Raw genomic sequence first — 55,856 nt, 5'->3', positions numbered from 1 at the left:
GCTTCGGCCCGGGCCCAGTCCCGGAGCCGCTCCCAGGCCGCGCCCTCCCGCATTCGGAAGTCGTAGGGCCTGGGGCTGCGGCGGGCGCCCTCGCCGTAGAAGAGGGCTGCGTGTTCCCACCTCTCCGAAAGTTCCGCCGCCCGGCCCAGCGCCCACCAGCGGTCGGGATCGGATGTGGGAAGATGAGTGGCCAGTTCTTCCCACACCGCTACCGCCGCTTCTTTCTGCTCCAACCGGAGGTAGAGGGCCTCCAGTTTCCAGGTCGCTGCGGTAGTGGGATGCAGCGAGAAGGCCCGGGTGTACCACTGCAGCGCGTCCTCCCACTGCTCAGCCTTCTGGCTCCGGTCGCCCAGGAAGAGAAAGTAGGACGCCACCCCTTCGGCGATAGCCGGATCGGGCTGCAGGCCATTTCCTCCGGCGGCCAGGTAGAGGGCCCAGGCGGCGGGGTCCCTCGGGTTCAGGGAAAGGGCGCGCTCCCAATCCCGGAGGGCCCCGTCGCAGCGGCCGGCCAGCCAGGCCGCGCGGCCTCGCAGGAGCCAGGCCCGTTCGTCCTGAGGGTTCAGGCACAGGGCCCGCTCTATCCAGGCCCCGGCGGCTGGAGCGACGCCAGCCCCGCACGCCGGAAATCCTCCCTCCCCGGCGGCTTGCCAGCGGGGGCGCAGGAGGAGCCCAGCCCCGTTATGGAGCGCGAGAGCGGCCAGGGTCGGGCCGTGGAGGACCAACAGCATCGCGGTCAGCGCGGCGAGGGTCAGTTTTCTAACCACGGATGACACGGATTTCACGGATATGATGGGAACCACGGATTGCACGGATTTCACGGATTAAAAATATTTGGAATCCGAGAAATCCGAGGTTACATAACAACACCCGACGCCGATGTTCCAGCGAGGGGATGCCGAAATTCAGAAGCAGTCCCACCCGCAAGCCGGTGGCCTTCAGGTAGTTCAGCAACTGGGCCTCGTCTACTTCTGTCAGACCTTTGGTGGCCTTCAGTTCAGCCACGACTTTTCCGTCCACCACAAAATCGGCGATGTATTCGCCCACCGCCTCGCCCTTGTAAGTGACCGTCAGCCGCTTCTGGCGTTCGTAAGGGATGCCGCGCAGGTCCAGTTCGCGCGCCGGGGCTGTTTCGTAGACTGCTTCCAGAAACCCGTGCCCCAGAATCCGGTGCACTTCCACGCAGCGCCGATAATGGCCCCGGTCAAATCCCCATACAACAGTTCCGGCATAACGGTATCTCTTCTGACCACGGATTTCACGGATAAGAAAGAATCCGTGGTTTCAATCCTTTTATTTACCCATCCCAATGCTCCGCCCACCCGTTATCCCTCTTTCGAGGGCACAGGCTTTTTTCTTTTCCAGCCTTGCTTAAACCAGCAAGGTAATACAAAATCTGCCGCTTCTCAATGCGGGGAACCAGCAACAACGCTAAGGCCTATCTTTTTACTTTCAGGAGCTCGGTCTTCTGCAGAGGCTTTAGAAGACAAGGGCAAACAAGAAAAAATACGGTCTCACGTTTATAACCCCAGGTAACAGAACAGGATCAGAAGCTCGATATTCAGCTGTTAAGCTTTTAATATATTTTAGACCACTTTTCCTAATCGCGCAAGTTCACGTGGTTCTTCCACCAAGAGTTCGTTACTACGGTGCTGGCTTTTAGCTTTATCAGCATCGCTCAGTGGGGCAAATCCCAGGTTTTATCCGAGTAAATTCTGAAACTCAGCCCGGTTCCTTGCTTTAACCCCAATTTCTCCGTATAATTGCCTTGCTGACTCCAGAAAAGGAGGAAAAATATGTATACTTTCCCTCCTGGTTTCCTTTGGGGGACTGCTACGAGCGCTCACCAGGTGGAAGGGTATAACGATAATAACGATTGGTGGGAATGGGAAAAGGTCCCGGGGCACATAAAGGATGGCTCAACTTCAGGGGCAGCCTGCGATTGGTGGCACAGAGCTGAAGAGGATTTGGCCATCGCCGCCCAGATGGGCCAGAACGCCCACCGTCTCTCGGTGGAATGGAGCCGTATAGAACCCCAGGAAGGGGTGTGGAATGAGAAAGCCCTGACACGCTACCGCCAGATTCTGGAGTTCATGCACCAGAATGGCCTCAAGCCCATGGTGACCCTGCACCATTTCACTAACCCTCGTTGGCTGGCAGCTAAAGGGGGATGGGAGAACCGCCAAATAATTCCCCTCTTTGAGCGGTTCGTAACTAAAGTGGTGGATGCTCTCGGGGATTTATGTGATCTCTGGTGCACCATTAACGAGCCCAATGTTTACGCTTACGAAGGTTATATGATCGCCTATTGGCCACCCCAGAAGAAGGATTTCGCTTTGGCCCTAAAAGTTATGAGGAACATGGCCGAAGCCCACGCCGCCGCCTACCACGCTATCCACCGCCTCCAGCCACAAGCAATGGTCGGCCTGGCATATAACATGCGTGTATTTGACCCCGCTCAGCCTTCATTCCCCCTGGATAGGGCGATGGCAAGGTTGCTGGATTTGCTCTTCAACAGGCTTTTCCTCAAAGCCGTAACCGAAGGCAAGCTTGCTTTCCCCTTGGGAAGGGGGGAGACGGTGGACAAAATGGTCAATACCATTGATTTCTCCGGGATAAATTATTACGTCCGGGACCTGGTAGCTTTTGACATCCGCAGGCCAGGAGAATTTTTCGTCAGACGTTTCCCTTCACCAGGAGGGGATAAGGGCCCCGAAGATTGGGGGGAATATTACCCCGATGGCCTTTACCGCTTCGTCATGGAGCTTGCCATGCTCAAAAAGCCCATCTACGTGACCGAAAACGGCTGTCCTGATAGCACCGATGAAGTTCGCCCCCGCTTTCTCCTCCGCCATCTCCTGGCTCTATGGAGGGCTATCCAGGACGGCGCCCCGGTAAAGGGCTATTTCTTCTGGACCCTGGTGGATAATTTTGAGTGGGCAGAGGGGTGGAGCAGACGCTTTGGCCTCATAGCCCTGAACGAAAAGACTCAGGAGAGGAAAATGAGGCCCAGCGGCGAACTTTACGCCCGCATCTGTAAAGCCAACGCTATAACTCAGGATATGCTGACAGAGTGGGGGATCTAATGGATTGGGGAGAAATCGTGGAGGAGAAAATCAAAGAAGCCATCGCCAGGGGCGAATTTGATAACCTTCCAGGAAAAGGCCAGCCCCTCGCTCTGGAAGATTACCCCTTCACCCCTCCTGAGTGGCGCCTCGCCTTTAAAATCTTAGCTAGTGCGGGATTTGTCCCGGATTGGATTGCCTTGGATAACGAGATCCGGGAAAGAATTGAAAACTGGCAAAAAGCAGCCAGTTCCCTGCGGGGAACCGATGAGGGGAAGCGGTGCTGGTTGAAGGAAGAGGTGGAGGAAATCAATAAGCTCATAGAGCTCTTTAACCTGAAAGTTCCGATAGTGTGGCTACAACGTCGCAAATTCTGCCCGAAAATCCCTTGAACTGCTGGGGGGAGAAATCAGGGGAGCCCCGGAATTTTCCTCACATCGCGCAATCCGTTTTGAGTTCATGGGAAAGAAACAGGGATAAGAAGAGCCAAGAGGGTGTTTTCTCTCATGTGGGAGCCGGGGCTAACCCTGCTGGTTGCCCTATGCTTTGGACGGGGAAAACCTTGTTTTTAAGGAGGCAAAAATGGAGGTAAAAGACGAGGCTGTAAAACACCTGCAGGAACTCATACGTATAAAAACAGTGAACCCTCCTGGCAATGAAACCCCTGCCGCCGAATATGTGGCCGAAACTCTAAGCCGAGAAGGAATTGAAGTTAGAGTGATAGAATCAGCCCCTGGACGGGGGAACGTCATTGCCCGCCTTAGGGGCCGCGGTGAAGCAGGACCACTGCTCCTTCTATCCCACCTGGACGTAGTCCCGGTGGAGGAAGCCCATTGGACACGCGATCCCTTCGGTGGGGAGATTGTGGATGGATATATCTGGGGAAGAGGAGCTGTGGATGTAAAGCAGTTAACGGTTATGGAGATGATGTGCCTAATCCAGCTCAAAAGGGAAGGTTTGAGCCTGAAAAGGGACATCATTATGGCAGCCACAGCCGACGAGGAAATGGGCGGGACTATGGGGGTCAAGTGGCTCCTGGAGAACCATCCAGAGCTTTTAAAGTGCGAATATGCCCTGAACGAAGGGGGAGGATATGGAATTGAATTCGCTGGCCGCCGCTACTATGTTTGCGATACTGCCGAAAAGAGCCCCTGCTGGATAAGGGTCAGGGCGAAAGGTAAGCCAGGCCATGCTTCCACTCCCAAGGATGATAATGCCGTTCTCAAACTGGCCGAAGCCCTGGTCCGATTGGGGAAAGCCCGCCTGCCCATGCACCGCACCGCAACCGTCGAACGATTTATCAAAACGCTGGCCCGGGACCAGGGATTCCCGATTTCCTGGTTTTTTCCCTTAATCTTGAACCCCTTTTTTGAACCTCTTATCCTCAGATGCCTGCCTGATAGGAAAAGGCTCGCTCCCGTGTTCAGAGCCCTCCTCCATAACACTGCCACTCCAACTGTTCTGAGAGCTGGCCAGAAGACCAATGTCATTCCATCCGAAGCTGAAGCAGAAATAGACTGCCGCGTTCTCCCGGGCCAAACCAAAGAAACCCTCCTGGCTGAAATTCGCCCTTACCTCGGGCCCGATGTGGAAATAGAGGTGCTCATGGAACCCGAACCCTTTGAGATCCATTATGAAACAGAACTTTTCCGCATCATCCAGGAAGTCATATCTGAAGAAGACCCCAGGGCCAAAGTCATCCCCTACATGCTCCCCGCCACCACCGACAGCCGTTTCCTGGCCAAGAGAGGGGTTAAAGTTTACGGTTTCTCCCCTATGAAGTATGACCCTGAGTGCAATTTCTTAGAACTGGCCCATGCCCACAATGAGCGAATTTCCATTGAAAGCCTGCTTTTTGGGGTTCGGGTCCTGTACAAAGTGGTAAGAAAGTTCTGCGCTTAGAGGAGGGGTGATGGCTATCTACGTGGATTCCGCTGACCTGGGAGAAGTGCGAGAGGCCCTTTCTTCGGGCTTTGTTCGGGGGGTGACCACTAACCCTCTCCTGATCGCCCGCACGGGCCAGAAGCCGGAGGAAATCGTTTCCGCCATCTCCGAGCTCTGGCCTGAAGAGCTCCTTTATCAGCCTTTCTCCACCGGTCTTGATAAAGCCAGGGAAGAGCTGGAGAGAATGCGGGAGATTGCGGGAGCAATTCTGGTGCCCAAAATCCCCGCCACCTGGGAAGGGCTCAAGCTTCTTTTTGAACTGGCCAGGAAAGGGTGGCGCTGCGCCCTGACGGCTGTGTATAGTCCATCGCAAGCCTTCCTGGCCAGGGAAGCGGGAGCTACCTATGTTATCCCCTACGTCAACAGGGCAACCCGCCAGGGGATTGATGGCCTGGAGCTGGTCGCTCAAATTTCCCGGATACTTCAGGGCTCGGAGGTGCAAATAATAGCGGCAAGCTTAAAATCGGTGGAGGAGACTCTTGCGGTCCTAAACTGTGGTGCCCAGCACATAACCGTTCCCTGGTCCATCCTCAAAGCCATGGCTGAGCACCCCCTATCGCTGCAGGCGGTGGAAGAATTCGTTCAGGCGGGCAGGTCCCTGGAGGAAAGGGAATGAAGAGGTGCCTTATTTCTGTGCTCCTGATCTTTACAGCAAATGGGTGCCGCTTTTCCGACGGGAATTCCCTCCAGCTTGACCTGGGAGTCTTAGCTGGATGCGTTAGCCTTGTCTTAGCTCTGGCCTGGCTCATAGCCGGGATGGCCCTGATAGTATCCATTCTGGTTTTCCTTATCTTCCATTTCTTCCGGAGGAGATCATGAGCTACGCTCGTGAAACCATTGAAGCCCTGCGGAAATTCGTGGAGGAGGCGAGGGAAAATTTAAGCCGGAAGAATGAAGCCCGGGAGAAAGCCCTTGCTGACGCCAGAGAGCTTACCCGCCACAGCGCTATGGCCATAAGAGCCTGCCATCGCGGGGAATGGGATACAGCCTTTTACTTGCTGGAGAAAGCCAAAGAGATAGCTTCCCACTTAAAAGATCTGGCCGCCCTCTACCCCGACCTTTACTACAGCGGGTATGCTCAGGATGCTCTCAAGGAGTTTGTGGAGGCCTCAGTGGTGCGTAGCCTTCTCCTGAAAAAAGCCATCCCCAGCCCGGCGGATCTTGGAGTTGAGCCCGAAACTTACCTCCGGGGCTTCGGGGAAGCCATGGGCGAGCTCAGGCGCCATATCCTGGACCTGATCCGCAGGGATGAATTTGCCAGAGGGGAAGAGCTTCTGGATATCATGGACGAAGTCTATGCTTTGCTCATGACTCTTGATTTTCCCGATGCCCTCACAGGTGGGTTAAGGCACACGGGGGATATGGTCCGAGGGGTGACGGAAAAGACCAGGAGCGATTTCACAGCAGCTTATGAGAATTACCGTTTGCGGTTGAGCCTGGAAAAAGCCAGGTATGAGTGGCTCAAAGGGTCCGGTGATAAGGGTTAGCGAAATTGAAGAATACGTTTTTTGCCCCCGAGCCTGGTGGCTCAGGCGGGTTATGGGAATAGAGCCTGAGTCCCGGGAGAAGCTTGAGGAGGGAGAGGAGTTTCACCGCCTCCATCAGAAGCGGGTTTTTGCTCTGAACAGGTTGTGGGCTGTGGGGGTTGCTCTCCTTCTGGCAGGCCTTTGCCTTATTTTCCTGGCGGTTATCCAGTAGACTTCAAGGGGAAAAGGGCGAGGCGCGTGTAAACAGCTCCGCTCGGGCGAAGGTCGCTCTTCATAAGGCTTATGGCTTTAACCAGAACTTTACCTCCGCTTCCCACCTTCCCCGCTTTTATGTATTCTCCCAATCGTTTCCTTTCGGCGCTTGAAGCTCCCTTGCTCACCCTTCCCAGGGTCAGGTGGGGGGAAAAGGGCCTGTCCTCAGGCCTGAAACCAAGCTTCAAAAGGCTTCTTTCCACATCCTGTTGAAGAGCCAGAAGTGCTCCCGTCTTCTCCTCTACTCCCACCCATACCACGTTGGGGTGGGAGGAGGAGGGAAAGCAACCCAAACCGCCGTAATCAAAGTAAAAGGGGCGATGCCGGTGGCTCACTTCCTTCAAGACTTCCTCAACGGCTTTAACCTTGTTCGCGGGGATTTCCCCCAGAAATTTCAAGGTTAAGTGGATACCTTTGGGGTCAACCCAGCGCACAATTCCCTGAGGGAGCTCCGTCTTCAGGCGTTCCTGGACCCTTTTAAGCCATTCCAGGGCTTCTTCGTCCAGCTCAATGGCCACAAAAGTGCGTATCATCTCCATAATCTCACCTCACAAAGGCAATGAATCTCTTTCCTACTTGTTTTCTGGATACCGTCAGGGCAGAGCAAGCTCCCACCCGGACAGCAATCGAGGGTGTGGGCAGGAGCCCCATCCTGATGGATGTGCCCCCAGAAACCTTAAAAAGGGAGCGATCGGCCATCTTTTGCAACTTGCCCACGAGTGGGACCCAGAACCGTGGCGAACCCTGAGCCCCCGAGGGTGGGAAAACTGGAGGGTAGGGGGGACAAAGCCCCCATCCTTGGGAATCTGGGGGTGCCAACCAAAAACTTCTAAAGATGGGTACGAAGCAATCCCCCATAAGTGAAACCCTTAACCGTAGCTAACCCTGAGCCCACAAAGGTGGAGAAAGCTTTACCATCATCATATTAACCCAAACCTCAGTAGCTTTCACAAAGGCTGGCATTTAGGGCAGAAATGGGAGCTTCTTCCAGCTACTTTCATCCGTTCTATAGGGGTACCGCAATGGGGACAGGGCTTCCCCGTGCGCCTAAAAACGTTCAAGCTTAACTGATTTTCCCCCTTCCTTCCGAAGGCATCTCTGTAAGTGCTGAAAGTAGTCCCACGCCTTTCAATGCCACCCTTTAAGACCTCACGGATAGCCTGGTGAAGTTTCTCCACTTCTTCCCGGGAAAGGGAGAAAGCCGGTCGGCGAGGGTGTATCCCTGCTAAAAAGAGGGCTTCATCGGTGTAAATGTTACCAAGCCCAGCCAGGTTTCGCTGGTCCAGTAGGACAGCCTTCACCGAAGCTTTCTTGCCGGCAAGGATCTCCTGTAAGTTCTGAGGGGTAAAGCCTTCATCCAGGGGTTCAGGGCCCAGGAAACGGAGAAATTCCTCCGGTTCCGGATGCCAGTAAGCCCGCCCAAGGCCTCTGGGGTCGTAAAAAGAAAGAGAAACTCCCTCTTCAGTGTGGACCGTCAAAACGGCGGAGGCATCGGAGGCAGGAGCAAGGTAAAGCCTCCCGGTTAATCTGAGGTGAAAGAGGAGCCCGGAGCCATCCGATAGTTCCAAGACCACAAACTTTCCCCGTCTCTTCACCTGGTGGATGGTTTTCCCCTCCAGAGCTTCAGGTGAAAGGTCCACAACGAGTTTCGGTTTAAGGATTTCCACCTTTGCGATGCGCTGCCCCTCCAGGAAAGGCTTGAGGTCTTGCACGATGGTTTCCACTTCGGGCAGCTCGGGCATTTCTACTTCCTCCTTCTCAGGATCCAGGAGATAACGCCCCCTGCCAAAGCACTAACCCCCACTGCAATCTCCAGCGGGAGCCAGCGCAGGGGGAACCGAGGCTTTCGCTCCAGCAGAGGAGCTGGTATCGGCGTTGGGGTTGGAGTGGGGGTTTCCGCTGGTGGAGGAGACGGTTCGGGAGTCAGAAGCGGGCTCTTGAAAACGAGGGCTTCTATTTCCCTGGTTATGTTCACCTCTCTTTCCTCTGTTGCAGAGGGGATCATCGGCAAGCTCCTCACCGTATCCAGCTGAGGAGAAGGTTCCAGAGCAGGCGTGGGCGTCAGAGTCACCTCAGGGACCGTAGCGATCATCGGGACAGGGGTGGGGGCTTTTCCCAATGCAATGGTGAGAAGGTCAAATCCCAGAAGCAGAAAGAAAGCAGCGGCTGCCAGGGCAGTGAAAGCCCTCGCCACATAGAACCCAATAGGGACGGAAGTTCGCTCCAGGTCTGCAGCTCTCACGACAAAAAGTCGGGGTGCTGGAACCTGGGGAGCTTCTTTGATAAGGGAAATCGCCCAGCGGAGGCTCTCCCATTCCGCCCGACACTCGTCGCAAACCTGCAGGTGCTCCTCTATAGCTTTTCTTTCCCCTGGGGAAAGGGATTCATCCCCATATAGGGGAAGAAGAGCTTTGATCCTCCTGTGCTTCCAGTTGAACATCCTGCTCACCTCTAAGGCTTAAGACGATAGCGCAAAGGCAAAAGTTCCTGGTGGGCCAGCAAATAATCCCTTACTCTGGCCCGGGCCCTGCTCAGACGGGATTTCACAGTGCCCAAAGGTATGCCCAGGACCTCAGATATTTCCCAGTAATCAAAGCCCTCCAAATCCGAAAGGATGATTACCGCTTTCTGATCGAAAGGCAGTTGATCAATTGCCTCCTGAATAAGGCGAGCGAGCTCCTGCCTTTCAGCGTAGTTCTCAGGGTTATCCACATCGGATAAAAGGGCGGCTCTATCGGGTTCAATCCCTTGAGGATAAAGAGGGGTAGCTGGTCTCCTTTTAGAGGCCCTCAGAAGATCCCGGCAGGTATTGGTCACAATCCGGAGGAGCCATACCCTGAAAGACCCTCCCTTAAATTTAAAGAGCCCCTTGAAGGCTTTGATAAGGGCTTCCTGGACGGCATCGGAGGCATCGTGATGGTTTCCCAGGATGCGAAAGGCAGTGCTGTAAGCTACATTCTGGTAAGCGATCACTAGAGAATTGAAGGCCTCCAAATCGCCTCTGCGAGCCCTTTCTATAAGCTCCTTTTCCTCCTCAAGCATTCCAGAAATCCCATTAACAAAAAAAGGAGCTACCTTCCACCCTATAGCGATAGAGCAAAAGGCAGCCCCTTATCCCCCTTTATTCCCCGAAGAGAGCTTTAGCCGTCCTCTTCAGCATTTCCACGCCCCGGACTTCAGTTTCATAGAGGGGGATAATAGCTCTGACCATGCCGTTGAAAAGTTCCTCGATCAGTTTTAGGTAATGCTCCTGAGCCGCTATCCTGTTCAGGACGAACTCTGGCGGATTATCCCCAACTGCATTTCTATCAATCATCATGTTGACTATAACTCCGCCTATGGGGATGCCGAAGTCCTGGAACCAGTTTATGAACCGGCGAATAACGGCAATTGGAAGGGCCTCAGGCAGGGTTACGAAGAAGAAAGCAGTTTTTTCCGCGTTAGTGAGGAGGGCTTTGGCCCTGTTTATCCTGTCTCTGAAGTTGAGGAGGTATTCCATGAGGGGGTCTTTTTCCTCTCTTTTGGTGAAGGAAAGGAGCCTGCGCAGTGCCTGGGCTTCCCTACGGCTTTCCACCATCTTATCCACCCAGAGGGAATAAACGCTGGACATCCCCAGGAGCCGGCGGGCGTTGGCAGTGGGGGCGGTATCAAAGACGTAAACCTCGTATTCGTCCTTGAACATAAGGTCTACCATGTTTTCAAACATAGCCGACTCTTCAAAGGCCGGGTTCATGGTGGCCGACTCCACGAACTCATCAGCCCTGGTCTTTATATCAGCATATTTGAGGAACCACTCAATCTTCTCCCGAATTTCCTTTTTGGAACGCTCAATAGTGTCTTTGGTGTCAATTTCGTAGGCTATGAGGTTTGGAACTCCCTTTACTGGCGTTGGCTTTCCGAAAACATCCTGGTCCAGAAGGCTTGTGAGGCTATGGACAGGGTTAGTGGATGCTAAGAGGGTATATTTGCCCTGCTGAGCGAACCACAAAGCTGCCGCCCCCGCCAGCACTGTTTTACCCACACCTCCCTTGCCGCCGAAGAAAACATACTTGAGGTTTGGATGCTCCTGCATGAACTGAAGCATGTTCTTTTCTATTTTCAACATGGCTTCCCTCCCCTTATTCAATCTTACCAAAGAGAACTTCAGCTACCCGGTGGATCATGTCCAGGCCAGTTATGTCTCGCTCAAATTCCGGAACGTAGGCCAGAACCTGATGGCCGAATTTCTCCTTGATGGTAGCCAGATGTTTCTTCTGCATCTCCAGGCGGTAGCGCAGGTACTCAGGTATGTTCTGGTGCTCCAGCTCCGCTGGAAGGACGCGGTTAACCACATATCCGGAGATAGGCACCTTGTATTTGGCGAAAAGCTTGGCCGCTTTCTCCGTATCCAGAATGGCCATTTCTTCTGGAATGATCACAAAGAAGAAAGCGGTTTTTTCCCGGTCGGTCAGGATGCTGGAGGAAGTATTTATACGGTAGCGGATTTCCTGAAGCTCCCGGAGGATTTTATCCTCCTCCAGCTCCTTTTTGCGCTGCATTATGGCCACAACCTTGGAGTATTCCTCCATTTCCTGTCTAAGTTTGGTGATCTTATCAATCCACTGGTCGTACACCGTGGCCATGCTGAGGTAATAGAGGGCATGGCCCAGGGGGACCAGGTCGTAAATGTAGTAATCGTAATCGCCTTTAACGACAATATCCACCACCTGGTCAAAGATGGCGCTTTCCTCCATAGCGGGCTCAGCGGCAGCAGCCTGGATGTATCGCTCTACCTCGTCGGGGACTTTGCTCAGGCCATACATATCCAGAATTTTTTGCCTGATTTCATCCTGGTATTCTTTTATACGCTTATCGGCATCGATCTCCTGGGCAAAAAGCCCTGGGATTATCTCAACGGCACCTTTGCCAAAGATATCCCGCTGGAAAATATCCGAAAGGCTTGCCTGTGGGTCTACTGAGAAAACCAGAACTTTGTACCCCTTTTTAGCCAGCCAATAGGCGGTGGCAGCGGAAAGGGTGGTCTTACCCAGGCCCCCTTTCCCTCCAAACTCAATGTATCGGCGTTCGGGGTGTTTCTCGAAGACTTCTGCCAGGCTCATTTTTCACCTCCAGGGTAAAGTATATTAAGCCAGAGCATCGGTAAGGTCACGCTCCCTCAGCATTCTGCGCTTCCAGGTAGCGATCTGGGGAACAACGTAGGGAAGGATACGGAGGGAGTAATAAGGGGGCAGGATGGGAACGCCCAGCATGTCACCCATAGTAATGAGGATGAAAAGGTGCTCCATACTGCCCCTGGTCTTGAGGGCAAACCTGGTCATGTCATGACCCGCCATTCCGTAGAGGAATTCTATAACCGAATCAAGGAAGCCCCTGAAACCCTTTACTTTCTCTTCAGACATAGCACACCTCCCTTTACTGGATTGTCCAGACGGAGGAAGGCACGGGGGCTCATTTTCTGAAAAGTCCAGCCCTTTCCTCGCTTCCCCCACCTGACTTTTGTTCCCTCGGAAACCGCGCAATGCTCAGGTTGCGCGTTGACTCTCGTTCGGGCTTTCTATATAGTATACCACCTCTTATGTTTTTTGTAAAAACGCCTGGTTTTCGCGGGCCAAGCATGATAATTACCACGAGTTTTTGCGGTGGGTCCGAAACGAAGTCTACTAACCTAAAAGGAGGGTCACGCCATTGCTTTCCGGACTCTTTGGAGTCAGCCAGCAACCAGGCCTCCAACGTCTGCTTAATACCCGTTTACCCTTGCACAGCTCCTGGACGCTTTACCGTCGCCACTGACTACTCGCCCACTTACATCCTGCAGTAAATAAACCGCAGGCCGTAAAAGGGGAGCACCCGATAGTTCTGGCTCCTGTATCTGCCGCACCCAGGAATATGTTCCTTTCAGGCTGGTGACGGTGGCGCCAATTGCTCCATACAGCTCGGCAAGCAACAGTTGTTCCCACACCTTCATCACACGTTTCCGGAGACGCGCGTCATATATTGCGCTTTTAGCCGATTTCTTCGGCTAAGAGCTCGGTGAACTCTCTTTCCCTCAGGGCACTCTTCTTCCAAGTGCCAATCTTGGGCAATAGGTAAGGAAAAATGCGCAACGAATAGTAAGTAGGCAAAATGGGAACCCCTAAAAGGTCACCGAAGGTTATGAAAATAAAAAAGTTCTCCATTGCTCCGATCTGCTTGCGGAGCTCCACAACCATATCGTAAACGGTCATTCCGTAGAGGATTTCGCCTGCTGTGCGAAGTGCCTTGCGGATAAACTCCTTCATTTTCCACCCTTTTGGATTATACCATGCATAACGAGGCTGCGCAAATTTTCACATGAAGCAAGAAGCCCCTCTCGCCTCCGGCACCGAAGAAGCACAGGAGGTTACGTCCCCGCTTTCGCCCCTCCCGCTCTGACTTGCAGCTTCATGGTTCCGGGCCCAAATATAGAGCCGCTGACTTTTCGCCAGCGGCTATTTTTTTCTCAGATTACGGCACGGTTGCGTCAGGAGGACAGGATCACGAAGCCGGGTCTACAACCCGCCCGAAAAAGATGATGGCTCCCGTCTGGATATCCCGGATGAAAAAGATAAATGGGCGATCCACAGTAACTTCCACCAAAGACACCGGGAGAGCTGTTACTCTCACTACCACGGCCGTCGCCGCAGCCGCTTCCGTGCCTTCTTCATCAACCGAAACGAAGGCTTTGTGAAAGACGTGGCCAATGTAAAGGTCACGGGTGCCATCCATCCCCGAAAAGTCCGCCTGATATGGTGTGAAGGCAGTTTGCATTCCCATCGCTTTGAGCGCTTCTGCCAGGTGAAAGGCGGATTCCACCCGGAAACGAGGAAGGGTCAAAGCCACCTGCTGATACTTTATTCCCTGCAGGATTTCCTGTAGACGCTCGGCCCTAAGGGACTCCTCAAAAGCTTCAAAGTTCCCTTCAGCAGGCAACAGGATAACCATCGCCAGCTCCTGACCTTCGTAAGGTATCTCCACTGCCTGATACCCCTCACCTTCAGTGTAACCCAAATTGGTAGTCTGACGCATCATGGGAACTGTGACCTTACGGCCATCCAGAAGGTGGAAGGTGCCATCTGCAGTCAATTCTTTATCGAAAGGTTCAGCCCAGGCAGCATTGAAGTAGATGGCATTGGTGAGGATAAGGCGCGTGAGGATGTCAATCGTTCCCGGAGGGATAAGCTCCCGAATCCGGCCTTCCGTCTGGTCGCTGACCCATTCGTTGATAATGCGGCGCGCACCTTCAGGATCCGAGACAAAATCCACTAACATTAAGCCCGCGCCGTAATTCTGGGCCAGGACATCAAGAAATTCCGGAAGAAACTCGTAATCCTTATGCCCCCAGAGGGCGTTGGCAATGCGCAGCCGGAAACCTCTCCCTTCCCCCTGCGGAACTTGCCCCCGGCTGGCCAATTCCAGATCCAGACGGTTAAAAGCAGGGTGCAGGCGGTTCTGGGGAAGGGTGAAATGGAGAGTTCTGGCCATTTCTTTCTCCGTTTCCCCCCTGGCACCGGCGTAAGTCATAGCCAGGGCGATGGAAATGCTGTAGGGAGAGTAGAAAAGGTTCCCTTCGGCTGTTTTCCGAAGCATCTGATAGAGGTCAAGGGCAAAAGCTGTATTCCCCCTGACCAGTTCTTGAAGGTCTTCATCGGGGACCTGGGGGGAAGTGATGCGAGGCTTGTCAGAGCGAAGGGTTCTGGCTTCCACCACGCTCACCGGCGGCTCGGCACATCCGGTCAGTATGCTGAGAAGGATAACGCCAAGGAGTAAAAACCTGCTCATATCGCACCTCCTTTGCTAAATTAACTGCACCAAATTTATGACGCCGGGGAAGAGGGGAATGTTCCGGGAAGACTTTACCGCCAGAGCCTGTGCCGCTGGAGCCACAGAGCTACGGAGCGTGGCACAAAGCCGCTGTCTTCAATGAGGGAACCTATTACCAGCATTGTTTCCCGCAAGGTGAGGTAAAGCCTTTCCCCCAGGGGAATAGCCCTCAGGTTTGTGTTAGTGGGGCTTGTGTAAACCACAAAGCCTGCTCGCCGGAAGAGCAGGCTTGCTCTGAAAAGGTGCAGCGGGTGGCTGACGATTATAACACTCTGCCACCCCTCCTGATCCGCCAGGGCCCTGACAGCACGAGCCTCTTCGCGGGTGGTCATGGCCCCGTCAGCCACGAAAATGCGCTCCGGAGGGATCCCGGCCTGTATGGCTTTACGTCTCGCTACCGCTGCTGCGGACATCGGCTCTTCCCTGTAGCCACCAGCGCAGACCAAGTAAGGGGCGAAACCCTGGTGGTAAAGTTCTACTCCGTGGCGAATGCGGGCTTCCAGGTTCGGCCCCACCAGGGCGCCGAGCACCACGATGGCATCAGCAGGACGAGCCCTGTCAACCGTGCCAGTAGTATATACGTTCAGGCTTATGCAAAGGAGCACTCCCACAGGGACCAGCGCAAGCCAGGCTAAAATTCTACCACGCATCGCGGTGGCCTCTTCAGGAACCTTTGTAGTAAGAGCTACGGACCAGGGGACCGGATATGACGGCTTTAAAGCCCATTTCTTCCCCTACCTGTCTGTACCATTCAAATTCCGCCGGGTGAATGTATTCAGCCACAGGCAGTTTATGGGAAATTGGCTGGAGGTATTGTCCTATCGTCAGAATCTGGCAGCCTGCCCGGCGCAGATCTGCCATCACCTCAAGGACTTCGCCTCGGGTTTCTCCAAGCCCCACCATAAGGCCGGATTTGGTGGTCAAACCTCCTCTGGAGGCCAGAGCCAGAATCCCAAGAGAACGCCGGTAATCGGCTCTGGGGCGAACGTGGGGGTACAGCCTCGGGACTGTTTCCACATTGTGGTTGAGGATGTCCGGATTTGCTTCAAGAACTCTATCCAATGCCTTCAGAGAACCGCCGAAATCTGGAATGAGAACCTCCACTCTGGCTCCAGGGAGATGCTTTTTAACAGCTCTGATGGTTTCAGCAAAATGGCTGGCACCCCCATCCGGCAGGTCATCCCTCGTCACTGAAGTAATTACCACATGGTTTAAACCAAGCCTCCGGGCCGCCTCCGCCACTCTTTCCGGTTCATGGGGGTCAGGAGGTAAGGGTTCACCCGTTTTTACCGAGCAGAAACGACAGCCGCGAGTGCAGATATCCCCAAGAATCATGAAAGTGGCTGTGCCCCTCCCCCAGCACTCCGCAATGTTAGGGCAGAGGGCTTCCTGGCAGACGGTGTGGAGGTTAAGCTCTTCCAGTAAGGAAGCTAACCTTTCCACGTTGTCCCCTTGAGGGGCTTTAGCTCTGAGCCACGGGGCTTCTCTTAACCCCCAGGTTATCTCAAAACCGGAGTTGAGGGCCATTTCCACAGCAGAGGCTTCCGAAACGAGGCCGAGACGGGAGATTGCACCGGGTAAAACCAGGTAGCTTTCAGTTTCAGAGCCTGAGCCCAGGAGGAGAAAACCGCTTACCAAATCAGGGTTGCAGGCCCTGGCTATGTGTTGAGCAAAATTGAGAGCCCGGCGCTTTTCCATTGGGCCGAGCCTCAGGATCGCCAGTTTCCCCTTCACCATTTCGGTAGATAGAGGGCTTTGCCTAAAAGGTCGCGGGCAGCCTCCTGGCGGCTTTCCGTGAGGCAGGGGTGGCCAGCAATAGCCTCGGCCAGGTCTTCAGCCAGAGCTTCCAGCTTGATGGCCAGAACTGCCTGATCAATGAGTTCTGTGGCCCATGGCCCCACAATGTGAACCCCCAGTATCTTACCGTAGGTAGCTTCAGCGATGATCTTCACCGAGCCAGCGGTCTCACCCATAGCCATAGCTCGTGCGTTCAGGGCCAGGGGTATGACGCTGGTCTTAACCTGGTAGCCAGCCTTTTCAGCTTCTTCCTGGGTTAACCCTACAGAAGCAGCCTCCGGTCGGCCGTAAATGCAACGAGGGATGAAGCGTTTGTCCAGGTAGCTATCCAGGCCCATGATGTTTTCAGCGGCCACGATCCCTCCAGCGGTGGCTTCGTATGAAAAGCGGCCTCCTGCTGCATCCCCCACGGCGTAGATGGTGGGGCAGGAGCTTCTCATCCTTTCATCCACTGCTATGGCTTTCCCATCAACCCTTACTCCTGCTTTCTCCAGGCCTAAATCCTCAATGGCTGGTATACGCTCAACCACCAGCACCTTGTCCACAGTGATTTCCCTTTCCCCTCTGCGGTCCACTACATAAACGGCCAGTTCCGGGCCTTTACGCCTTATGGCCTGGACCCTGGCCTCCACCAATATGTCAACACCCTCTTCCCTCAAGGCTGCTCCAACTCTTTGGCGGATTTCTTCGTCCTCACCCGGCAACACCCTTCTTTCCCTTTCCACCAGGGTCACCTTACTCCCAAAGGCGCTGAAAATTGAAGCCAGAGCTATATGAGGTGGCTCGCCTCCGATGATAAGGAGGCGAGGGGGCACCTGGCTCAGGTTCAAAGCCTCCTCGGGAGTAATGACCCCTTCCTCCTGGATTCCATCAATGGGAGGTCTGGCGAAATTAAACCCGGTGGCGATGACTACGGCATCCCCCGCGATTTCCTTCCCGTTAACCTCTATAGCTCTGGGGCTGGAGAGCCTGGCTTTGCCCTTTATCACTTCCACACCGTTTCCAGCCAGAAGCCCCTCTATTCCCATTCGGATTTCTTCAACCACCTGGTTTTTGCGGGCTACGGCGGTGGAAAGGTCAAAGGCCATTTCCTTGAAAGATATGCCGTGTTCCTGAGCTCGGCGGAGCTGAGATAGAAGCCGGGCTGTGGTTTGGAGGGCTTCTACAGGCACGCAAGCTTTATTAGTGCAGTTTCCGCCTACATCTCCTTTTTCAATGAGGGTAACTCTTGCTCCCAGCTGGGCGGCCCTTATGGCGGCGGCTACCCCTCCAGGCCCCCCACCAATGATAAGAACGTGGGGCATATCTGGCCTCCTTTCCGGCTAAAGCGAATTACTCTCGGGCAGGAAGGCTTCCTTTACGGCGCAGCACCAGCACCCCTATCGCTCCCGCAACCCCGAGGCCCAGGGGGAGAGAACATGGGAGAGAAGGGGTGGAAGGACGAGGAGAAGGACCATACTTTTTCCGGAGGTATCTTCTCCACTTGGCATCAAGTTCATCAATGCTTAGACCGTAAACCCTCTCCAGAGCTTCCTCCTGGGTGGCCCCATTGGCAAACTGAACCAGAAACTCCCGCATTTTCTCTTTCCCATACTCCGCAAGCAGGAACTCTATGAGACTGTAAGCCTCGGCGTAGAAAAGGTCCACCTTCTCCGGATCGCCCACATAACTGGAAAGGGACCGCACCGATATCAACTTGTCCTCGCTCAAGGCCCTCCTCAGAGCGAGGAGGTTCCTGGCTGGGAGCTCACCTTCAGCATACATGGCCAGACCTTCATCGAGCCAGCGAGGCAGGGCAGAGGCGAGTGGGCTTTCTGTCACCTTCCCCACCACCAGGTGACTGAGCTCATGGGCTATGATTTTCTCTACATCTGAAGCTGTGCCCAGAACCACAATTGTATCTTCCGAAAGGACCATCCCGAGGGTTACTGTGGCTTCATCAAAGACCTGGCTGCGGGGAGGGATTACGCTACGCATATCACCGCCGGAGCCGTAAATGTAAATGTTTATCGGCCCCTGAAATTCAATTCCAATATCCTCCTGGATCCTCTTAAGAGCTGCGGTGGCTGCTTCAAGGAGGGCTCTGGCAGAATCCCGTGTTCCCTTATACCAGTAAAGGGTAATGGGACCACTCTGGAGGGAGCGCCACTTGAACCTGTTATCTTCGTAGCGGAAAGAGATGATCTCCGTTTTGAAGACAGTGCCGTCTTCAGCTTCAAGGCGCCAGTAATACTTGACCAGGGTGCCGGGGGGCAGAGCTCCTCGGCCCAATTCCCACTTCCAGCTCGCTTCCACCAAAGTTCCCGGAGTAAATTTAGGGACCTGCTTGTGGAGGATGCCAGATTGGCTTAAGGTGTAAATCAAATACACCCGATTTACAGGCTTTGGGGCTTCAGCTACTAGACGGAAATCTATGCTCTGAGCAAACTCGTAGGAATATTCGTTAACTTCAACCTTTAGTCCTTCCTGCGCCTGGGCTGGAGCTATCAGTGAAAGAACAAATAAAAAAGTCCATAAGCCTTTAATCCAGCTCTTCCACCGGGACATCCCGATACTTATCTCCCTCTTCTATAAGCATAATGGGAATCCCTTCCCTGACAGGATATTTGCGCTGGCAATCCCTGCACACAAGCCACTTTTCCCTGATATAGTCCAGGAGACCTGCGTCAGGGCCGTTGCGCACGCAAGCCGGGCACCTCAATATCTCCAGAAGATCCTTGGGAATCATCCCTCTACCTCCTCAAAGGGGTTTTCCGGTGGTTCAGGGGTGCTTAAAACCACCTGACCTTTTATATACCCGCCTTCGTCCAGGAGGAAAGATTTTACAGTTATATCCCCCCAGATCCTTCCACCGGCCAGAAGCTCAACCCTTTCGGCTTGAATTGAACCCTTGAAAGCACCGGAAACCGATACAGCCCTTGCCGTTATATCCCCCATAACCTTTGCTGATTCCCCCAGAATGACGTTGGCCTGGGTTTTTATTGTACCCTCGTAGAAACCATCTATCCTTATGCTCCCCTGACTTTCCAGGTCGCCTTTGAAGCGTGCCCCAGGCCCTATGACCACTTCAATGTGAGCAGGAACAGGCTTTTCCTCCCGGGTCTTAAATATCCTCATTTCTCCTCCACATTCAGAGAAAGGAAAACCAGTGGGTCCAGAGGCTTACCGTTCAGACGGATTTCATAATGGAGGTGAGGGCCATCGGTCCTGCCGGTATCTCCAGAGAGCGCGATGACCTGGCCCTCCTTCACCTCTTCACCTCTTTTGACCAGAAGGTAAGAATTATGGGCGTAGATAGTGGAATAACCCATCTCGTGGGCTATCTCCACCGTAAGGCCGTAGCCAGTTTTCCACCCGGCAAAGACCACTTTACCTGCCTTGGTGGCCTTAACGGGAGTCTTATACCAGACCCCTATATCAAGGCCGGTGTGAAATTCTTTTTTGCCCATAAACACGCGAGGGCCGAATCCTGAAGTAATGATGGGCTTAACATCCACAGGCCAGCGAGTGGGAGCAGCTGCCAGAAGAGCCAGCTCACGCCGCAGTTTCTCGGGGGTGTCTCTCTTTTCAGGAGGTATTTTGAGCAACCGCACACCGAGGGAATCTTTAAGTTTTTTAAGGTCAGCTCTGTGATATTCCAGGGCCTCTTTAAGCTTTTGGGCAGTAGCTAATTCCTGCGCCACTTTCTTAACGACAAAACCGGAATAGTTTACAGTTTCCTGCTGACTTGAAGGAGTAATGGTAGGCTGAGGTAAACCGGCCAGGCCCCGGACCTGCATTGCAAGCTCTTCAACTTCCTTAACTTTGGTCTGGACCGTCTCTAACTCCTGGGATATTTCCCGAATTTCTTCCTGCTGGGAGTAGAGGATGAGGCGGAAGATCTGGATTTTATCCCGGTAAAGCTCCTGCTCGCGCTTCAGAGCGGCCAGATCCTGCAAATTGCGGTAATATTCAAGGGAAAAATAACCTGCAACTAAAAGGATAGCAAGGCCTATCAGCAGGACTGCTTTAAGGGTCCAACGGGGGAGGGAAAAATGCTTTATGGGCTCTTCGGGCGAAGAAATGATCAAAATTGTTAAGTTATCTGGCTTCCTCCTTCTCTGCAAAGCTTTGCCCTCCAGGAAGTTATAACCATATTACACCACAGCTCTGGTTTTGTCAAAAAAACGAACCTGCAAAGCGGTGCCGGGCCTGGCCTCTTGCGGAAAAGGCGAGGTTATGTTATCTTTTACCTGCCCTTAATAAGGTCCAGAGGAGTTAGGGTTATGGCGCTGGATAAGCCCGTTTCTTTTAAATTAGACCGCGAAAAAATGATCTACCTGATCTTTCTCATCGTCGCCATCTTTTCCCGATTCTGGGACCTTGGAACCCGGGCTATGAGCCACGACGAAAGCCTTCACTCCCTCTTTTCCTATTACCTCTACTCCGGCAGAGGTTACCAGCACAACCCCATGATGCACGGACCCTTCCTTTTCCACTCCAACGCTCTCATTTACTTTCTCTTTGGCGTAAGCGACTTCACCGCCAGGATTCTCCCCGCTCTCTTCGGAGTGGTGCTTGTTATTCTGCCCTATTTCATGCGTCGCTGGCTTGGTTCCACCGGCGCACTCCTCACCTCTTTCCTCCTTTTAATTTCCCCATCTTTCCTCTACTACTCCCGATACATCCGTAACGATATCTACATCGCCGTTTGGAACTCTCTCCTGGTGATCGCCCTCTTCCGATTCCTGGAAGAACGAGAACACCGTTGGCTCTACCTGGGGGCGGCTGTTCTGAGCCTTGCCATCGCCACTAAGGAAGTAACCTACATAACTGGTTTCATTGGCGTTGTCTTCATCCTCTCCGGTTTTCTCTGGGAGAGCCTGGGCGCAAAAGAGGCCAGAACCATGCGCTTTTTCCTCACCGGAGCTGTAGCCGCTTTAATAGCCCTGATCTTGACCCTTAGCGCAATAGCTCTGGAGAAACCTGCACTCCTTCCCAAACCCGTGCTCCCCCTAATCCCTTACATCTCCTTCTTCACTGGAGTTATCGGAGGGATTTTGACCGTGGGCGTGATAGTCAGAACAACCCAGGAAAGGCCTTTTGCTCCTGCTTTGCGTGCCATAAGCTCCAGAGCCCTCGGGATAAGCATCATTATCTTCTTGGCCATCCACGTGACCCTTTTCACCACTTTCTTCACCAACCCCTACGGCCTTGTGACAGGGATCCCAGGCTCCATCGCTTACTGGCTTGCCCAGCATGGAGTTCAGAGAGGTGGTCAGCCCTGGTACTACTACCTTATGCTGCTGCCTCTCTACGAATTTCTGCCCCTTATTCTGGGCACAGCTGGTCTCATTTATTACCTCTTCAAACCCCAGAAGGAGAAAGCCTGGTTCCAGGCCTTCCTGGCCTGCTGGTTCATCCTTTCCCTGGTAATTTACAGCTGGGCAGGGGAAAAAATGCCCTGGCTTGTGCTCCACCCAGCTTTGCCTCTTGTAATGCTGGGAGGAATGTTCGGAGGGCAACTTCTTGAAAGAATCAGGTGGAAAGAGTGGTGGGAAAAGGGAGGACCAATAGCCTTTATCTTGCTGATCCCAACCATCGCGACCCTTTTACAGGTCCTCACCCAGAGACCGTTCCAGGGTCTTTCCCTCCAGAAACTATCCATAACCATGCGATGGCTTGCCGCCCTTATAGCTCTTGGAGCTTTCAGCTACCTCCTCTACCTTTATTTCAAAAAGCTGGGGGGGAAGCTCTTCGTCAAAACTCTGGGCCTTCTTGCGGGGGTATTCCTGGCTCTCCTCACCATCAGGTTCGCCTGGATGGCCTCTTTTATTAATTATGACAACGTCAAGGAGCTCATCGTTTACGCCCACGGAACCCCGGACATAAAAATTGCCTTGGCCCAGATTGATCTCATTTCCCTCCACACTGTGGGGGATCGCCAGATAAAATTTGCCTACGACGATGATTCCACCTGGCCCCTGGAGTGGTACTTCAGGGATTACCCCAACCGGGTTTACTATGGTTCTAACCCGACCCGCGAAGCCCTTGACGCCCCCATCGTTATTGTGGGCCCCAAAAACGAATACAAAGTCAAGCCTTTTCTCGGCGACCAGTACTACCGCTTTGCTTACCGGCTCGTTTGGTGGCCCAGGGAGGACTACAAAGGCCTGACCCCAGCTCGGCTCTGGAAGATGCTCAAAGATCCCGAAATCCGACGGGCAATGTGGGACGTTTTCCTGTATCGCCGTTACAAAACCCCCCTCACTCAATGGCCTTACGTGCATTACTTCTACCTCTACGTCCGCAAGGACGTTTACCAGAAAGTATGGGAACTCGGAGTTGCACCTCCCCCCGCCCCCGAAGAAATTGACCCATATGCCCGCAAGCTTTTAACGATAACACCTTCCCTGGAGATTGGAACCTGCGGTGCAAAGCCGGGCCAGTTCCTGGACCCCCGTAACCTGGCTGTGGACGCAGAAGGCAATATCTACGTGGTTGATTCAGGGAATCACAGGATTCAAAAGTTTGGGCCCAATGGGCAGTTTATCCTCCAGTGGGGGAGCTTCGGCAGCGCCCCAGGCCAGTTCAGTGAACCGTGGGGGATAGCCGTAGACGAGAAAGGTTACATTTACGTAGCTGATACATGGAATCACCGGATTCAGAAGTTTGACTCCCAGGGGAACTTCATAACCTCATGGGGCCACTTCGTCAATACCGAAGGCAAACTGGGACAGCCTGGGGCCTTCTGGGGCCCCAGAACCATTGCCATTGATCGCCAGGGCAACCTTTACGTGGCCGATACGGGAAACAAACGGATCCAGAAATTCTCCCCTGAAGGTCTTTTCCTGGGCCAGTGGGGAGGCTTTGGCACTCAGGAAGGCTTCTTCGACGAACCCGTGGGAATAGCTTTGGATGCGCAAGGCAATATCTATGTAGCCGATACCTGGAACAGACGGATCCAGAAATTTGACGAGAACTTTTACTTCATCAAAGAATGGCGCATCCACGGTTGGGAAAGCCAATCCGTAGTCAACAAACCATACCTGGCGATAAGCCCGGATGGACGTCTCTTTGTCACCGACCCGGAGTTCCACCGTATCCTGGCCTTTGATTTAGAAGGCAATTTCCTTTTCTCCATTGGCCGTTATGATCAACTTAACCTTCCCATTGGCCTGGCGGTAGATAAGGAGGGGAACCTTTACGTGGCAGACTCTGGCAGTTGCCGAATCCTGAAATTCACCTTACCCCCTCAGGAACAGTAACCTTTTATCCTGGGATTGCCTGAAAAAAGTGGCGACGCCACCAGAAAACTTTAAAAAACACCTGCAGTTTCCCGGTGAAGAGATCCTCACCTGTAGCGATGGGAAAAAACTGCCATCATCTGCCCTCTTCAAAGCCATGTCTACCCTCAAGTAGGCTGGAAGCTCTGAGCCTGGGGTGTCCTTGACAAAAAATCCTCTGTGCCTACAATGTTTTCCAAACCGTTGGGGAGGAGGAAGGATGGCCAAAAAGAAGAAGAAAAAGGTTCGTGCCCGTAAGGAAAAGCGAAGGGAAGAGAAAACCATCGTCTCAAAGCCAAGCCCTGCGCCTGTCGTTAAAATCCCCGAGCGACCAGCTTTAAGGGTTGACTTCCGGAAAGAATACCCCTACATTTATAGCGACCTTAGAAGGGCGGGCATAACGGCGCTGGTTATGTTTGTGTTTATGCTCCTTCTTTCATTGATAATTCGCTGAGGGGCCTTGCGAAATGTCTGGAACACCCATAATTTCAGTAGTGGGGAGATCAAACTCAGGCAAAACCACCCTTCTGGAAAAACTGATAGCGGTGCTGAAGAAACGCGGGTACAGGGTGGGCACGATAAAGCATGATACCCATGGTTTTGACATAGACCATCCCGGTAAAGATTCATGGCGTCATGCCCAGGCCGGAAGCGATGTGGTGGTGATAGCCTCCCCCAACAGGCTGGCCTTGATAAAAAGACTGGAAAGCGAGCTAACGTTGGACGAAGTAGCTTCTTACATCACCGACGTAGATATAATCCTCACTGAAGGCTACAAAAGAGCTGACAAACCCAAGATAGAGGTCCACCGCAAAGCTGTGGGAGGCGACCTCCTGTGCTCGCCCCAGGAACTCTTAGCAGTGGTTACTGATGAACCTCTCAATGTGCCCGTTCCCCAGTTCTCCTTTGAGGAAACTGAAGCCCTGGCGGACCTCCTTGAGGCCAGGGTTCTTGAGAAACGGGAATTTCCACTTGTCTCTATCACGGTGGACGGAAGAGGAGTGCCTATCTTTAAAGAATTCACTCGTCAAATCGTCGCCAGAACGATAAAAGGGATGGTCTCCGCCTTACAAGGCGGTCTTGGCCGATATATCTCTATAAAAGTAGACCTTGGTGAAGGAGGTTAAGCAAGTTTGGCGATTGCTCTGCTCCAAATACCGCCTCCCTGGGATGGAGCAGACTGAAAGGCGGGATACAAATACCCAGGGCAAACTGTGCGTTCGCGCACAGTTTGTTTGAAGAGGGGTAAAATGACGAGGGTACGCTGCTATATTGAAGACTGTATGTTCTGGAAAAAAGGCATCTGCCAGGCAAAGGAAATTGAAATTGACCCCGATGAAGGATGCCTGACTTTCCGGCTGGGAGAGGAAGAGGAAGAAGAGCTCTTCTCCGATTGGGAAGAGGAAAGGTTTGATGAAGAGGAAGAGTGGTAAGCCCGGGACCAACGCCTCTATCCGGCGCTATCTTCGCTCTGAAACTTTCCCAACGGCCTTTTGCCCAGGGTGCGGTCATGGCATCCTGATGGGTGCTATCCTAAGGGCTATAGACGAACTGGGCCTGGACTTTGAACGTATGGTCTTTGTATCCGGAATAGGTTGCGCAGGATGGATCCCAAGCCCTTATTATGCAGCCGATACCCTTCACACCCTGCATGGGAGAGCCGTGGCCTGCGCCACAGGGATCAAACTGGCCAACCCGACCCTCAAAGTGGTGGTCATAGGAGGAGATGGAGACCTGGCCTCCATCGGCGGAAACCACCTGATTCATGCAGCCCGCCGCAACATTGAAATGACGGTGATTTGCGCCAACAACATGATTTACGGCATGACGGGAGGCCAGGTCACTCCTACTACCCCCACTGGGGCCTTCACCGTTACCACCCCGAAAGGAAATCCCGAGAGGCCCTTTGACCTGTGCAAACTCATGGTAGGGGCTGGGGCTACCTATGTCGCACGTTACTCCGTGTTCCACATACATCAGCTGATTAAAGCCCTCAAAAAGGCCCTCATACACCCGGGGTTCTCCTTCGTAGAAGTCCTGAGCTCCTGTCCCACCCACTACGGCAGGCAAAACAAACTGGGGGGACCTGAGGAAATGCTCAAATTCTGGAAGGAAAATTGCGTAACCATTGAAAGAGCCTCCACGCTTCCCCCAGAAGAACTGGAGGGCAAAATCATAATAGGGGAATTCATCGGATAAAAGGGGGTAAAGGTGTACGAAGTTACAGTCCTGAGACACTTTGATGCTGCCCACAGCCTCCGCCTTTACGGAGGTAAATGCGAAAAACTCCATGGCCATCGCTACCAAATAGCCGTTTCAATCCGCTCGGAAAGCCTGGATGAAATTGGCCTGGCTTTTGATTTCACCGAACTCAAGCGAATACTGGACGAAAAGATAATCCCGCTCCTTGACCACGCTTACCTGAACGAGGTTCCGCCCTTTGATTCCATAAACCCCAGTGCGGAAAACATTGCCACCTTTGTCTATCAGGAAGTGAAAAAGGCGCTCCCCAACGTGAAGGTAAGCAAAGTGCAGGTTTGGGAATCGCCCGACGCCTGGGCTACCTATTACCCGGAGGAAGGTGGATGAAGGTAGGGGTTGTAGGGGCCGGAATCACCGGCCTCACAGCAGCCTACGAACTGACCAAAAGAGGGCATTTTGTGGAAATCTTTGAAGCCTCCGAGCGAGTAGGGGGGTTAGCATCAGGCTTTAAGGATGAAAACTGGGAGTGGCCCCTGGAGCGATTCTACCACCACTGGTTCGCTTCAGACTACACAGTGCTGGAGCTTTTGAAAGAGCTCGGGCTGAAGGACAAAGTTTTTTTCCCGAGGCCCGTAACCTCCATCTGGTACAAAGGCGAAGCCCACCCTTTTGATTCCCCCTGGGCGGTCCTGAGATTTCCCCATCTTTCCTGGAGAGGCAAGATAAGATTTGGACTTGTGGGCCTCTACCTTCGCCTGAGCACCAGGTGGAAGCCTCTGGAAAACTACACCGCTCACGAATGGCTTTCGTGTCGGATGGGCTACGAGGCCTATACCGTGCTCTGGGAGCCCCTCCTGGCGGGGAAATTTGGTCCTCTTTACAAAGAAGTGAACATGGCCTGGTTCTGGGCTCGCCTCCACAAACGCAGCCCTCGCCTGGGCTACATGGAAGGGGGATTCCAGACCTTCGCTGATGTTCTTGCTTCCCACATCAAGGAAAGAGGGGGCATAATCCACCTCAAAAGCCCGGTGAAGCAAATAAGGAGAGAAGACAGGCACCTGGAGGTAATAAGCCCGGCCGGAGTTAAGAAATTTGACGCCGTCTTAGCCACCTGTTCTCCCAAAATCCTGGCCTCCATAGTCAAGGGCCTACCCGACAATTACCGGGAATATCTTAGCCAACTGCGTTCTCTGGGAGCAGTAGTTCTCGTGATAGCCTTGAAACACCCCCTGACCTCCGGCCACTACTGGATAAACCTGCCCAAGGGGGAATTCCCCTTCCTGGCCCTGGTGGAACACACCAATTACATTTCTCCTTCACATTACGGCGGCGATCACATAGTGTACCTGGGGGATTACGTTCCGACCACCCACGAGTATTTTCGTCTCAGCAAGGAGAAGATAGAAGAACTCTTCATCCCCCACCTTCTCCGGTTCAATCCTTCCTTCAAGCCTGAGTGGATCCGGAAAACCTGGCTTTTCCGGGAGCCATATGCCCAACCAGTCCCTCTGGTGAACCATTCCCGGTTTGTCCCATCCCTTGAGACTCCCATCCCAGGCCTCTACTGGGCCTCCATGCATCATGTATATCCCTGGGACCGGGGGACGAACTACTCGGTGGAACTGGGTAAGAAAGCTGCGGAAAAGGTACTAAGTGAAAGTTTGTAGCCCAGAAAAATTTGCATAAAGCTCTACCTTGTGCTATACTTCTTTAGAAAGCCCCCCTCGTTGGGGGTTTTAAATTGCCCAAAATCTTTGCGAAAGGAGGGAGAGGAAAGTGGCGGTAAGCATGAAAACCCTTTTGGAAGCAGGGGTCCATTTCGGCCACAGGAAACAGCGGTGGAACCCCAAGATGAAGCCTTATATTTTTACCGAGCGCAATGGCATTCACATTTTAGATCTGCAGCAAACCATTGCTGCTCTGGGAAAAGCCTGCGAAGTGGTTAAAGATACTGCCAGCAAAGGTGGAATAATCCTCTTTGTGGGCACAAAACGTCAGGCTCAGGAAATTATAGAAACTGAAGCCAAACGCTGTGGCATGCCTTATGTTAACATACGCTGGCTTGGAGGAACCCTCACCAACTTTACGACCATCAAAAAGCGCATTGAATACCTAGAGAACCTGGAACGTCAGAAGGAGATGGGAGAGTTTGACCATCTTCCCAAAAAAGAGGCCCTCAAGAAGGAAAGGGAACTGGAGCGCCTCCGCCGCAAAATTGGAGGCCTCAAAGGCCTTGAAAGAATTCCAGACATGCTCTATGTGGTGGACGTAGTCAAGGAAGCTCTGGCGGTGAAAGAGGCCAATCGCCTTGGGATTCCGGTGGTAGGGGTGGTAGATACGAATGCCGACCCCGAACTGGTTACCTATTGCATTCCAGCCAACGATGATGCCATAAGGGCTATAAAAGTCATAACCTCTGAAATTGCCAGCGCAGTCCTGGAAGGCCGTCAGCTCTATGAAACCATTAAGGCCGAAGTGGCCGAAGAAGAGGAGGAAATCTCCTTTGAGGAAGCTCCGGAACGCTATCTTGGGCCTTCTGTCCTAGAAAAGATCAAATTTATGGGCAAGGGGGCTCAAGAGCTAATTGAGGAAGAAGAGGAGGAAATGGAGATCGAGATTGAAGAAGAAGAATAAGGAGGTGACAAAGTGGCCGTAGAACCGAAGCAAAGCAAGGAGCTCACTCAGCTTATCAAAGAGCTTAGGGAACTTACTGGAGCCGGGATACTTGAGTGCAAGAAGGCTCTGGAAGAAAGCGGCGGTGATTTAGAAAAAGCCAAACAATACCTCAAAGAAAGGGGAATCGCTATAGCCGCCAAGAAGATGACCCGCCAGGCTCGGGAAGGAATCATTGAAGCCTACATCCACACTGGCAACAAAGTAGGGGCAATGGTGGAATTGAATTGCGAAACAGATTTCGTAGCCAAGACGGAAATTTTCCGGAACCTGGCCCACGATTTAGCAATGCAGGTGGTGGCCTTTAACCCCCTCTATATAAGGCCAGAAGACATACCTCCTGAAGTCATCGAGGCCAAAAAGGCCGAAATTCTCGCCGAATACCGAGGTTCAGATAAATCTCCCGAGGTTTTAGAGAAAATAGTGGAAAACAAGCTGGAAGAGTTCTACCGGGAAGTTTGCCTCCTGCGTCAGCCATTCCTCAAAGACGAAAATGCCACGGTGGAAGAGGTCATCACCCAAACCATAGCCAAACTCGGGGAAAATGTGGTGATAAGGCGATTTGTGCGCTTTGAGTTGGGCGAGCCTTTGAAATGAGGTCGTTCTATGAACCTAAAGTACAGGAGAGTGATGATAAAAATCGGTGGGGAAGCCTTAGCCGGCCCCAAAGGCTTTGGAATTGACCCCGAAAAAGCTATGGAAGTTGCCCGTAAGATAAAATCGGTAAAAGACCTGGGAGCTGAAGTAGCCATCGTGGTCGGAGCTGGGAATATCTGGCGCGGCCGCGATGGAATAGAGCATGGGATGGATCAGGCCACGGCCGATCACATGGGCATGCTGGCCACAGTGATGAACTCCCTTGCCCTTCAAGACGCTTTGGAAAAGCTCGGAGTGACCACCAGGGTTCAGACAGCTATAGAGATGCGGAGTGTGGCTGAACCTTACATCCGCCTCCGGGCTATCCGTCACCTGGAAAAAGGCAGGGTAGTCATAATGGCCGCAGGAACAGGCCAGCCTTACTTCACTACCGACACCGCCGCTGCCCTGAGAGCTATGGAAATTCACGCCGAAGTTCTGATAAAGGCCACAAAGGTGGACGGAGTTTACTCCGATGACCCCAAAGTCAATCCCAATGCTGTGCGCTTTGAGCGCCTTTCCTATATGGAAGCCCTGAAAATGAGGGTAGGAGTGATTGACAGCACCGCCATTTCCCTCTGTATGGAGCACAATCTCCCTATCTACGTGGTTAACCTCTGGGAAGAGGGAGCACTGGAAAAGGTGATCCTGGGCGAACCGGTTGGGACCGTAATTTGCTGAAGGAGGCCAATATGGTGGAAGAAATCTTTAAGGATGTGCGGTCCCGAATGGAAAAAGCTGTAGAAGTTCTTCAGGAAGACCTCAAGGCTCTGAGGACAGGGCGTGCTTCTCCTGCTCTTCTGGAGAAAGTAAAGGTGGAATACTACGGGACCCTTTTACCTCTGAACCAGCTCGCTTCTATAACGGCTCCGGAGCCCAGGCTTCTGGTGGTGAGGCCGTGGGATTCTTCCGCCTTACCCGCCATAGAGAAGGCTATCCTCAAATCGGACCTGGGCCTTACTCCCATGAACGATGGCAAGGTCATAAGGATAAATATTCCACGCCTCACAGAGGAAAGGCGCAAAGAGCTCGTCAAGGTAGTCTCCAGGAGGCTTGAAGAAGCCAAAATAGCTGTCCGTAACTGTCGGCGGGATGGCCTGGAGCAGCTGAAAGAACTGCAGGACGAAAAACTTATCTCCGAAGACGAATTCTTCCGGGCCAGAGACAGGCTTGATGAGATGACCGAAGAGATAGTGAAGAAGATAGACGAGATCGGGGAAGTCAAGAAAAAAGAGATAATGGAGATCTGAAAGAAAGTGAAGAAAGAGGCGATTCAGAACCTTCCAAAGCATATCGGTTTTATAATGGACGGCAACGGGCGCTGGGCTAAACAAAGGGGATTGCCAAGATTGGCAGGCCACAGAGCTGGAGCAGAAAACTTGCGCCGTGTCCTCAGAGCCTGTGGAGAATGGGGGATAAAATACGTGACTATCTATGCCTTCTCCACTGAAAACTGGGGAAGGCCCAGAGAGGAAGTGGAGGGCCTCTTCAATTTATTGAACCAGTATATAGACCAATCGCTGCCCGAACTGGTAAAGGAAGGGGTGCAGGTCCGCCATATAGGCCGGATGGATGGAGTCCCTGAGGAACTTCAGGAAAAAATCCGCCAGGTGGTGGAAGCTACCAAGGAGAACGATCGCCTTATTCTGTGCGTGGCTTTCAATTACGGAGGCAGAACTGAGATCGTAGATGCGGTTCGCAAGATAGTTGCTAAAGGCTACAAACCTGAGGAAATTAACGAAGAGCTTATCTCTTCGCACCTTTACACCGCTGGCATTCCTGACCCTGACCTTATAATTCGGACGGCTGGAGAGATGAGGCTCTCCAATTTTCTCCTCTGGCAAAGCGCCTACGCTGAGTATTATTCCACGCCCGTTTACTGGCCCGATTTTGACGAGGAAGAATTATACAAAGCCCTTTTAGATTACAGCCGCCGTGAAAGAAGATTTGGACTCCTCAAAGAAAGGTAAAAGCTCCTCCTACATGGCCAAATTAGAGCAATCCCAATTCCGAAACCGGGTCCTGGTCGCTGCTTTGCTTATCCCGGCTATTATTCTAATAACATGGGCTGGGGGAATACTTTTCGCTTTAGTAGTGGGAGCGGCCGCCCTCATAGCCACATGGGAGTTTTTCCGATTAATGGAAAAAGGGGGGTTCAATCCCCTCTGGCCAATGGGCCTTATCCTCACCGCTTTTCTGGTCTTGAATGCTTTCTGGCCACACCTTAACCTCCTCCCCTTTGGCCTCTCAGCGTGGATAGTGGTTGCTACCATCTGGCAACTTTTTCGCCGGACTATTTACCCAGCCGTTGATTGGGCTCTTACCCTGGCGGGAGGATTCTATATCGGCTGGCTCATCAGCCATTTTGTTTCTTTACGTTCCCTCCCCAATGGTTACACCTGGGTTTTGTTAACCCTTTTTATTACCTGGGCGGAAGACTCGGGAGCCTACTTTGTGGGGCTAAAATGGGGCAAGAGGCCCATCTGGCCCCGCCTGAGCCCCAAGAAAACTTGGGAAGGAACAATTGGCGGATGGCTGGCCGGAGTGCTGGCGGCTATCGTTCTCGGAACCATTGCGGGAATTCCCCTGCACCACAGCCTGGCCCTGGGAATTATCGTGGCTACTACTGCGCCCTTCGGGGATTTAGCTGTTTCTATGATTAAAAGACAGGTTGGAGCTAAAGATTCAGGGACCATCTTCCCGGGTCACGGAGGGATGCTGGATAGAATAGACAGCCTTCTGTTCGCAGCGATTGGCGTTTATTACTACGTTGTTACGGTTGTTTTTTGATACTGAAAGCCCCTGGAAACGCTACCCCGACACCGAACCTCTAATGAGGTCCATTGCTTGCTTTTCCGATGCCGCCAAGGGCCCCAATGAGCAAGAGGATTAACAAAGTTAAAGCAAACGGCCCCGAGCTGAGGGCCAAGCCCAACTCAATTCCCGTTAATTCAGCAACCCAGCCCATGAAAGGCGCCCCAAAGCCAACGCCAGCGGTAAGCAAAGCATGAAAGATTCCTGTGGCTAACCCTTGTTCCCCATGGTCAGTATAATCGGTGATTAGGGCTGATATGGAGGGGAATAATAAGCTGTAAGCCATGCCATATAGCGCCATAACTGCAGCAAGAGAGGTGAAGGTCTTCAAAGTGGGCAAAGCAACCAGGGATACGACGCTTAATGAAAGCCCTGCAACAACAGGTATCCAGCGCCCTACTTTGTCAGACAGAAACCCGGATGGTAACTGGAGAAAGATGAAAGCAATAGTGAAGGTGGCGAGGAGCATGGCCACCTGAAAGGCTTCCATTCCTAACCCTTTAACATACAGAGGCAACAGAGTGACCACACTGCCGAAAGCGAAATACTGAGCAAATACAGAGCAGTAAGAAATGATTAACCCCCTTCTTTTCAAAAGGCTTCCTATTTTCCTTAGTTCTTCCCCAACGACCACTTCCGGGCGAGCGATAGGCTTACCTCTTGGCATTGCCAAAGCCAAAATCCCGCCCAAAAACAACAAAGCCGATCCAAAGTAGAAGACGGCTTTGTATCCCAAACGGGAAGCTAAAATTCCGCTCAGTCCATAGCCTATAAGGCTTGCTAAAGCTAGGGCGGCTCCGTAGAAACCCATACCTCTTCCCCTCTTTCCTCTGGTTACACGCTGCCCGGTAAAGGACATGGTCGCTGGTCCAGCTATTCCACCTGCTAACCCGTGAAGGCCGCGCAATAGGGCCAGGCAGACGGGAGATTGGCACAGAGTATAGCCAAACATGCATAGGGCATCGCCAAATAGCCCAAAAATCAAAGGACTTTTATAGCCCACCCTGTCAATTAGCCGGCCAAAGAAGATGTTGGCCAGGGTATTGATTGCGGAGTAAAGCCCCACAATAATGCCTATCGCTCCCACGCTGGCACCGATGCTCAGAGCATAAAGGGACATTATGGGAAGGAGAAGGTGGGTATCGGTGAAGCAGATAAAGGTAATGATGTAATTCAAGGCAAGGTAGGGAGCCATACCACCTCCTGTGTTTGCGCAATAATTTCCCTCCCGGAGTTCCTGGGCAGGGGTAAATTTCATCAATAGCAAAAGATTTCCTCCGCGAGAGGGCCTGATAGCCTTTTCGGTTTACCCCCCCAAGGGTGGTCTTGCAGACCCGATAACCAGAGCGGAAAATCTATGTCAATAGCTTCGCCCCAAGTTCCACAATGTCCAGAACTCTCAGGCCCATTCCCCTTGCGGCCCTTGAGAGAGTTCTCCGGCACTGGGGGCAGGCGGTGATTACTATACCCGCCCCTGCAATACGGGCCTGCTCAAGGCGCATCTTGGCCACTTCTTCACCAGCTGAGGGTTCAAGGCTTTCCACATTGCCCCCGCCCCCGCAACAGAGGGCTTCGCCTTTGGTGAAAGGCATTTCTACCAGTTTTACGCCGGGGATAGAACTCAGGAAAGCCCTGGGCTCTTCGTAAATCTTGCAGCCCCGCCCCAAATCGCATGGGTCATGATAGGAAAGTTTTTCCTCAAAGGGTTTGAAGGAAAGCCCAGCCTCTGCAAGCCATTGAACTGAGTGAATCACTTTCAGGCCGCTATCTTCCCCGAGAAGCTCCGGGTAAAATTTCTTCCACATCCTGTAACAGGAGGGGCAGGTGGTCAGAAGAACGCTGGCTCCAGTTTCTTTTACTCTGGAGATGTTCTTCTTGGCCATGTCCCTGGCCAGTTCTACTTGCCCATTGATGAGGAGAGGATAGCCGCAACAGACTTCTTCTTCCCCCAGAACCGAGTAATTAACCTCACACCTTTCCAGAAGGTAAACCATGCTCTGAGGAAGGCCATAGGCCTGGGGATACAGGGATGAAACACACCCTACGAAGTAAACCATCTCTGGCTTACCATTGCGGCGGACGGGAAAATCCAGGTTCTGAGCCCAGGAAAGGCGCAGGGATTTGTCTTCCCCTGAGATATTGCCTGTAGAACTAACTCTCAGGCCTAACTCTTCCAGGGGGGAAGGGATGAACCCCTTGAGAGCCAATGCCTCTCTGGTTTTGAGGAGGATTTCCTCCACCGGCACCCCGCTCGGGCAGGTAACAGAACAAGCTCCGCACATGAAACAGCGGTACAGCCTTCGGCTGTATTTATCAGAAGTAGCAAGCCGGCCTTCCAGAGCTTCCCTTATTAGCCTGAGCCTTCCTCGGGCGCTGCTCCACTCTTCTCGTGTGAACTGGTAAAAGGGGCAAGAAGCCTGGCAGAAACCACATTTATTGCACCTGTAAAGGGCTTCATGGAGTTCCATCTCTATCTCCCCCTATTCTGGCAAAATCTTTCCTGGATTCAAAATGTTCATCGGGTCAAAGGCCTTTTTAATGTTTCTCGTAACTTCCATCTCCTTTGGCGAAAATTGCCAGGAGAAATATTCCCTCTTGGTGAGGCCTATGCCATGTTCCCCTGTAAGGGTTCCTCCAAGCTCAATGGCCGAGGCGAAGATCTCCTCTTCAGCCTGATGGACTTTCTCCAGCTCCCCCGGAATACGGCTATCAAAGAGGATGAGGGGATGAAGGTTGCCATCGCCAGCGTGGGCAAGGACACCTATAGGCAAGCCCACTTTTCTGGATACTTCAACAACGCGGGACACCATCTCCGGCAAGAGGCTTCTGGGAACGGTCACATCCTGAAGGACCAATGAAGGCCTGACCCTGGCAACAGCTCCTATAACTGTCCTGCGAGCAAGCCACAGTCTATCCACTTCAGCAGCAGAGGCAGCGATCCTTATCTCTCTTACCCCTTCCCTGCGGCAAATGTTTTCTATAGCCTGAACCTGAGGAGGAAGAGCTTCCTTAGCCCCGTCCACCTCTATGAGGAGCAGGGCTTCGGCATCCGTGGGGAGACCAACATGGGTGAATTCCTCGGCACAACGGATGAGGAGGTTGTCCATAAGTTCCAGTGTTGTAGGTATTATGCCAGCCGCCACGATGGCGCTGACGGTCTTTGAAGCTGCATCCAAGGAGTCAAATATCGCCAGCATGGTCTTTTTAGCCTCGGGGAGGGGCAGAACCCTTAAAATTATCTTGGTTATTACCCCAAGGGTGCCCTCAGACCCCACAAAGAGGCGGGTGAGGTCATACCCCGAGGTGTTCTTTATAACCTGACCCCCGGTGTGGATTATCTCTCCATCGGGCAGAACCACTTCCAGCCCCAAAACATAATCTTTGGTCACTCCGTACTTCAGGCAACGGGGGCCACCGGCATTTTCCGCTACGTTCCCTCCCAGGGTGCAAACCTTCATGCTGGCTGGATCGGGAGGGTAAAAGAGGCCGTAAGGAGCTAAAGCTATCTGTAGGTGGGAATTCACGACTCCCGGCTCCACTTCCACCACCAGGTTTTCAGTATCTATTTTAAGGATACGGGTCATCCTGGTGAGGGAAAGGATCATTCCCCCCTTTACCGGAACGGCCCCTCCGCTCAGCCCTGTCCCTGCTCCTCTGGGTATAACTGGGATTTGCTCGGCTGAAGCTAAGGCCATTATGCGGGAAATTTCCTCAACAGACCGAGGGAAAACCACCACATCGGGCTTGCTTTCGGGAAAGGAAGCATCGTAGGAATAAAGGAGGAGGTCTATATCGTCGGCCAGGACGTTTCCTTCCCCCACTATGTTCTCAATTTCACGCAAAATACGCTGGTTCATTATACACACCCCCTTTAGCTAATTCTGTGGCAAGCGACCCAATGTTCGCCACCTATGTCCTTGAATTCTGGCTCCACTTCTTTGCAAATATCCATTACCACCGGGCAGCGTGTATGGAAACGACAGCCTGAAGGAGGATTAGCTGGGCTTGGGATCTCTCCCTTGAGGATTATACGCCGCCGGCGTTCTTCCACCACCGGATCAGGAATAGGGATTGCCGAAAGAAGAGCCTGGGTATAAGGGTGGAGGGGGTTGTTGTAAAGGCTGTCACGATCGGTGAGTTCCACAATCTTGCCCAGATACATTACAGCCACCCGATTGGAAATGTGACGAACCACTGCCAGATCATGAGCTATGAAGAGATAAGTGAGCCCGAATCTATCCTGAAGCTCCTCCAGAAGGTTTATGATCTGAGCCTGGATTGAAACATCCAGAGCTGAGATGGGCTCGTCGCACACGATGAAATCGGGATTCATAGCCAGGGCTCTGGCAACCCCTATGCGCTGTCTTTGGCCTCCAGAGAACTCATGGGGATAGCGGTTTATGAAATAGGGATTAAGGCCCACAACCTGAAGAAGTTCCATAACCCTTTCGCGTTTCTCCCTGCCCCTGGCGATCCCATGGATTTCCAGGGGTTCTCCGATAATATCTCCAACCGTCATTCTGGGATTGAGGGAAGCATAGGGGTCCTGGAAAATTATCTGCATTCGGCGGCGCATCCGGCGCAGTTCCTCGCCCTTGAGGGCCGTAAGGTCAATCCCATCAAAATAAACTTTACCGGAAGTGGGGCGATGCAGCAGCAGGATGGTACGGCCAACGGTGGTTTTGCCAGAGCCCGATTCTCCGACAAGGCCGAAAGTTTCCCCCTTGCGGATGAAAAAGCTCACATCATCAACCGCCCGGATATAGCCGATGGTTCTTTGGAAAATAATGCCCCTGGTGATGGGAAAGTATTTTTTAAGATGTTCCACCCGCACGAGAATCCTATCCTTTTCCTTCAACTCCTGTACACCTCCCTCAAAACCTTGGCGCACGGGTTTTAACGTCCACCCAGCAGGCCACTGAATGGTCTGTATCCACGGGCTCCAGCGTTGGGTTCTCCTCCAGGCAACGGTCTATAGTATATTCGCACCTTGGAGCGAAAGGACACCCTGGAGGAAGGCTTATCAAATCTGGGGGAAGGCCTTCAATGGGGGTTAATTTCTCTTTGACGGGGGCATCAACCCTTGGGACTGAGCGCAGAAGGCCCATGGTGTAAGGGTGGCGGGGATCACCGTAAAGTTTCTTAACGGGAGCAGCCTCTATGATGAAGCCAGCATACATTACGTTCACCCTCTGAGCCAGCCCAGCTATTATCCCCAAATCGTGAGTTATCCAGATGACGGCCATCCCCATTTCATCCCTTAACCTTTTCACCAGGTCAATGATCTGCGCCTGGATGGTGACGTCCAGAGCCGTAGTGGGCTCATCGGCTATCAAGATTTTGGGGTTGCAGGCCAGAGCCATGGCGATCATAACCCTCTGGCGCATCCCCCCTGAAAACTGGTGGGGGTAATCGTCTATGCGCTTCTCTGCCTCCGGGATCCCCACAGTCTTCAGAAGGCGGATGGACTCTTCCCGGGCCTCTTTCTTGCTCATCCCTTTGTGGAGCATGAGGGGCTCTCCAAGCTGCTGGCCTATGGTCAGGACCGGGTTAAGGGAAGTCATAGGGTCCTGGAAAATCATGGCTATTTTGTTGCCCCGAATTTTCCTTATCTCATCCTCGCTTATTTTGAGCAGATCTTTGCCTTCAAACCACACCTCTCCCCCAACGATTCGGCCCGGTGGCTGGGGGATCAACCTCAGAACTGAGAGCATACTCACGCTTTTCCCACAACCCGATTCCCCCACAAGTCCGAGGGTTTCTCCCTCGTTGAGGTAAAGGGAAATGCCATTTACAGCATGAACTACCCCTTCCTGGGTGAAGAATCGAGTCTTCAGGTTTTTGATCTCCAGGAGTGCCCCCATATCCGCCGCTTATCTGGAAATGTAGGTTTTATTCAAATAAAGGGTGCCAATAGGCGATACCACAAACTCCCGGACGTAAGGCTTCACCAAGATATAATCAACCCCATGGAAGAGGGGCACCCATGGCGCATCCTTAAGGATCAAGTCTTCGGCTTGCTGGTAAAGGGCCATTCTTCTGCTGTGGTCCTTTTCCACTCTGGCTTCCTCCAGGAGCCTATCCACTTCCGGGTTGGAATAGCCTGTGTTGTTGCCAGGGCTCTGGCTGTGAAAGTGAATATCCAGGAAATTGTGGGGATCGGGGTAATCGGCACTCCACCCCAGGATAAACATCTGCAATTTGTGCTCATTAACTTCCCTCAGGAAAAGGTCCCAAGGGATCTGTTCAATCTCTACCGCGACCTCTAAGGAATTTTTATACATCTCAACCAGCGCCTGAGCAAGAGCTGTGCTCCCACTCACACTTAAAGTTATGGATGGAAGCCCTTCTGGCCCTCCATAAGAGGATCTCTTGAGAAAATCCATAGCCTGAGATGGTTCACAAACCAGGCCCTTTGCTTTTTCAGTGTAGCCGGGCATTCCCGGGGGAAGGATGCCCTTCGCTTCTTTGACCATTCCTTTAAAAAGAGCTTTAACGATACTTGCCCGATCCGTAGCGCACGCAAAGGCCTTTCGCACATCCGGGTCTTCAAAGGGCTCTTTCTTTACGTTAAAGGCCACATACATTAGGTCCAGGGATGAAACTTTCATTAATTCTTTGCTCATGGGGTTTTGAGGGTCCAGCACCTGCTCTATGTTCTCCACCCCGACTGGGGTCACATCTATTTCTCCCGTCTGATACATGACAAAGGGTGAACCTTCGGGGAATATGAACTCAACTTGCTCGATAAGAGGCTTCTGGCCGTAAAAGTTGGCGAAGGTTTCAAGGGTTATACCTTTCTCGGGGTCATAGCTTTTGAGCTTGAAGGGGCCGGTCCCATTGGGTCTGGAAGTCCAATCGGAGCCGCTTTCTACATTTTCTTTATCCACCACGAAGGCTACAGGGTAAGTAAGTTTAGCCAGAAAGTAAGCCTTGGGAGCATCTATGGAGATACGAAGGGTATACTGGTCCAGGACCTCAACTCCCTCTATTTCAGGGGCTTCCCCGGCCAGTTTCTCCTTAACCCCTTTTATATCGTCAAGGTAAATGCCGGCTGTATGGGAGCCAGTGGCGGGGTCACAGGCGCGCTCCAGGGAGTATTTGACGTCTTCAGCGGTAACGGGTTTCCCATTGTGGAAATAAGCGTTCTTTCGCAGATAGAAGGTGTAAACAGTTCCATCACCGCTTACTTCCCATCTTTCAGCCAGATCCGGAGCAACTTCCAGGAATTCGTTCAGGGTTACAAGGCCCGAGAAAATTTTCGTCACGTATTCGGCGGAGTAAATATCTTCCACCAAAGCGGGGTCAAGGGTTACAGGTTCAAAGCCAGCTATCCTTAATACCCCTCCCGGTTGGGGAGTTACCGCTACGGGGGATGGGGTTATCCCTTCTCTTGAAACGTAGTAACGGTAGATGGCCCAGAACCCTCCTCCTATGAAAATAGTGGCACAGCAGAGGGAAGCCAGAATTATGAGGACTATGGTAAAGAAACGAGTTTTACTCTGCATAACATTCCTCCCGCCCTGTTCAGGCAAGCTCTGCAAAGGAAAGGTAACGCAGGAGAAGCTTTACAGCATTCTCCACATCCCTCAGGTCCACCATCTCCGATGGGGTGTGGATGTAACGGCAGGGGATGGAGATAACTCCAGCTGGAATTCCTTCCCTGGTAAGCTGGATGGCTGCTGCATCAGTAGTGCCGCCTTCCAGAACCTCCAGCTGATAGGGTATACCTTCCTCTTCGGCGGCGCGGATAAGAGCTTGCCTTACTCCGGGATGGGAAACCATTCGGGCATCTTTAACCTTTATAGCTGGCCCTTTACCCAGGGTTACCGCCATTTTAGGCGCTTCGGGCGTATCCCCCGTCCGGGTAACATCCACCGCTATTCCTACATCGGGAGCAATGCCATAAGCCGAAGTTATCGCCCCTCTGAGCCCCAGCTCCTCCTGAACGGTGAAGACTATGTAGAGGTCATGGGGGCAATCTTTAAGCTCTTCTAAGAGCTTGACCAGAATAGCACACCCTATGCGGTCGTCAAAGGCTTTGGCTATTAGCCTGTTGCCCTGAGCCACCAGGGGGCGGGAGAAGACACCTATGTCTCCTACTTTCACCGGGCAGTCTTCCCGGCTTTCAGCCCCTACATCTATATAAAGTTTGTCAAAAGTGGGGACCTTTTCCGGACTTTCCAGCTTCTCAACTCCTATGACTCCCACCACTCCGTTCTCAAATTCCACCCTGTTCCCCACCAGGGTATGAGGGAAAACGCCTCCCATAGCCGAGAAGCGCAAAAAGCCCTTTTCATCAACGTAGTTTACCACGATGCCAATTTCATCCATGTGGGCAGCTAACATGACTTTCTTTCCGCCTTTGCCTTTCTTAAGGGCTATCAGGTTGCCCAGGGCATCCACTTTAACTTCATCTGCTTTGTCTTTCACCATATCCCGTAGGAGCTGGCGGATCCGAGCTTCATTCCCCGCCGGTCCATAAGTTTCTGTCAGAGTTTTTATGAGCTCTACCATTTCCCCTCCTCATTCTACCTTCAAGTGCTCTGGCCTGAGCCTCCTCAGGGCCGCCTTCATCAGCCGGAGTGTGTTTTCAAGGTCATCAAGGCTGAGAATGGAAAGGGGTGAGTGAATATAGCGGCAGGGGACCGCCACCGTGGCGGAGGGAACCCCTTTTCGAGCAAGGTGGATAGCGCCAGAGTCCGTTCCTCCCACTAAGGGCTGTTTGAACTGATAGGGGATTCCTTCGGCCTCAGCGGCCTCCACTAAAAGGCGCACCAGAGGGTGAAAGGCAACAAATGTTCGGTCCATCAGGGTTATAGCGGGGCCATGCCCGAGCTTTGCAGTCGGGCTTACGTCTTTATCCTTCGGCAGGTCGTCGGCCACAGTTCCCTCTATGGAGAAGGCGACATCGGGCTCTATGGCGTAGGCGGCCACCTTCGCTCCCCGCAATCCCACTTCTTCCTGCACGGTGAAAACAGCGTAGAGGTCAAAAGGGAACCGTTCTTTCACCAATTCTACCAGCACGGCGCACCCTGCCCGATCATCAAAAGCTTTCCCTCTAACCCTGCGAAAGCCAAGCTCTTGGAAAGCTACATCAAAAGTTGCGCAGTCGCCCACGCTGACCACCTTCTCAGCAGAGGCTCTATCCCCTGCCCCTATGTCTATCACGAGCCTTTCCAGCGGAGTGATCTGAGAGCGCTCTTCTTCTTTGAGGAGGTGCACGGGTTTCAGGCCAATTACTCCAGGGATGGCTTTATCCCCCACAAGAACCCGCTTTCCGGGAATAACTCTTTCGTCAATTCCTCCCACCGGGCTGAAATGCAGGTAACCCTTTTCGTCTATGTGGGTGACCATAAAGCCTATCTCGTCCATATGGGCAGCCAGCATTACTTTGAGGGGGATAGAACCGTCGCCTTTCTTAAAAGCTATAAGGTTTCCAATGCTATCCACCGAGATCTGGTCCACGTGGGTTTCTATATGTTCCCGGATTATTTCCCGGACTTTCCCCTCGTTTCCTGAAACTCCGCGAGCTTCAGAAAGCTCTTTGAGGAGCATAGACCTTCACTCCGGAGGGAATTTTTCCAATCGGGATATAAAGTTGGCCAGAAGCAGGCCGGTGCGTTCAATGTCTTTGAGGGAGAGGGTCTCCACTGGGGTGTGCATGTAGCGCAGGGGTATGGATAGCAAGGCGGTGGGGACCCCTTCCCGTGAGACCTGGATAGCCCAGGCATCGGTGCCACTGGGGCCTGGTATAGCTTCAATCTGGTAGGGAATCTCCAGCTCCTTTGCAGTCTTAATCAGAGCTTCCCTGAGGAGGGGGTGGAAATTGGGTCCTATGGCTATTGCGGGCCCTTTTCCCACCCTGATAGTTTCGGCCTCTGAAAGGCCAGGACTATCCCCAAAGCCCACGTCTATGACTATGGCCAGATCCGGAGCTATGCCGTAAGCACTTACCACTGCCCCTCTTAAGCCCATTTCTTCCTGGGAAGTAGCCACAGCGTAAACATCCCAGCGGTGTCTCATCTGGGAAAGAAGTTCAAGGCAGTAGATGAGGGCCACTACTGAAGCTCGGTCATCAAAAGCCTTGCCCGAGGCCATATCCCCCTGAAGTTTCACGCACCTGGCGGCAAAACTTATAAAGTCCCCCACCTTCACCAGGGAATTAACTTCTTCCTCCGGCAAACCCACATCTACAAAGAGCTGGTCCCTCGGGGTTACTTTCATGCGCTCCTTTGGGGAAAGAAGGTGAGGGGGCTTCGTGGCGATAACGCCAGGAAGAGGTCGGAGGCCGTGGACTATAACCTCCTGACCTGGGAGAACTCTCTCGTCTATCCCTCCCACCGTTGTGAAGCGGATAAAGCCTTTCTCTATTTCTGAAACCATAAGGCCGATTTCGTCCATATGAGCGGTTAACATTATACGGCGCGGTGATGGCCCTGTCCCTCTTTTCAGGCCGATCACATTGCCGAGGGCATCGGTCCTGACCTCGTCCACATATTTTTTGAACTCTTCAGCTACGATCCGGGAAACTTCGCTTTCGCTACCTGAGACTCCGGGTGCCTCCGAGAGCTTTTTAAGGAGCTCAAAAGTGTCCATAGATTCCTCCAGAATCTTCACCAGCGCAGTGCTTTACCCATTATATTTCAAAGGTAATCAAAAGTCAAAGGCCGCAAGCTCTTGGTCTGGCGTATTCCAGGCACCACGACCCACGCCTGGCGCTATTTCTGCCAGGTTGTGCTCAAGCGGATAATCTATCTAACCCGGGGTTTCTGACCTTTCCAGGGTCTTCGGGGGCTTGGTTTTTAAGGAAGAGCTTTAGTTAAGGGCATCTAATCTTTCGGGTTTCCCATAATCACTTCAACTTTGTGCTCACTACCGGGCTCCTGCACGGGTAGGAGGTTGCCTTCCAACTCACGCCCGTTTAGTTTCACCAGGGCAACGCCTTTGCATATATTTTTCGGGTTTTTCACCACTATGTCATAGGTGGCTCCTCGGAATTGACGTTTAACGCGAAACTCTTGCCACCGAGAAGGGATACAGGGGTCTATTATCAGCCCTTTGTAGTGGGGTTGTATTCCAAGGATGTATTGGGTAGCGGCTATATAAGCCCAGGAGGCCGTGCCTGTAAGCCAGCTGTTGCGAGCCAGGCCAAACTGCGGGTGTTCATCACCCAGCAAGTTCTGGGCGAAAACGTAAGGTTCACATTCGTATTCATCTATCATGTCGTTTTTGAGGATAGGGTTTATCTGAACGTAATATTCATAGGCCCGGTCTCCGTTGCCCATAAGGGTTTCGGCGATTATAACCCAGGAGTTTGGATGCAGGAAAATCCCACCGTTTTCTTTGGCTCCGGGTGGGTAAGTGGTTACTCCGCCCTTGGCGGGATCGTAACGTTTATAGCCTGGCAAACTCAGTTTTATGCCTTTGGACGTGTTAAGATACCTGTAAACGGCATCCAGAGCTTTTCGGGCTCTCTCGGGGGGAGCAAAGCCTGCCATCACAAGCCATGCTTGCACATAGACGAAAATTTTCCCCTCGGTGTTAATCTTGGAACCAAGAGGCGAACCGTCGCAATCAAAATAGCTTATGTACCATTCGCCATCCCAGGCATATCTGTTTACAAGCTCCTTTATCTCTTCGTAGTAGCGCCGGTAGCGCTCCAGGGATCCTTCATCGCCCAAGTAATGGCAGAGTTCCATCATTTCAAGCAGAGCTTTGCCGAAAAGGCAGGCAGTAAAGACCGATTCTGCGCCAGGAAGGAGATTCACGGTGTCGTTCCAATCAGCAAAGCCCAGAAGGGGTAATCCGTGAGCGCCTCGGTCGTTCCATGTGAATTCAATAGCTCTGCGCAGGTGGTCCAGTACTGTCCCGCTTTCTAAAGGTTTCCCATCGGGTCCTTTTTCATAGTAAGGGATTTCTTCGTCCAGAAAGGCTATGTTGCCAGTTTCTTTAAGATAAGCAGTTACAGCCAGCACGGCCCAGAGGTGATCATCACTGTAGTATTTGGGGCGATCTGGCGCAAAGCGCGCATCACCCTCATTGGCCTCCATGGTCAGAGGGTAGAACTGGTGCATAGCTGAGCCGTTCTTTTTCTGGACCATAAGAAGCTTGCGGATAAGAGCTCTGGCGTCATCGGGGATGCGGGACATAATGGCCAAAACATCCTGAGAGCTATCCCGGAATCCGATGCCTCGAGTCCCGTAACCAGGCTGGTAGAGTGAAAGTTCGCGGGACCAGTTGAAGGTCACGTAACATTGGCGGGGATTGTAAATGTTGAGCAAAATGTTTGTTGCTCGGTCAGGCGTTTCAACTTGAAGGCGCAAGAGGTACTCCTCCCACCATAGCTTCAACTCATCCAGAGCTCTTTCTACTTCTTCAGGCTTGCGGAAGCGCCGAATTGATGGAAGTGCTTTTTCCACGCTTTCGGCTTGCCCAAGCTGGGTTACGAGACGCACGGTTTCACCGGGATTGACGATCCCCATGTGATGCAAGAGGGCTCCGATGTTATCGCCACGAAGAGCTTCATAGTTGCTCAGTTCATCCTGAAGCAGGCTCAGTGGTCTGGCCCATGTACCGTACTCGTTATCGCCCAGAAAGCGTCTGCGGTCGCTCTCAAAGGAAGAGACTGGATGGTTGGACGTGAAGTAATTAATCTGAGTTTCCTTGAACATGAATGGAAACTGGCTCAGTACGAGGTATCCCCCCTCTTCCCAGTGCGCCTTACTCTGCATGGTTTGAGGAACCCAGTCGTTGTTAGTCAGTTGCTTTAGGGCATCGGGATGAGAATATTCCACAACTGGAATTATATCGATTTCCAGTGGCCTGTCGGTGGTGTTGGTGACTTTTATATCCCGGATCTCGCAGGTTTCGCCAACAGGCACGAAGATGGTGACATCGGTGACGATGCCGTAAAATTTGGATACTATGCGGGTATAGCCCAGGCCCACATGGCATTCGTAAAATTCGTAGGGGTCAAGGGTGGGAACAAAAAAGGGCGAGAAGATGCGATAGCCGTTACCCTCGCGGAAGCGTATGTAAAGGGTTTCCCCCTTGAACTCTGAATTCGGCAGAAGAAAAAGGTAACGGGTTATGCGGTTGAGGGCAGGGTCCCTGCGGCAGATGAGGGCTCCTCCGGTGTGGTCTACGAACCCACCGAATTCAAGAGTGCCGATATAGTTTATCCATTTCACCGGTGTTTTAGGGTTCGTTATTACGTATTCGCGAGCGGTGTCCTCAAAATAACCGTATTTCATAAGGCGCCTCCGCAATAATTTACCTAAGAACAGAGGTAGCTGGCTTTAACATGAATTTCCCCTGGCCAACGCAATTCCTAACTTGCTATCGCCGCCTGCCTTTTCCAGAATCTATCATAAAGGGCGCTATTTATGGCGGTTGCAAGCTTGTCAAGTTCTGCAGAAACCATCTGTCTCAAATCAACCCTTCCTGCTTCGGCCTTTGCAAACAAGGTGTTCCAGATAGAGGCTATAAGACTGCAGAGCCCATCCTCAACTATGCCCCACATGTAGGCACCTTTGAAGGCTTTGCCTCTGAGGAGATTGTTCCTTATGACGCGTAAAGCTTCATCTTTCTCAAAGAGATCGCTTTTGAGGGTTTCTAAACGCGTGGGAAGCATCCACAGAGCCTTGAAGCAGGTTTCTTGCATTTCCAGGCTGGTCAGGAAACTTACCGTTTCAATGGCCAGGTCCGGGTAACGGGCATGCTGCCATATGACCAGATTACCGCCGCCTACGAAGGGCACTCCGGGGACCGGCGCTACTCCCAAGTTTTCAAGGACTTCCGGAGCTGCGTCGCCGCTACGGATAGAATTGAGCACCCACTGCCCACTTATCAAGATAGCAACTCGGCCCTTCCGGAAGAGGGGATTAACCTCAGCGTCACCCATGCCCTGGATGGATGGGGCTATGTAGCGGTAAAGGTCAAAGTACCTGCAAAAGCCCTCTACAGCCTCGGGCTCATTAAAGAGAACTTTCTGCCCATCCGGGCTCATAAACTCTCCGCCCGTGGCCCAGACCCAGGAAGCGGCCACGTGGAGGGTGGGGTTTTCGGGTGCAGTGGGAATGGCCAGAGGGATTTCTACCTCTGCTCTGGCGAGCTTTTCCAGTGCTTCCAGAAAAGTCTCGTGAGAAGAAAAAGCCCTTTCGGGGTCAACGTCGGCTTTTTCAAAGATATCGAGCCGATAATAAGTTAGACGGGTATCTGCCATCCACGGGATGGACCATACCCGTGGATCACCTGCTATGTAAGCCGTATCCCACGAAGCAGGCAAGAATTCATAATTGCCCCTTATCAGTTCCACCTCTTCACTGGTGAAAGGGCGCAGAGCCTGCAAGTTCACCAGGCCTTCTACCCAGCTTGTTCCCACTTCGGAAACATCTGGTCCCCACCTGTAAAGGGCCGTTTTCATCAATTCAGCCCACCCTTTCTCCCACGGCGTTAGATGTAGATTCAGCTTTATCCACCGGCTCTCCGCAAACCCATTTATTTTCCTGTTGAAGACTTCAAGCAACAGCGGCAAGCCAGGGTCAAACATCAATTGAACGGTTAGCTCTCTCATAGTTTTCATAAGCATACCTCTCATCTACATGCTCATCCATAAATTGGCAGTGATCTTTCAGCCCTTAGAGTGCAAACTCAACGCCCATGACCTTAATAGCTGAGCTGTTTATCACTTCCGTGCTTCCAAAGCCCGTTCAATAGCCCATATGCTCAGAGGACGCATGTACATGCTGGCACGGAAGTTGCCGGTGATATCCCAGGCTTCCGGAGTACGGAACCAGTACCCGCGGTTATAGGTAACGTTGTAAATACCCCAGGCAGTCTTCCATGCTTCTTCTTCAAGTCCCCGGTGAAGCATGAAGGCCGCCAGTGCGTAAGTAGTGCCGGTCCAGACTTCCTGAGATTGCTCGCCCGTTCTATCCACCTTCCCATCTGGCCTCATACCATTGACTGCGCCCATCTCACCGTTGGCGAACCCAGCCACGTTATATCTATAAATGGTGCGCAGGGCGAGCTCTATGTGCTCCGGTGGCACAATGGGTTCCAGACCTGTGGCATCCGCATACCACTGACCTACCAGCTGGTCGGCCATTATGCTGTCTGAAGTGGGACCTTCGGAGTCAAATTTGTAATACCGACCATTCCACAGTTTCTCTTCAAAGGAGCGTTTTGCCAGTTCAAGCCACTGAGAGTAGAAGCCAACACGCTCCTCATCGCCAACTATTCTGCCCATTTCAATGGCGGCCTCCAGAGCTGCCAGCAATAGACTACCGCTGTAAGCGCTTGCTCCTTTCATGGGCCAGGTATCATAAGTCTGATCGGGTATGCCTGCGTGGTCGGGCAGCCCATCTTCGTCCTCATCGAAACGATGCAGGTAATCTAGCGCCTGGACCACCCCTGGCCAGAGGTCTTTGACCAGGCTTTCATCCCCAGTGAAAACATAATCCCGCCAGAGCTGCAATACGAATTTGCTGTTCAGGTCCTTCCATATGTTGGAATCCTGCCATCTGTAAGCATTTGGCCTAACCCACGGGGCCTCGTCCGGGCTCCCTAAATCGTGAGGGACAGCTCCGGCTACCTTGCGCTGAGCTTTCTTGCCGGTAGCTCCTATCCGGACAAATTCTTTGTCTTCCATCCCGATAGCTGCAGCGAAATCCCTCATCAGGCTTTTTTGCAACTCCGGCCAAAGCTGAATTAGAGCGAAAGAAGCATAGAAATGGACGTCAAAAGTGTTGTAGAAGGGGTAATCAAAGCACTCAAGATAGGCAAAACGCCCTATACCTTCTGGCTCTTGACCGCCCACGCGACCGTTCTCCCATATGGTCCCGCCGTCCACCAGGTAATATAGTTCGTTAAAGAGAGCAGTTTTATACCATTCAGGGCGCCTTCTGTCTTCGAGGATTGGCCTTTGCCAATCTTCTATCGCCTTTTCCCACGCATGATAATTTTCAAGAGCTTCCCGAGCAATAATTAAAGCGTTTCTTCCACTCTTGCCGAAAAAGCGAGTGTATCGCCTATACCATTTTTCACCGGCCCCGAACTCCATAATGGGGAAATCCCACGCCAGGACAAAGGGAACCGTGATCAGCTCTCCGGGTCTCAGATCTACAGTAACCGCCAGGGCTGCAGCTACCATCTCTAAGGGTTCAGAAGGACGACGGTCCTCTACATTGCTGAGTTTGCCGTCACTGGAAAAATCAGTCCACAGGGGGCCACCATCTGCAATGGGAAAACGAGCGTTGTAAGTAACTTCTACCCCGGGGACTTTCCTGGTGGCTATGGCAAAGGAACCATCCCACTCTTCAGTGACTTCACCGCCCTCTCGGGTCAACACAATCCCAACGACTTTATCATCGGCTTCAACGTAATTGTAATGCCCTCCCATAGTGCCCCTACCCCAGAAATATCCCACAAGGTTTTGCCAGCTGAACATTATCCCTACGGTGACCGGTTCATCCGTCGGATTGTAAATAGCCCATTCAAAAATGCCTACTGGATAGCTGCTCTCCCTGTAATTGTGAGGGATTACAGGGGAAAATTGCTTCTGAACAAGCTTTACCGGGAGGACATCCCAATTGTATACGAACCATGCCCTGGGGAAGAGGGCGTAATAGGTTCCGGCTCCAACGGGCATATCCCAGTTCCACTCCTCAAGAACGGTGGGCTTAAGAGGACTCAAAACATGAGCCTGAACGTAATTGCCCCTGCGAACGAAGACTGAAAACTGATTAGCTGGGATAGATTCATAGAAATGCTTGCCGGCATTCAAATGCCAGCGAGCGAAATCACCCCGGTAAGTCCGGCCTATAGTTCCTGCTCCTAGTCCCCCAAGAGGCAACCCCTGAAAAGGGCCGTCGTCTATCATCGGGTAATTTACTTTGGGGCGCCCTGCCCTCTCATAAGGCTCACCTATGGGGCGACTCCATGCAGCGGACGGTATCTGGGGGGTAAAGGTTTCTTGAATTTTGACCCTTTCAGGAGGAGTCGCCGGGTGAACACAGGAAAAAACTAAAGGGGCCAGTACTAACAGCAATATAGCCGTAAAAGGATATCTTTTGCATCTCATCGCTTTATCCTCTAAAGCAAAGATATAGATTCCACCCGTCCCTCATCCCAACAGTACCGAGAAATTGCTGCTGGCTAGTCCTACACCCCCCTCCCACAGTTCAAATCCAGCCTCTACCGCATGCAAGTACCAGTCTTTCTCTATCCACCCCCGCGCGACACAATCCATCACAAATTCCAAAAGGTTGAAATTGTCCACGTGATAAACCGGCCTGGAACTTACGTAGACCACATAGGCCCACTCCCTCTTGCCTTTCTCAAACCAAATCTCCCACTCAATGTCGTTTATGGTCACCAGAGTTACAGGAGACCCATCCGGAACCGCCCCCCTTCTATCGAGCCAGAGCATGAGTTCGGTGCCGCCAGGATAACCTGCCTTTGAATCGCTGAGGGGGCTGAACCAGAGGTCATATGCGGCACTCCATCGCCCCGAATCAACAGGGGTGAAGGACCAACTGCTCAGCAGGGAGATTAGCTTGCCAACCTTTATAGGCATCCCGCTGGAGGTGGTAGAAAGCTCCCAGTGATTCCCTTTAATTATCGCGGGATAAGCAGCCACTCGGTTTCTGGCACTGTGTTCCGCATGGACGATCGTGAAATCGCCATTGCGGACGTCCACCCGAATGGTTTGTGGAGTATCGGCTCCCCATACATTGTTGAGGACAAAATAGCGAGAATGCGCCACCCGAACCACGTCAGACTTGCCAGTGAGCTCTACGAAAAAATGCCCTCCGGATGGTTCAACAAATTTCCATTCCATGGCCAGCTCCTTTATTCGTCAGGCAATTTCCCGAGCTCAGTGTGATGGAGAATTCGCCCCGGTATCAGGAAGAGGCTTACAGACCGGGCCGGGAGGTTAAGCTCAAAACCATTCTTCAGAGCGATCTCGCCTACTTTTTCAGCTTTATACCTGGAATCAAAAAGCCAGTGCTCGGCAAGCCCGGAGGGTCTGAAACCTTCCAACGTAAGGGGTTTCAAAACTTCGTTGTCTCCGAGATTCACGAGCATAAGGGCAAGGGAACCATCGCTACGAATGGAAGCGTAAACTGACACTTCAGGGCTATCGGAGGAAGAAAGCACGAGCTTTTCCCCGAAATGGCGATACATCCGGTAAACATAATAGGTGGGACGAACTTCGCGGCTTTCCAGCAGACCCCATCCCCCCGAGCCACTGGGGGTTTGCAGACAGAAATGGGCCACGATGTAAACCTGCTGCCTTATAAGCCTGCCGAGAACATCCGCCCACCATATAGCATTATAGAAGGAATCAGGCGTCGCCTCGCCCCCCACAGCTTTACTCCAGTGAGAATTCACTTCTGTAACGGCTACAGGAAGATCCCGCCCCGTTATCTGCCGGATTTTCTCACGCAACTTCGGTATAATCTCATCCCACTCACGGGAATTCTCCCGCAGTTCCGCTACTGTGGCGGGAGGAGAGATTTTATCCCGTGGGAAGGGGTACCTGTGTATTGACACAATATCCACCAAATCTCCGTTAGCCCTGAGGAACTCCTCCATCCAATCTTTACCAGCAGAATCTTTGGGATCAGTGTCAGGGTTGCCGGTGTACTGATGGATATCAGGCCCGATCAGAAGGATATTGGGGTCCACCTCCTTCAGTGCCAAAGCATAAGTTCGCCATTCGGCGTTATACCGCTCGGTATTGTAATCGGGATATAAACTGGGTTCGTTCCCAATGCTCCAGAACCTGACGTTATATCCCTTTTCCACGTTTGTGTAGTAAATAAGTTCCTTTGCTTTTTTCACCGAACCTCCCCTCAAACGCACGCTTATAGAGGGCTCAGCCCCCAGGCGGCGGGCCAGTCCAATAAACTGATCAATCTGGTATGGCATTAAATCGTTCTGATCACCCCAATTCCCCCCTGGAAAACGCAGAAAGGTTATCCTTGCTTCCTCCGCTTCATCCATAAGCTCAAAGGGCACCACCATCCAGGGACCGTAATTGGTTCCATAAACGTATGGACTGATTTCCCCGAGGCGTGTTCTCGCATCCACGCAGACCCCTGCCCTGCCAACGCAGGGGGTGGAAACTTCTGCCACGTTTCCACAGCCACCACCAATAGCCAGGGTAAGTATTAACAAGGATGTGACCCAGCAAGGCCAAATTTTTGAAAGTTTTTCCAAAAATATGAGAAAAATCATGCGTTTTAATCCGAACATCCTCAAGCCGGCCAAATTTTCCGCCCACCTCCAGGGGGTACCACGCTGTCTATGAAGGAAAGCTCCTCAGGAGTAAGAGGGGGAAGCAAAGCAGCTTTTACATTTTCTTCCACCTGGGAAGCGCTTCTGGCTCCGGGAATGGCTACCGAAACAGCCGGGCTGGAGATTACAAACTGAAGAGCAAGTTGAGCAAGCGAACGCCTCTCAGCCAGGGGGCGAAATATTCCGTATTCGTCAGGATCCTCAATCCAGCGTCGCCGCCAATCATCAGGAGGAAAACGGGTATTGGGGGAAAACTTGCTGGTAAGCCGACCCATAGCCAGAGGGCCGCGGGCTATCACACCGATATTGTTTTCGATGCAGTAAGGGAAAACTTCCCTTTCGGGAGTGCGATTGAGGATGCTGTAATCTATCTGCAAGGTTGCACCCCGGCCATCAGCGTTGAAGGCTTTGAGGTATTCAAAATCACTCGTGCTTACCCCATAAGCACGCACTTTTCCACCCTGTTGCAATCTCTGAAAGCCTTCAACGAAGTTCTCCATCGTGGGATCGCGAAAATTAATGTGGCACTGGATCAGGTCTATGTAATCGGTCTGAAGGCGCCGCAGGCTTTCCTCCACTCCAGCGATAACTTTTTCAGGAGTGTCGTAAGCGGAGCGACCATGCTCGCGATCGTAACCTTTCCAGCCGATTTTGGTGGTCACCACAAACTTGTCCCGACGTCCTTTCATTGCTAGCCCGAGAAGTTCTTCGCTATGTCCATCACCGTAAACATCAGCGGTATCAAAGAAGTTCACACCGAGCTCAAGAGCTCTACCTATAGCTTGAAGCGCCTCCTGGTCATCAATAGATCCCCAGTAATCGCCGCCAATGGCCCATAGCCCCATTCCGATGACGGATACCTCTATCCCGCTCTTCCCCAGAACCCGCCTGGATATTTCCATTACCAAACCTCTGCCTCCACATAAACCTCATGCATTCCCTCAGGGGGCCTGGGCACCAGAGTCCCTTCTACAGGGCTTCCGTTGACTTTCAAGCTCACACGATTGCCCCTGCCAGTGCGTTTTACGGTTATATAATACGTTACTCCACGGAAAACCCGTTTCGCCCGGAACCCTTCCCAGCCTAAGGGAATAACTGGAGCAATCTCGAGGCCATCATAGGAAGGACGGATACCCAGTATCCATTGCGTTATAGCCACATAATTCCAAGCTGCAGCACCGGTGAGCCACGAATTTTTAGCCTCACCGAAGTTGGGCGCGTCGCGTCCAGCAATCATCTGGGCGTAAACATAGGGTTCACACCGATGAACCTCACTGATAGCTTCCCGCACCGAAGGATTAATCCGAAGGTAGTAATCAAAGGCCTGATCGCCATTGCCTGTTCTGGCCTCCGCTATCATAATCCAGGGATTGGTATGGCAGAAAATCCCAGCGTTCTCTTTGTAACCGGGCGGATAGGAAGATATCTCTCCTAAATGGAGGTGATAGCGTGTATAGGCTGGTTGTTGAAGGATTATACCGTGTTCAGTGGCAAGCCTCTCCCGCACCGAATCTAACGCCTCGCGCGCCTTTCCATCTTCCAAACCAATGCCAGCCATCACACATATCCCTTGCGTTTCCACGAAAATCTGGCCTTCTTCACACTCCTTAGAGCCCACCTTCCGCCCGAAAGCATCGTAAGCCCTCAGGAACCATTTTCCATCCCAGCCGTATTTAAGAACAGTGTCCTTCATCTTCTCTGCAGCCTCTAAATATTGCTTGGTTTCTTCCGTAAGGCCGCGTCGTCGAGCTATTTCCGCCATTTCAGTGGCTGCCAGAACGAACAGACCAGCGATAAAAACAGATTCAGCTTTCTTACCGTCCATTTTAAGGGGAGCGGTCTGAAAAGAAATATTGGGATCATCGGAAAAAGTGTTCAGGTTCAGACAATCGTTCCAATCAGCCCGGCCAATAAGAGGCAGGCCGTGAGGTCCCAACCTTTCGAGAGTGTAGCGAATACTGCGCCTCAGGTGTTCATAAAGGGGGGCCTCAGTGCCAGGCTTGTTTTCAAAGACTACTGGCTCGTCCAGAATGCTCCAATCACCCGTTTCCTTTAGATAAGCTGCAACGCTGAGAACCAGCCACAGGGGGTCATCGTTAAAACCGCTACCGATTTCCTCGTTGCCTCGCTTGGTAAGAGGTTGGTATTGATGATAGGCACCGCCGTCTTCGAGCTGAGTGGCTGCCAGATTAAGTATGCGTTCCCGGGCTTTTTCGGGAACCATATGCATGAAACCAAGCAGGTCTTGATTGGAATCCCGAAAGCCAATCCCCCTCCCGATGCCCGATTCAAACATTGAAGCCGAACGAGCAAGGTTGAAGGTGATCGTGCATTGATAGGGGTTCCAGATGTTAACCATCCTGTTGGTGTGCTCATCCGGGGTCTCCACTTGGAGAACCCCTAAGAGCTTGTCCCAGTAAGCCCGCAGCTCTTCAAAGGCCTTTTCAACATTATTTAGGTCAAGATATCGTTCGATTACAGGTCTGACTGTCCTCTTGTTTATCCGTAGGGAATCCGGGGGGTCAAACTTCTGCTCCGGGGGATTCTCATGATAGCCCAATAGGAAAATAACACGGCGTGACTCTCCAGGCTGCAGGGTTAACCTGACGTGATGAGAGCCCATGGGAGCCCATCCACTGGCGACGGAGTTAAAAGACTCTCCTCTCTCCACAGCCAGGGGGCGATCCCAGCCGCGATAGGATCCCAAAAACACATCTCTCTGGGTATCAAAGCCAGCCAGAGCTTCAGAACAGGCAAAAAAGGCAAAATGATTGCGTCTTTCCCTGTACTCGGTCTTGTGGTAAATCACGCCCTCTTCAATTTCCACCTCGCCTGTGCTGTAATTGCGTTGGAAGTTGGTCATATCATCGTAGGCATTCCAGAGGCAGAACTCCACTGCCGAGAAAAGCGAAAGATGCAGGGACTTTCTGCGCCGATTTGTGATAGTTAACGCCCATACCTCTAGCGTAGCCCCCAGAGGGATGAAATAAAGAATACTGGCTTCCACGTCCTTGTAACGGGAACTTATGATAGTGTATCCGAGCCCATGACGGCAACGAAAGTCTTCTAAGTCGTTACGCGTGGGTTGCCACGAAGGTGACCAGAATTCACCTGTCTCGTTATCCCGCAAGTAAATGTAACGTCCTCCATAATCCATCGGCACGTTGTTATAGCGATATCTTGTCAGGCGACGCAGTCTTGCGTCCTTGTAGAACGAATACCCTCCCGCTGTTTGAGAGATTATCCCAAAATATTCCTCGCAGCCGAGATAGTTTATCCAGGGCAATGGGGTATCGGGACGGGTGATAACATACTCGCGTTGCCTGTCGTCGAAATACCCGTATTTCATAACTCCTCCCGTGAAGCGACTATGTTTTTTGGGGGATCAATTCACTTCTCTATGCCTGTGATAACCACACCACGCATTATAGTCCTCTGGGCAAGGAAGAAAATGATAACAGGAAGAACCAGACCCATGAGGGCGGTGGTCTGGATCATGTGGGGCTGGGCAAAATACATTGCGTTGTAAGTGTAAATTCCCACCGATATGGGCTGAAGCTCTGGCTTAGCGGCCAGGTAAATATAAGGGTAGAAGTAATCGTTCCAGGCCCAGAGGAAGTGGAACAGGAACACCGTGGTAATGGCAGGAAGCACCTGGGGCAAGAGCACGGAGATAAGGATGCGGAAAGGACCGGCACCGTCTATCATGGCTGCTTCGTCGAGCTCTTTAGGCACGGTTAGGAAGAACTGGCGCAACAGGAACACATTGTAAGCATTGGCAAAGAAGTGAGGCACAGTCAACGGCAAGAAAGTCCCCACCCAGCCAATGCGGGTGAAGAAGGCATAAATGGGCACCAGCGTAACCTGCCCGGGAAGGATTATCGTGCCGATCAAAATAATGAAAAGCAGATTCCTTGCGGGAAACCGGAAACGCGAAAAACCATAGGCTACCAAAGTGGAAGAAATCGTCGTTCCAATGGCGCCCACGAGAGCGATAATGATGGTATTACGAAGCATGCGAGGGAAGTTTATTTCACGCCATGCCTTGGTCAAATTTTCCCACTTGGGCCTGAACTCCCAAACCACTTTCAGAGTGCGCCAGTTGCCCTCCCATCTTATCAGACCTTTCTCGGGCTGCTCAGGGTCTAAAAAGTAGCTTTCATCCCGTCCTTTAACCACCAAGGCGAGCTTTCTTGTCCCCCTTTCTAAAGGCACGTAATAGAGAGGATACTTCTCCCCGGGGACTATTTTCCATTCATTTTTCCCCACCTTAAATACCATTTCCTCGCCCTGGTAAGTATACGTAGCCTCGACAGCTGGCCACAGAGGAGCCCCTGGCCTGGCCATCATTTGCCGGTCCTTGAAAGCTGTAGTCATCATATATCCAAAGGGGCTAAGATAAATGGTCAGGATTATGGAAGCCAGAAGTGTGAGAGAAGCTCCAGCTATTAGCCGACGGAGCTGCCGGGCTGGGTAAGCCTTTGAGGACCATGAATAGAGACAGGTTGTGCGCACCGCCATGGCTTAATCTCCTGCCGTATAATACACCCAATATTTAGCTGTGCTGAACAGAAAGA

The 55,856-nt window shown here is 52.3% G+C and carries 53 protein-coding genes and 2 pseudogenes; 20 read left to right on the top strand and 35 right to left on the bottom strand.

Annotated elements, in window-relative coordinates; genetic code table 11:
- A partial coding sequence (locus NZ653_04595; protein ID MCS7286395.1) for a hypothetical protein occupies positions 1 to 374 on the bottom strand: 374 nt, incomplete at its 3' end.
- Positions 375 to 864: 490 nt separating this feature from the next.
- A pseudogene (locus NZ653_04590) lies at positions 865 to 1,229 on the bottom strand (GxxExxY protein).
- A 564-nt stretch (positions 1,230 to 1,793) separates the two neighbouring features.
- On the opposite strand from NZ653_04590, the gene NZ653_04585 reads away from it, so the two are divergent.
- From NZ653_04585 to NZ653_04555, 7 genes are all read left to right on the top strand, one after another.
- Positions 1,794 to 3,083, top strand: coding sequence for a glycoside hydrolase family 1 protein (locus NZ653_04585; protein MCS7286394.1), 1,290 nt, complete (start codon positions 1,794 to 1,796; stop codon positions 3,081 to 3,083).
- Complete coding sequence (locus NZ653_04580) at positions 3,083 to 3,454, top strand: DUF1992 domain-containing protein (GenBank protein MCS7286393.1); 372 nt, start codon at positions 3,083 to 3,085, stop codon at positions 3,452 to 3,454. The genes NZ653_04585 and NZ653_04580 overlap by 1 nt, the downstream gene beginning before the upstream one ends.
- A gap of 190 nt (positions 3,455 to 3,644) precedes the next feature.
- Positions 3,645 to 4,964 carry a M20/M25/M40 family metallo-hydrolase gene (locus NZ653_04575; protein MCS7286392.1) on the top strand — a complete coding sequence of 440 codons (1,320 nt, stop codon included), beginning with the start codon at positions 3,645 to 3,647 and terminating at the stop codon, positions 4,962 to 4,964.
- A gap of 10 nt (positions 4,965 to 4,974) precedes the next feature.
- A complete protein-coding gene (locus NZ653_04570) occupies positions 4,975 to 5,622 on the top strand; it encodes a transaldolase (GenBank protein MCS7286391.1) in 648 nt (215 codons plus the stop codon).
- Positions 5,619 to 5,825 carry a hypothetical protein gene (locus tag NZ653_04565; GenBank protein MCS7286390.1) on the top strand — a complete coding sequence of 69 codons (207 nt, stop codon included), beginning with the start codon at positions 5,619 to 5,621 and terminating at the stop codon, positions 5,823 to 5,825. Before NZ653_04570 ends, NZ653_04565 begins: the two co-directional genes overlap by 4 nt.
- Positions 5,822 to 6,493 (top strand): haloacid dehalogenase, encoded by a 672-nt coding sequence (locus tag NZ653_04560; GenBank protein ID MCS7286389.1) that lies wholly within the window; start codon positions 5,822 to 5,824, stop codon positions 6,491 to 6,493. Before NZ653_04565 ends, NZ653_04560 begins: the two co-directional genes overlap by 4 nt.
- The gene (locus tag NZ653_04555) at positions 6,480 to 6,704 is read left to right on the top strand and encodes a PD-(D/E)XK nuclease family protein (GenBank protein ID MCS7286388.1); all 225 of its coding nucleotides are present in this window, start codon (positions 6,480 to 6,482) and stop codon (positions 6,702 to 6,704) included. The genes NZ653_04560 and NZ653_04555 overlap by 14 nt, the downstream gene beginning before the upstream one ends.
- Here the strand turns inward: NZ653_04555 and thpR are convergent.
- The 16 genes from thpR to NZ653_04475 all read right to left on the bottom strand — a co-directional run bounded on the left by thpR (position 6,694) and on the right by NZ653_04475 (position 20,487).
- Entirely contained in the window at positions 6,694 to 7,284 is a 591-nt protein-coding gene (gene thpR, locus NZ653_04550; protein MCS7286387.1) for an RNA 2',3'-cyclic phosphodiesterase, read from the bottom strand. The two genes, NZ653_04555 and thpR, sit on opposite strands and share 11 nt — an antisense overlap.
- 408 nt (positions 7,285 to 7,692) lie before the next feature.
- Positions 7,693 to 8,487: a bifunctional DNA-formamidopyrimidine glycosylase/DNA-(apurinic or apyrimidinic site) lyase gene (gene mutM / locus NZ653_04545; protein MCS7286386.1), complete on the bottom strand. Its 795-nt coding sequence runs from the start codon at positions 8,485 to 8,487 to the stop codon at positions 7,693 to 7,695.
- Positions 8,488 to 8,489: 2 nt separating this feature from the next.
- The gene (locus tag NZ653_04540) at positions 8,490 to 9,185 is read right to left on the bottom strand and encodes a zf-HC2 domain-containing protein (GenBank protein ID MCS7286385.1); all 696 of its coding nucleotides are present in this window, start codon (positions 9,183 to 9,185) and stop codon (positions 8,490 to 8,492) included.
- 11 nt (positions 9,186 to 9,196) lie between these two features.
- On the bottom strand, positions 9,197 to 9,787 hold the full coding sequence (locus tag NZ653_04535; GenBank protein ID MCS7286384.1) for a sigma-70 family RNA polymerase sigma factor: 591 nt from the start codon (positions 9,785 to 9,787) through the stop codon (positions 9,197 to 9,199).
- Between the two features lie 79 nt (positions 9,788 to 9,866).
- Positions 9,867 to 10,850, bottom strand: coding sequence for an ArsA family ATPase (locus tag NZ653_04530; protein MCS7286383.1), 984 nt, complete (start codon positions 10,848 to 10,850; stop codon positions 9,867 to 9,869).
- A gap of 13 nt (positions 10,851 to 10,863) precedes the next feature.
- Entirely contained in the window at positions 10,864 to 11,844 is a 981-nt protein-coding gene (locus NZ653_04525; GenBank protein MCS7286382.1) for an arsenical pump-driving ATPase GET3, read from the bottom strand.
- 24 nt (positions 11,845 to 11,868) lie between these two features.
- Entirely contained in the window at positions 11,869 to 12,144 is a 276-nt protein-coding gene (locus NZ653_04520) for a hypothetical protein (GenBank protein ID MCS7286381.1), read from the bottom strand.
- Between the two features lie 603 nt (positions 12,145 to 12,747).
- Positions 12,748 to 13,023 (bottom strand): hypothetical protein, encoded by a 276-nt coding sequence (locus NZ653_04515; GenBank protein MCS7286380.1) that lies wholly within the window; start codon positions 13,021 to 13,023, stop codon positions 12,748 to 12,750.
- A 235-nt stretch (positions 13,024 to 13,258) separates the two neighbouring features.
- Positions 13,259 to 14,542 carry a serpin family protein gene (locus tag NZ653_04510; protein ID MCS7286379.1) on the bottom strand — a complete coding sequence of 428 codons (1,284 nt, stop codon included), beginning with the start codon at positions 14,540 to 14,542 and terminating at the stop codon, positions 13,259 to 13,261.
- Positions 14,543 to 14,616: 74 nt separating this feature from the next.
- Positions 14,617 to 15,234 (bottom strand): YdcF family protein, encoded by a 618-nt coding sequence (locus NZ653_04505; protein ID MCS7286378.1) that lies wholly within the window; start codon positions 15,232 to 15,234, stop codon positions 14,617 to 14,619.
- Between the two features lie 13 nt (positions 15,235 to 15,247).
- A complete protein-coding gene (lipA, locus tag NZ653_04500) occupies positions 15,248 to 16,111 on the bottom strand; it encodes a lipoyl synthase (protein ID MCS7286377.1) in 864 nt (287 codons plus the stop codon).
- Positions 16,112 to 16,314: 203 nt separating this feature from the next.
- The gene (lpdA, locus tag NZ653_04495) at positions 16,315 to 17,685 is read right to left on the bottom strand and encodes a dihydrolipoyl dehydrogenase (GenBank protein ID MCS7286376.1); all 1,371 of its coding nucleotides are present in this window, start codon (positions 17,683 to 17,685) and stop codon (positions 16,315 to 16,317) included.
- A gap of 28 nt (positions 17,686 to 17,713) precedes the next feature.
- A complete protein-coding gene (locus tag NZ653_04490) occupies positions 17,714 to 18,928 on the bottom strand; it encodes a peptidase MA family metallohydrolase (protein MCS7286375.1) in 1,215 nt (404 codons plus the stop codon).
- Positions 18,903 to 19,106 (bottom strand): Trm112 family protein, encoded by a 204-nt coding sequence (locus NZ653_04485; GenBank protein ID MCS7286374.1) that lies wholly within the window; start codon positions 19,104 to 19,106, stop codon positions 18,903 to 18,905. The genes NZ653_04490 and NZ653_04485 overlap by 26 nt, the downstream gene beginning before the upstream one ends.
- Positions 19,106 to 19,498 (bottom strand): polymer-forming cytoskeletal protein, encoded by a 393-nt coding sequence (locus NZ653_04480; protein MCS7286373.1) that lies wholly within the window; start codon positions 19,496 to 19,498, stop codon positions 19,106 to 19,108. The genes NZ653_04485 and NZ653_04480 overlap by 1 nt, the downstream gene beginning before the upstream one ends.
- Positions 19,495 to 20,487: a peptidoglycan DD-metalloendopeptidase family protein gene (locus tag NZ653_04475; GenBank protein ID MCS7286372.1), complete on the bottom strand. Its 993-nt coding sequence runs from the start codon at positions 20,485 to 20,487 to the stop codon at positions 19,495 to 19,497. The genes NZ653_04480 and NZ653_04475 overlap by 4 nt, the downstream gene beginning before the upstream one ends.
- Positions 20,488 to 20,646: 159 nt before the next feature.
- Here NZ653_04475 and NZ653_04470 point away from each other — a divergent pair, with 159 nt between their 5' ends.
- The 13 genes and pseudogenes from NZ653_04470 (at position 20,647) to NZ653_04410 (ending at position 31,947) form a co-directional block, all read left to right on the top strand.
- Positions 20,647 to 23,628: a TIGR03663 family protein gene (locus NZ653_04470; GenBank protein MCS7286371.1), complete on the top strand. Its 2,982-nt coding sequence runs from the start codon at positions 20,647 to 20,649 to the stop codon at positions 23,626 to 23,628.
- A gap of 238 nt (positions 23,629 to 23,866) precedes the next feature.
- Positions 23,867 to 24,100: a hypothetical protein gene (locus tag NZ653_04465; protein ID MCS7286370.1), complete on the top strand. Its 234-nt coding sequence runs from the start codon at positions 23,867 to 23,869 to the stop codon at positions 24,098 to 24,100.
- A gap of 13 nt (positions 24,101 to 24,113) precedes the next feature.
- A pseudogene (gene mobB / locus NZ653_04460) lies at positions 24,114 to 24,593 on the top strand (molybdopterin-guanine dinucleotide biosynthesis protein B).
- A gap of 303 nt (positions 24,594 to 24,896) precedes the next feature.
- A complete protein-coding gene (locus tag NZ653_04455; GenBank protein ID MCS7286369.1) occupies positions 24,897 to 25,079 on the top strand; it encodes a DUF1540 domain-containing protein in 183 nt (60 codons plus the stop codon).
- Entirely contained in the window at positions 25,060 to 25,845 is a 786-nt protein-coding gene (locus NZ653_04450; protein ID MCS7286368.1) for a thiamine pyrophosphate-dependent enzyme, read from the top strand. The genes NZ653_04455 and NZ653_04450 overlap by 20 nt, the downstream gene beginning before the upstream one ends.
- Before the next feature lie 12 nt (positions 25,846 to 25,857).
- Positions 25,858 to 26,235, top strand: coding sequence for a 6-carboxytetrahydropterin synthase QueD (queD, locus tag NZ653_04445; protein ID MCS7286367.1), 378 nt, complete (start codon positions 25,858 to 25,860; stop codon positions 26,233 to 26,235).
- Entirely contained in the window at positions 26,232 to 27,515 is a 1,284-nt protein-coding gene (locus tag NZ653_04440; GenBank protein ID MCS7286366.1) for an NAD(P)/FAD-dependent oxidoreductase, read from the top strand. The genes queD and NZ653_04440 overlap by 4 nt, the downstream gene beginning before the upstream one ends.
- Positions 27,516 to 27,636: 121 nt before the next feature.
- Positions 27,637 to 28,482 (top strand): 30S ribosomal protein S2, encoded by an 846-nt coding sequence (rpsB, locus tag NZ653_04435; protein ID MCS7286365.1) that lies wholly within the window; start codon positions 27,637 to 27,639, stop codon positions 28,480 to 28,482.
- A 12-nt stretch (positions 28,483 to 28,494) separates the two neighbouring features.
- Positions 28,495 to 29,118 carry a translation elongation factor Ts gene (gene tsf / locus NZ653_04430; protein ID MCS7286364.1) on the top strand — a complete coding sequence of 208 codons (624 nt, stop codon included), beginning with the start codon at positions 28,495 to 28,497 and terminating at the stop codon, positions 29,116 to 29,118.
- 9 nt (positions 29,119 to 29,127) lie between these two features.
- Positions 29,128 to 29,838, top strand: coding sequence for a UMP kinase (gene pyrH, locus NZ653_04425; protein MCS7286363.1), 711 nt, complete (start codon positions 29,128 to 29,130; stop codon positions 29,836 to 29,838).
- Positions 29,839 to 29,849: 11 nt separating this feature from the next.
- Entirely contained in the window at positions 29,850 to 30,407 is a 558-nt protein-coding gene (gene frr, locus NZ653_04420) for a ribosome recycling factor (GenBank protein ID MCS7286362.1), read from the top strand.
- Positions 30,408 to 30,461: 54 nt separating this feature from the next.
- Positions 30,462 to 31,127 (top strand): polyprenyl diphosphate synthase, encoded by a 666-nt coding sequence (uppS, locus tag NZ653_04415; GenBank protein MCS7286361.1) that lies wholly within the window; start codon positions 30,462 to 30,464, stop codon positions 31,125 to 31,127.
- Positions 31,093 to 31,947, top strand: a complete 855-nt coding sequence (locus tag NZ653_04410) for a phosphatidate cytidylyltransferase (GenBank protein ID MCS7286360.1) — start codon at positions 31,093 to 31,095, stop codon at positions 31,945 to 31,947. The genes uppS and NZ653_04410 overlap by 35 nt, the downstream gene beginning before the upstream one ends.
- A 40-nt stretch (positions 31,948 to 31,987) precedes the next feature.
- Here the strand turns inward: NZ653_04410 and NZ653_04405 are convergent, their stop codons facing one another.
- The 17 genes from NZ653_04405 to NZ653_04325 all read right to left on the bottom strand — a co-directional run bounded on the left by NZ653_04405 (position 31,988) and on the right by NZ653_04325 (position 55,800).
- Positions 31,988 to 33,166, bottom strand: coding sequence for an MFS transporter (locus NZ653_04405; GenBank protein MCS7286359.1), 1,179 nt, complete (start codon positions 33,164 to 33,166; stop codon positions 31,988 to 31,990).
- 160 nt (positions 33,167 to 33,326) lie between these two features.
- Entirely contained in the window at positions 33,327 to 34,439 is a 1,113-nt protein-coding gene (locus NZ653_04400) for a (Fe-S)-binding protein (protein ID MCS7286358.1), read from the bottom strand.
- Positions 34,440 to 34,451: 12 nt separating this feature from the next.
- A complete protein-coding gene (locus NZ653_04395; GenBank protein ID MCS7286357.1) occupies positions 34,452 to 35,831 on the bottom strand; it encodes an FAD-binding protein in 1,380 nt (459 codons plus the stop codon).
- Between the two features lie 11 nt (positions 35,832 to 35,842).
- On the bottom strand, positions 35,843 to 36,772 hold the full coding sequence (locus tag NZ653_04390) for an ABC transporter ATP-binding protein (GenBank protein ID MCS7286356.1): 930 nt from the start codon (positions 36,770 to 36,772) through the stop codon (positions 35,843 to 35,845).
- A 73-nt stretch (positions 36,773 to 36,845) separates the two neighbouring features.
- On the bottom strand, positions 36,846 to 37,835 hold the full coding sequence (locus tag NZ653_04385) for an ABC transporter ATP-binding protein (GenBank protein ID MCS7286355.1): 990 nt from the start codon (positions 37,833 to 37,835) through the stop codon (positions 36,846 to 36,848).
- A 9-nt stretch (positions 37,836 to 37,844) separates the two neighbouring features.
- Positions 37,845 to 39,479 carry a peptide ABC transporter substrate-binding protein gene (locus NZ653_04380; protein ID MCS7286354.1) on the bottom strand — a complete coding sequence of 545 codons (1,635 nt, stop codon included), beginning with the start codon at positions 39,477 to 39,479 and terminating at the stop codon, positions 37,845 to 37,847.
- 19 nt (positions 39,480 to 39,498) lie between these two features.
- Positions 39,499 to 40,488, bottom strand: a complete 990-nt coding sequence (locus tag NZ653_04375; GenBank protein MCS7286353.1) for a M42 family metallopeptidase — start codon at positions 40,486 to 40,488, stop codon at positions 39,499 to 39,501.
- Between the two features lie 9 nt (positions 40,489 to 40,497).
- Positions 40,498 to 41,529, bottom strand: coding sequence for a M42 family metallopeptidase (locus NZ653_04370; GenBank protein ID MCS7286352.1), 1,032 nt, complete (start codon positions 41,527 to 41,529; stop codon positions 40,498 to 40,500).
- Between the two features lie 6 nt (positions 41,530 to 41,535).
- Positions 41,536 to 42,570, bottom strand: coding sequence for a M42 family metallopeptidase (locus NZ653_04365; GenBank protein MCS7286351.1), 1,035 nt, complete (start codon positions 42,568 to 42,570; stop codon positions 41,536 to 41,538).
- A gap of 233 nt (positions 42,571 to 42,803) precedes the next feature.
- Positions 42,804 to 45,227 carry a glycosyl transferase gene (locus NZ653_04360; GenBank protein ID MCS7286350.1) on the bottom strand — a complete coding sequence of 808 codons (2,424 nt, stop codon included), beginning with the start codon at positions 45,225 to 45,227 and terminating at the stop codon, positions 42,804 to 42,806.
- A gap of 77 nt (positions 45,228 to 45,304) precedes the next feature.
- A complete protein-coding gene (locus NZ653_04355) occupies positions 45,305 to 46,558 on the bottom strand; it encodes an extracellular solute-binding protein (protein MCS7286349.1) in 1,254 nt (417 codons plus the stop codon).
- Between the two features lie 102 nt (positions 46,559 to 46,660).
- Positions 46,661 to 49,057: a non-lysosomal glucosylceramidase gene (locus tag NZ653_04350; protein ID MCS7286348.1), complete on the bottom strand. Its 2,397-nt coding sequence runs from the start codon at positions 49,055 to 49,057 to the stop codon at positions 46,661 to 46,663.
- A gap of 42 nt (positions 49,058 to 49,099) precedes the next feature.
- Positions 49,100 to 49,816 carry a glycoside hydrolase gene (locus tag NZ653_04345; protein MCS7286347.1) on the bottom strand — a complete coding sequence of 239 codons (717 nt, stop codon included), beginning with the start codon at positions 49,814 to 49,816 and terminating at the stop codon, positions 49,100 to 49,102.
- Between the two features lie 11 nt (positions 49,817 to 49,827).
- Positions 49,828 to 51,159 carry a hypothetical protein gene (locus NZ653_04340; GenBank protein ID MCS7286346.1) on the bottom strand — a complete coding sequence of 444 codons (1,332 nt, stop codon included), beginning with the start codon at positions 51,157 to 51,159 and terminating at the stop codon, positions 49,828 to 49,830.
- 80 nt (positions 51,160 to 51,239) lie between these two features.
- A complete protein-coding gene (locus NZ653_04335) occupies positions 51,240 to 52,175 on the bottom strand; it encodes an aldo/keto reductase (protein MCS7286345.1) in 936 nt (311 codons plus the stop codon).
- Between the two features lie 5 nt (positions 52,176 to 52,180).
- Positions 52,181 to 54,628: a glycosyl transferase gene (locus tag NZ653_04330; GenBank protein MCS7286344.1), complete on the bottom strand. Its 2,448-nt coding sequence runs from the start codon at positions 54,626 to 54,628 to the stop codon at positions 52,181 to 52,183.
- 41 nt (positions 54,629 to 54,669) lie between these two features.
- Positions 54,670 to 55,800, bottom strand: coding sequence for a carbohydrate ABC transporter permease (locus NZ653_04325; GenBank protein ID MCS7286343.1), 1,131 nt, complete (start codon positions 55,798 to 55,800; stop codon positions 54,670 to 54,672).
- Between the last annotated feature and the right edge of the window lie 56 nt (positions 55,801 to 55,856).

This window comes from Anaerolineae bacterium, from assembly GCA_025062375.1.
Classification (GTDB): Bacteria; Chloroflexota; Anaerolineae; order SpSt-600; family SpSt-600; genus SpSt-600.
Note: the sequence above shows the minus strand (reverse complement) of the source record. Positions and strands in the feature narration are given on the sequence as shown.

Coding starts and splice junctions, on each gene's coding strand:
- lipA (MCS7286377.1), bottom strand. CDS start 16,111: ATGGCCCTCAACTCCGGTTTTGAGATAACCTGGGGGTTAAGAGAAGCC.
- NZ653_04560 (MCS7286389.1), top strand. CDS start 5,822: ATGAGCTACGCTCGTGAAACCATTGAAGCCCTGCGGAAATTCGTGGAG.
- NZ653_04525 (MCS7286382.1), bottom strand. CDS start 11,844: ATGAGCCTGGCAGAAGTCTTCGAGAAACACCCCGAACGCCGATACATT.
- NZ653_04575 (MCS7286392.1), top strand. CDS start 3,645: ATGGAGGTAAAAGACGAGGCTGTAAAACACCTGCAGGAACTCATACGT.
- NZ653_04540 (MCS7286385.1), bottom strand. CDS start 9,185: ATGTTCAACTGGAAGCACAGGAGGATCAAAGCTCTTCTTCCCCTATAT.
- frr (MCS7286362.1), top strand. CDS start 29,850: ATGGTGGAAGAAATCTTTAAGGATGTGCGGTCCCGAATGGAAAAAGCT.
- NZ653_04530 (MCS7286383.1), bottom strand. CDS start 10,850: ATGTTGAAAATAGAAAAGAACATGCTTCAGTTCATGCAGGAGCATCCA.
- NZ653_04570 (MCS7286391.1), top strand. CDS start 4,975: ATGGCTATCTACGTGGATTCCGCTGACCTGGGAGAAGTGCGAGAGGCC.
- NZ653_04585 (MCS7286394.1), top strand. CDS start 1,794: ATGTATACTTTCCCTCCTGGTTTCCTTTGGGGGACTGCTACGAGCGCT.
- NZ653_04375 (MCS7286353.1), bottom strand. CDS start 40,488: ATGGTAGAGCTCATAAAAACTCTGACAGAAACTTATGGACCGGCGGGG.
- rpsB (MCS7286365.1), top strand. CDS start 27,637: ATGAAAACCCTTTTGGAAGCAGGGGTCCATTTCGGCCACAGGAAACAG.
- NZ653_04515 (MCS7286380.1), bottom strand. CDS start 13,023: ATGAAGGAGTTTATCCGCAAGGCACTTCGCACAGCAGGCGAAATCCTC.
- uppS (MCS7286361.1), top strand. CDS start 30,462: ATGGACGGCAACGGGCGCTGGGCTAAACAAAGGGGATTGCCAAGATTG.
- NZ653_04365 (MCS7286351.1), bottom strand. CDS start 42,570: ATGGACACTTTTGAGCTCCTTAAAAAGCTCTCGGAGGCACCCGGAGTC.
- NZ653_04405 (MCS7286359.1), bottom strand. CDS start 33,166: ATGGCTCCCTACCTTGCCTTGAATTACATCATTACCTTTATCTGCTTC.
- NZ653_04380 (MCS7286354.1), bottom strand. CDS start 39,479: ATGCAGAGTAAAACTCGTTTCTTTACCATAGTCCTCATAATTCTGGCT.
- NZ653_04505 (MCS7286378.1), bottom strand. CDS start 15,234: ATGCGTGGTAGAATTTTAGCCTGGCTTGCGCTGGTCCCTGTGGGAGTG.
- NZ653_04385 (MCS7286355.1), bottom strand. CDS start 37,835: ATGGGGGCACTCCTGGAGATCAAAAACCTGAAGACTCGATTCTTCACC.
- NZ653_04350 (MCS7286348.1), bottom strand. CDS start 49,057: ATGAGATGCAAAAGATATCCTTTTACGGCTATATTGCTGTTAGTACTG.
- NZ653_04455 (MCS7286369.1), top strand. CDS start 24,897: ATGACGAGGGTACGCTGCTATATTGAAGACTGTATGTTCTGGAAAAAA.
- NZ653_04355 (MCS7286349.1), bottom strand. CDS start 46,558: ATGAAAACTATGAGAGAGCTAACCGTTCAATTGATGTTTGACCCTGGC.
- NZ653_04400 (MCS7286358.1), bottom strand. CDS start 34,439: ATGGAACTCCATGAAGCCCTTTACAGGTGCAATAAATGTGGTTTCTGC.
- NZ653_04450 (MCS7286368.1), top strand. CDS start 25,060: ATGAAGAGGAAGAGTGGTAAGCCCGGGACCAACGCCTCTATCCGGCGC.
- mutM (MCS7286386.1), bottom strand. CDS start 8,487: ATGCCCGAGCTGCCCGAAGTGGAAACCATCGTGCAAGACCTCAAGCCT.
- thpR (MCS7286387.1), bottom strand. CDS start 7,284: ATGGAGATGATACGCACTTTTGTGGCCATTGAGCTGGACGAAGAAGCC.
- NZ653_04345 (MCS7286347.1), bottom strand. CDS start 49,816: ATGGAATGGAAATTTGTTGAACCATCCGGAGGGCATTTTTTCGTAGAG.
- NZ653_04465 (MCS7286370.1), top strand. CDS start 23,867: ATGGCCAAAAAGAAGAAGAAAAAGGTTCGTGCCCGTAAGGAAAAGCGA.
- NZ653_04565 (MCS7286390.1), top strand. CDS start 5,619: ATGAAGAGGTGCCTTATTTCTGTGCTCCTGATCTTTACAGCAAATGGG.
- NZ653_04490 (MCS7286375.1), bottom strand. CDS start 18,928: ATGTCCCGGTGGAAGAGCTGGATTAAAGGCTTATGGACTTTTTTATTT.
- NZ653_04330 (MCS7286344.1), bottom strand. CDS start 54,628: ATGAAATACGGGTATTTCGACGACAGGCAACGCGAGTATGTTATCACC.
- NZ653_04520 (MCS7286381.1), bottom strand. CDS start 12,144: ATGTCTGAAGAGAAAGTAAAGGGTTTCAGGGGCTTCCTTGATTCGGTT.
- NZ653_04370 (MCS7286352.1), bottom strand. CDS start 41,529: ATGCTCCTCAAAGAGCTTTCTGAAGCTCGCGGAGTTTCAGGAAACGAG.
- NZ653_04580 (MCS7286393.1), top strand. CDS start 3,083: ATGGATTGGGGAGAAATCGTGGAGGAGAAAATCAAAGAAGCCATCGCC.
- NZ653_04535 (MCS7286384.1), bottom strand. CDS start 9,787: ATGCTTGAGGAGGAAAAGGAGCTTATAGAAAGGGCTCGCAGAGGCGAT.
- NZ653_04480 (MCS7286373.1), bottom strand. CDS start 19,498: ATGAGGATATTTAAGACCCGGGAGGAAAAGCCTGTTCCTGCTCACATT.
- NZ653_04510 (MCS7286379.1), bottom strand. CDS start 14,542: ATGAGCAGGTTTTTACTCCTTGGCGTTATCCTTCTCAGCATACTGACC.
- NZ653_04440 (MCS7286366.1), top strand. CDS start 26,232: ATGAAGGTAGGGGTTGTAGGGGCCGGAATCACCGGCCTCACAGCAGCC.
- NZ653_04470 (MCS7286371.1), top strand. CDS start 20,647: ATGGCGCTGGATAAGCCCGTTTCTTTTAAATTAGACCGCGAAAAAATG.
- lpdA (MCS7286376.1), bottom strand. CDS start 17,685: ATGCCCCACGTTCTTATCATTGGTGGGGGGCCTGGAGGGGTAGCCGCC.
- NZ653_04360 (MCS7286350.1), bottom strand. CDS start 45,227: ATGAAATACGGTTATTTTGAGGACACCGCTCGCGAATACGTAATAACG.
- NZ653_04325 (MCS7286343.1), bottom strand. CDS start 55,800: ATGGCGGTGCGCACAACCTGTCTCTATTCATGGTCCTCAAAGGCTTAC.
- pyrH (MCS7286363.1), top strand. CDS start 29,128: ATGAACCTAAAGTACAGGAGAGTGATGATAAAAATCGGTGGGGAAGCC.